The sequence below is a fragment of the Mucilaginibacter celer genome, from assembly GCF_003576455.2.
Classification (GTDB): Bacteria; Bacteroidota; Bacteroidia; order Sphingobacteriales; family Sphingobacteriaceae; genus Mucilaginibacter; species Mucilaginibacter celer.
In genome coordinates this window covers 1,441,108-1,498,778 of sequence record NZ_CP032869.1, presented here as the reverse complement: position 1 = coordinate 1,498,778, position 57,671 = coordinate 1,441,108, and the positions used below count along the sequence as shown (strand labels likewise).

At 44.4% G+C, this 57,671-nt stretch carries 40 protein-coding genes (2 of these 40 only partly in view); 17 read left to right on the top strand and 23 right to left on the bottom strand.

All coding sequences use genetic code 11. The annotated features are described in order from the left end of the window. A protein-coding gene (locus tag HYN43_RS05995; RefSeq protein WP_119408587.1) for a trimeric intracellular cation channel family protein crosses the window boundary here: on the top strand, window positions 1–547 show its 3' portion. 68 nt of this gene lie to the left of the window's left edge; only the last 547 of its 615 coding nucleotides appear in the window; its start codon lies beyond the left edge, outside the window; it ends in the stop codon at window positions 545–547. 416 nt (window positions 548–963) lie between these two features. On the opposite strand, the gene HYN43_RS05990 is transcribed toward HYN43_RS05995, so the two are convergent. The 11 genes from HYN43_RS05990 to HYN43_RS05940 form a co-directional block, all read right to left on the bottom strand. Further along, complete coding sequence (locus tag HYN43_RS05990) at window positions 964–3,246, bottom strand: GH92 family glycosyl hydrolase (protein ID WP_119408586.1); 2,283 nt, start codon at window positions 3,244–3,246, stop codon at window positions 964–966. Window positions 3,247–3,353: 107 nt separating this feature from the next. Continuing rightward, complete coding sequence (locus tag HYN43_RS05985; RefSeq protein ID WP_119409272.1) at window positions 3,354–4,868, bottom strand: RagB/SusD family nutrient uptake outer membrane protein; 1,515 nt, start codon at window positions 4,866–4,868, stop codon at window positions 3,354–3,356. Window positions 4,869–4,889: 21 nt separating this feature from the next. Further along, complete coding sequence (locus tag HYN43_RS05980; protein ID WP_119408585.1) at window positions 4,890–8,294, bottom strand: TonB-dependent receptor; 3,405 nt, start codon at window positions 8,292–8,294, stop codon at window positions 4,890–4,892. 274 nt (window positions 8,295–8,568) lie between these two features. Then, entirely contained in the window at window positions 8,569–9,774 is a 1,206-nt protein-coding gene (locus tag HYN43_RS05975; protein ID WP_119408584.1) for a FecR family protein, read from the bottom strand. A 98-nt stretch (window positions 9,775–9,872) separates the two neighbouring features. Beyond that, the gene (locus tag HYN43_RS05970; protein WP_119408583.1) at window positions 9,873–10,469 is read right to left on the bottom strand and encodes an RNA polymerase sigma factor; all 597 of its coding nucleotides are present in this window, start codon (window positions 10,467–10,469) and stop codon (window positions 9,873–9,875) included. Window positions 10,470–10,642: 173 nt separating this feature from the next. Beyond that, window positions 10,643–11,194 carry a pyridoxamine 5'-phosphate oxidase family protein gene (locus tag HYN43_RS05965; RefSeq protein ID WP_119408582.1) on the bottom strand — a complete coding sequence of 184 codons (552 nt, stop codon included), beginning with the start codon at window positions 11,192–11,194 and terminating at the stop codon, window positions 10,643–10,645. A 1,193-nt stretch (window positions 11,195–12,387) separates the two neighbouring features. Beyond that, a complete protein-coding gene (locus HYN43_RS05960; protein WP_119408581.1) occupies window positions 12,388–12,984 on the bottom strand; it encodes a TMEM175 family protein in 597 nt (198 codons plus the stop codon). Between the two features lie 15 nt (window positions 12,985–12,999). Beyond that, window positions 13,000–14,208 (bottom strand): glycoside hydrolase family 88 protein, encoded by a 1,209-nt coding sequence (locus HYN43_RS05955; protein ID WP_119408580.1) that lies wholly within the window; start codon window positions 14,206–14,208, stop codon window positions 13,000–13,002. Between the two features lie 188 nt (window positions 14,209–14,396). Then, complete coding sequence (locus tag HYN43_RS05950) at window positions 14,397–15,230, bottom strand: alpha/beta fold hydrolase (protein ID WP_119408579.1); 834 nt, start codon at window positions 15,228–15,230, stop codon at window positions 14,397–14,399. Between the two features lie 5 nt (window positions 15,231–15,235). Beyond that, window positions 15,236–15,880 carry a LamG domain-containing protein gene (locus HYN43_RS05945; RefSeq protein WP_119408578.1) on the bottom strand — a complete coding sequence of 215 codons (645 nt, stop codon included), beginning with the start codon at window positions 15,878–15,880 and terminating at the stop codon, window positions 15,236–15,238. Window positions 15,881–15,896: 16 nt separating this feature from the next. Continuing rightward, a complete protein-coding gene (locus HYN43_RS05940) occupies window positions 15,897–16,547 on the bottom strand; it encodes a hypothetical protein (RefSeq protein WP_162996333.1) in 651 nt (216 codons plus the stop codon). A 137-nt stretch (window positions 16,548–16,684) separates the two neighbouring features. On the opposite strand from HYN43_RS05940, the gene HYN43_RS05935 reads away from it, so the two are divergent. Continuing rightward, window positions 16,685–17,977 carry a hypothetical protein gene (locus tag HYN43_RS05935; RefSeq protein WP_119408576.1) on the top strand — a complete coding sequence of 431 codons (1,293 nt, stop codon included), beginning with the start codon at window positions 16,685–16,687 and terminating at the stop codon, window positions 17,975–17,977. Between the two features lie 150 nt (window positions 17,978–18,127). On the opposite strand, the gene HYN43_RS05930 is transcribed toward HYN43_RS05935, so the two are convergent. From HYN43_RS05930 to HYN43_RS05920, 3 genes are all read right to left on the bottom strand, one after another. Further along, a complete protein-coding gene (locus HYN43_RS05930) occupies window positions 18,128–18,565 on the bottom strand; it encodes a hypothetical protein (protein WP_119408575.1) in 438 nt (145 codons plus the stop codon). A gap of 15 nt (window positions 18,566–18,580) precedes the next feature. Next, window positions 18,581–20,779, bottom strand: coding sequence for an outer membrane protein assembly factor BamB family protein (locus HYN43_RS05925; protein WP_205589880.1), 2,199 nt, complete (start codon window positions 20,777–20,779; stop codon window positions 18,581–18,583). Window positions 20,780–20,940: 161 nt separating this feature from the next. Then, entirely contained in the window at window positions 20,941–22,530 is a 1,590-nt protein-coding gene (locus HYN43_RS05920) for an alginate lyase family protein (protein ID WP_119408574.1), read from the bottom strand. Window positions 22,531–22,986: 456 nt separating this feature from the next. Here HYN43_RS05920 and HYN43_RS05915 point away from each other — a divergent pair, with 456 nt between their 5' ends. Continuing rightward, window positions 22,987–23,985, top strand: a complete 999-nt coding sequence (locus HYN43_RS05915) for an amidohydrolase family protein (RefSeq protein ID WP_119408573.1) — start codon at window positions 22,987–22,989, stop codon at window positions 23,983–23,985. A 70-nt stretch (window positions 23,986–24,055) separates the two neighbouring features. Here HYN43_RS05915 and HYN43_RS05910 read toward each other — a convergent pair whose 3' ends face one another. The 3 genes from HYN43_RS05910 to HYN43_RS05900 all read right to left on the bottom strand — a co-directional run bounded on the left by HYN43_RS05910 (window position 24,056) and on the right by HYN43_RS05900 (window position 27,473). After that, a complete protein-coding gene (locus HYN43_RS05910) occupies window positions 24,056–25,369 on the bottom strand; it encodes a hypothetical protein (RefSeq protein ID WP_119408572.1) in 1,314 nt (437 codons plus the stop codon). 65 nt (window positions 25,370–25,434) lie between these two features. Further along, complete coding sequence (locus HYN43_RS05905; RefSeq protein ID WP_119408571.1) at window positions 25,435–26,835, bottom strand: hypothetical protein; 1,401 nt, start codon at window positions 26,833–26,835, stop codon at window positions 25,435–25,437. Beyond that, entirely contained in the window at window positions 26,832–27,473 is a 642-nt protein-coding gene (locus HYN43_RS05900; protein WP_119408570.1) for an RNA polymerase sigma factor, read from the bottom strand. Before HYN43_RS05900 ends, HYN43_RS05905 begins: the two co-directional genes overlap by 4 nt. Before the next feature lie 279 nt (window positions 27,474–27,752). On the opposite strand from HYN43_RS05900, the gene HYN43_RS30200 reads away from it, so the two are divergent. The 8 genes from HYN43_RS30200 to HYN43_RS05865 all read left to right on the top strand — a co-directional run bounded on the left by HYN43_RS30200 (window position 27,753) and on the right by HYN43_RS05865 (window position 35,127). Then, window positions 27,753–27,929, top strand: a complete 177-nt coding sequence (locus tag HYN43_RS30200; RefSeq protein ID WP_162996332.1) for a hypothetical protein — start codon at window positions 27,753–27,755, stop codon at window positions 27,927–27,929. Between the two features lie 212 nt (window positions 27,930–28,141). Beyond that, window positions 28,142–28,987, top strand: a complete 846-nt coding sequence (locus HYN43_RS05895) for an MOSC domain-containing protein (protein ID WP_119408569.1) — start codon at window positions 28,142–28,144, stop codon at window positions 28,985–28,987. Continuing rightward, on the top strand, window positions 28,984–29,259 hold the full coding sequence (locus HYN43_RS05890) for an Rdx family protein (protein ID WP_119408568.1): 276 nt from the start codon (window positions 28,984–28,986) through the stop codon (window positions 29,257–29,259). The genes HYN43_RS05895 and HYN43_RS05890 overlap by 4 nt, the downstream gene beginning before the upstream one ends. Before the next feature lie 124 nt (window positions 29,260–29,383). Then, window positions 29,384–29,818 carry an RrF2 family transcriptional regulator gene (locus tag HYN43_RS05885; RefSeq protein WP_112566532.1) on the top strand — a complete coding sequence of 145 codons (435 nt, stop codon included), beginning with the start codon at window positions 29,384–29,386 and terminating at the stop codon, window positions 29,816–29,818. Between the two features lie 240 nt (window positions 29,819–30,058). Continuing rightward, window positions 30,059–32,149, top strand: coding sequence for a HEPN domain-containing protein (locus tag HYN43_RS05880; RefSeq protein WP_119408567.1), 2,091 nt, complete (start codon window positions 30,059–30,061; stop codon window positions 32,147–32,149). Next, window positions 32,149–32,934, top strand: coding sequence for a uroporphyrinogen-III C-methyltransferase (gene cobA, locus HYN43_RS05875; RefSeq protein WP_119408566.1), 786 nt, complete (start codon window positions 32,149–32,151; stop codon window positions 32,932–32,934). Before HYN43_RS05880 ends, cobA begins: the two co-directional genes overlap by 1 nt. After that, window positions 32,912–34,420: a TSUP family transporter gene (locus tag HYN43_RS05870; RefSeq protein WP_119408565.1), complete on the top strand. Its 1,509-nt coding sequence runs from the start codon at window positions 32,912–32,914 to the stop codon at window positions 34,418–34,420. Before cobA ends, HYN43_RS05870 begins: the two co-directional genes overlap by 23 nt. Next, window positions 34,417–35,127, top strand: a complete 711-nt coding sequence (locus HYN43_RS05865) for a phosphoadenylyl-sulfate reductase (RefSeq protein ID WP_119408564.1) — start codon at window positions 34,417–34,419, stop codon at window positions 35,125–35,127. Before HYN43_RS05870 ends, HYN43_RS05865 begins: the two co-directional genes overlap by 4 nt. Before the next feature lie 370 nt (window positions 35,128–35,497). Here HYN43_RS05865 and HYN43_RS05860 read toward each other — a convergent pair whose 3' ends face one another. Beyond that, window positions 35,498–38,443 carry a TonB-dependent receptor gene (locus HYN43_RS05860; protein WP_119408563.1) on the bottom strand — a complete coding sequence of 982 codons (2,946 nt, stop codon included), beginning with the start codon at window positions 38,441–38,443 and terminating at the stop codon, window positions 35,498–35,500. A gap of 336 nt (window positions 38,444–38,779) precedes the next feature. Here HYN43_RS05860 and proB point away from each other — a divergent pair, with 336 nt between their 5' ends. From proB to HYN43_RS05830, 6 genes are all read left to right on the top strand, one after another. Next, a complete protein-coding gene (gene proB, locus HYN43_RS05855) occupies window positions 38,780–39,859 on the top strand; it encodes a glutamate 5-kinase (protein WP_119408562.1) in 1,080 nt (359 codons plus the stop codon). A 6-nt stretch (window positions 39,860–39,865) separates the two neighbouring features. Continuing rightward, entirely contained in the window at window positions 39,866–41,113 is a 1,248-nt protein-coding gene (locus HYN43_RS05850; RefSeq protein WP_119408561.1) for a glutamate-5-semialdehyde dehydrogenase, read from the top strand. Between the two features lie 923 nt (window positions 41,114–42,036). Beyond that, window positions 42,037–43,125 carry a tRNA 2-thiouridine(34) synthase MnmA gene (gene mnmA, locus HYN43_RS05845; RefSeq protein WP_119408560.1) on the top strand — a complete coding sequence of 363 codons (1,089 nt, stop codon included), beginning with the start codon at window positions 42,037–42,039 and terminating at the stop codon, window positions 43,123–43,125. 241 nt (window positions 43,126–43,366) lie between these two features. Continuing rightward, window positions 43,367–45,760 (top strand): type I DNA topoisomerase, encoded by a 2,394-nt coding sequence (gene topA / locus HYN43_RS05840; RefSeq protein WP_119408559.1) that lies wholly within the window; start codon window positions 43,367–43,369, stop codon window positions 45,758–45,760. Window positions 45,761–45,863: 103 nt separating this feature from the next. Further along, window positions 45,864–46,268, top strand: coding sequence for a hypothetical protein (locus tag HYN43_RS05835; protein ID WP_119408558.1), 405 nt, complete (start codon window positions 45,864–45,866; stop codon window positions 46,266–46,268). A gap of 66 nt (window positions 46,269–46,334) precedes the next feature. Further along, on the top strand, window positions 46,335–51,947 hold the full coding sequence (locus tag HYN43_RS05830; RefSeq protein WP_119408557.1) for an alpha-2-macroglobulin family protein: 5,613 nt from the start codon (window positions 46,335–46,337) through the stop codon (window positions 51,945–51,947). Window positions 51,948–51,972: 25 nt separating this feature from the next. On the opposite strand, the gene HYN43_RS30195 is transcribed toward HYN43_RS05830, so the two are convergent. The 5 genes from HYN43_RS30195 to HYN43_RS05810 form a co-directional block, all read right to left on the bottom strand. Then, window positions 51,973–52,110, bottom strand: coding sequence for a hypothetical protein (locus tag HYN43_RS30195; RefSeq protein WP_162996331.1), 138 nt, complete (start codon window positions 52,108–52,110; stop codon window positions 51,973–51,975). 395 nt (window positions 52,111–52,505) lie between these two features. Then, window positions 52,506–53,111 carry a porin family protein gene (locus HYN43_RS05825; protein WP_119408556.1) on the bottom strand — a complete coding sequence of 202 codons (606 nt, stop codon included), beginning with the start codon at window positions 53,109–53,111 and terminating at the stop codon, window positions 52,506–52,508. A gap of 165 nt (window positions 53,112–53,276) precedes the next feature. Continuing rightward, entirely contained in the window at window positions 53,277–54,707 is a 1,431-nt protein-coding gene (locus tag HYN43_RS05820) for a TolC family protein (RefSeq protein WP_119409270.1), read from the bottom strand. Window positions 54,708–54,720: 13 nt separating this feature from the next. Continuing rightward, window positions 54,721–55,398 (bottom strand): ABC transporter ATP-binding protein, encoded by a 678-nt coding sequence (locus HYN43_RS05815; RefSeq protein WP_119408555.1) that lies wholly within the window; start codon window positions 55,396–55,398, stop codon window positions 54,721–54,723. A gap of 410 nt (window positions 55,399–55,808) precedes the next feature. Continuing rightward, a protein-coding gene (locus HYN43_RS05810) for an ABC transporter permease (RefSeq protein ID WP_119408554.1) crosses the window boundary here: on the bottom strand, window positions 55,809–57,671 show its 3' portion. It continues 540 nt past the right edge of the window; 1,863 of the gene's 2,403 nt are visible here — the last part of the coding sequence; its start codon lies beyond the right edge, outside the window — the gene reads right to left on this strand; the stop codon is at window positions 55,809–55,811.

The following is a 57,671-nucleotide window of genomic DNA, read 5'->3' as shown; positions in this document are numbered from 1 at the left end:
GCGCGATATGGATTGGGTTGGTGTTTGTATCATTGCCTGGGTTACTGCCCTTGGTGGCGGTACGGTGCGTAATATTTTGTTTAACCACTACCCCATGAGCTGGGTTGAACACCCCGAATACCTGGTGATCACCGCCGGGGCGGCAATCTTAGCCGCAGTAATTGCCCGGTTAATGACCAAAATGAAAAAGCTTTTCCTTTATCTCGATGCCCTGGGTTTGGTAGTATTCACCATCATCGGCTGCCAGATAGCCGAGCAGATTAACCTGCCATGGCTTATTGTATTGCTAAGCGGCATGATAACAGGTTGCGCCGGAGGGGTACTGCGCGATGTGCTTTGTAATGAGGTGCCCCTTTTGTTCCGAAAGGAAGTTTATGCCAGTGCGTCCATTGTTACGGGGGCGGCGTATTTGGGGTTGGAATATTTGAGTGTTCCGGTTGGAATTTCTATTGTTGTGGCCTGTGTTATTGGATTGGCACTACGCCTGCTCTCTATTAAATATAACTGGCAGATGCCGAAGTTTGTTTATAGAGAGGAATGGCATTGACTTAATTTCGGAATTCGGATGTTCGATTTCGGTTTTTTATTTTTTGGGATTACACCGATTATTTTTTGATTACACCGATTTTGACCGTTGATGGTTTTTGATTACGTTGATTGCGTCGATTTTTTGTTTTTGGGATTGCACCGATTGATATCGTCTGAATCAGAATTTACAGAATTTTTGAATTAACAGAATGCTGTTCCGCGGAAACTTTCAATTCTGAAAATTTTATAATTCTGTAAATTCTGATTCAGACAGAATTTCCGGTTCTCAGGTGACGTAAGTTATAAACTTACGCTATTTACACCACGGGTTAGCAGGTATTGGGAATAAACAACAAAGGCGAGGAAAAACCCTCGCCTTTTGCTGTTTATAAATATCCGCTATGGTTCCCCCTTCAGGGGGTTAGGGGGCTTGTACTATTTCTCTGTACTCAATGAATACGGCACATCGCTCACTTTTGTACCTCTTGTTTTATTAGGCTGAGGTGCCATGTTAAAATTAAGCACCGCGCCTTTTTTAAGTTCGGAGTGACTTAACCAGGTTACCCCGTATGGCTTGCCATTAACATTAAGCGTATTGATATATTTATTTACCGGGCTGTTATTGGCCGCGTTAATCTCAATCTTTTTACCGTTTTCGAGATTGATGGTTAGCTTTTTGAATAACGGTGTACCCAAAACATACTGATCACTGGCTGGGGTTACCGGGTAGAAACCCATGGCCGAGAATACGTACCAGGCCGAGGTTTGGCCATTATCCTCATCGCCGCAATAACCATCAGGAGTAGCTTTGTACAGTTTCTCCATGGCTTCACGTACGTGATATTGAGTTTTCCAAGGCTCGCCTGCATAGTTGTACAGGTAAATCATATGCTGAATAGGCTGGTTACCGTGCGCATACTGGCCCATATTCATGATCTGCATTTCGCGGATCTCGTGGATGGTTTCGCCGTAGTAGCTATCGTCAAATACCGGCGGCATGCTGAATACCGAATCCAGTTTCATAATAAATTTTTGGCGGCCGCCCATCAAATCAACCAAACCCTGCATATCCTGGAACACGCTCCAGCTGTAGTGCCAACTGTTACCCTCGGTAAAGGCATCACCCCATTTAAACGGACTGAATGGTTTCTCGAAAGTGCCATCCTGGTTTTTACCACGCATCAGTTTGGTTTCCGGGTCGAACAGGTTTTTGTAGTTCATGGCACGTTTTTTATAAATGCCGATTTCTGATTCGGGTTTGCCCAACGCTTTACCTAATTTATAGATGGCAAAGTCATCGTACGAATATTCTAAAGTACGGGCGGCGTTTTCATTGATCTTCACATCATAAGGCACATAACCTAATTTGTTGTAATACTCAACACCTTCCCTACCGGTAGCCTGCGGACCGGCATTATTGGCACCATGCACCAAAGCATCCCACAAAGTATTGATATCATAACCACGCAAACCTTTCAGGTAAGCCTCAGAAACAACCGAAGCCGAGTTATTACCGATCATCACTGCCGAGTAACCAGGGCTTGACCACTCTGGCAACCAGCCGCCTTCTTTGTAATCATTGATCAGGCCTTCCTGCATCTCTTTATTGATAGATGGATAAACCAGGTTCAGGAAGGGATATAAGGCCCTGAAAGTATCCCAGAAACCGGTACCGGCAAATTTATAACCAGGGAATACTTTACCTGTTGAAGCACTGTAGTGAACAATTTTATTGTCTTTGTCAATCTCGTACAATTTGTTCGGGAAAAACACCATGCGGTAAAAGCATGAGTAAAAAGTACGCATCTGATCAACCGAACCACCTTCAACCTGTAAATGATTCAGGGTTTTGTTCCAGGTGTCTTTAGCTTTTTTATAAGTTACATCAAAGCTGTCTTTACCCTGCTCACGCTCCAGGTTAAGTTCGGCCTGTTCAATGCTTATAAATGACGAGGCTACACGCAGGTGAACTTTTTCGCCCTGCGCGGTTTTAAAACCGATTAAAGCGCTGGCATGCTCGGCTTTCAGTTCCAAACCATCAGACTGAACCGTATCGCTGAAGGTATGCGCATAGGTGATCGGCTTATCTACATAAACAACAAAGTAGTTTTTAAAGTTTTTAAGCGGCCCACGGGCGTATTTGGTTGAGTAGCCAACAATCTTTTTCTGATCGGGGCTGATCTTTACATATGAGCCTTTGTTCAAAGCATCGATAACGATGAACGAGCTATCAGTTTTAGGATAAGTAAACCTGAACTGCGCCGAACGCTCGGTTGGCGTAATCTCGGTAGTTACATCATGATCGGCAAGGTAAACACTGTAGTAGTAAGGCTTTGCAGTTTCGGCTTTGTGCGAGAACCAACTTGCCCTTTTATCCTGGTTTACCGCGGCATGTTTGGTAACCGGCATAATGGCAAACTGGCCGTAATCATTCATCCACGGCGATGGCTGGTGAGTTTGCTTAAATCCGCGGATTTTGTGGGCATCATAAGTGTACGCCCATCCATCACCCATGGCACCGGTTTGCGGTGTCCAGAAGTTCATGCCCCATGGCAGGGCAATGGCCGGGTAAGTGTTACCGGTTGATAGATCGTAATGCGAATCGGTACCCATCAGCGGGTTAATGTACTCAACGGGATCGGTAACCTTATTTACCTGCTGCGCGAAGGCGCCTGCGGCTGATAGCAGGAAGGTGATAAGTACCAGGGCTTTTTTCATGCGCTAATATTTAATTGTGTTTTTTGGTTAAACGTTTTAGTGGCCGTAAATATAAAAGACTGGCAGGGTATTGCCAGTCTTTTATATACTTTATTTATTAAACTTTATTACCACCCCGGGTTTTGCGTAAGCTTACTGTTAGTATTTCGCTCGCGCTGCGGAATAGGCCATAAATAATATTGAGCTTTAAAGGTTACCCCCTGCTCGGTTTGCGATGCTGTAGGATCAGCAAAGGTGTTTGATTGCGGCAGGTAAGCCATATGGGTACGCTGCATATCAAAATAAGCCTTGTTTTCATAAGCAAGCTCATGATAGCGCTCTCTCCAGATGGCCTGGCGGAAGGCATCTTTTGATAAACCGCTTAACGGAGCCAGTTTTGCACGTGCACGTATAGCGTTAACGGCGGCATAAGCATCAGCTGTAGGACCATTTACTTCGTTCGACGCTTCAGCATAAATTAACTGGGCTTCCGGTAAACGCAGCAAAGTCCAGTTTTCATCACATTTACCGCTGATAGCAGTGTTTGGAACTGAGCTTTCAACGTGGAAATACTTGTAAAGCGCATGAACACCAAAATTGATAATTTTTGTGGTATCGTCGCTTTGAGGGTATTTTGAGAAATAAAACTGCCTTTCCTGGGTACGCAAATCTCCTGCCTCATAGCTGGCTACAAATTGATTTGTAGGGATCATAGCGCCAAGGTGGTCGCCCCAAACGCCAACCAGCAGGTTAAATGGTACTGTTAACTGCGCAATAGCATTGGTTGATGTACCCGCAAGGTAATTGATCTGGAAAATCAACTCTGTTTGATTTTTGTGGGCGTTATCATGCAGGTATGCGTAGTTAGGGAATAACGAATACCAGCCCAAAACAGGTTTTACTTCTTCAGCCGCCTTAGCATAGTTTTCTGTTTGTTGAAGCGGGAAACCTGCGGTTGTTAAATATACGCTGGCTAATAAAGTTTTAACAGCACCTAACGATACACGACCGGTTGCATCGGTATTTGGCATGCCAGAAGCTTCGGCTGCCTGCAAATCGGCGATAATTTGCTTGTAAACATCGGCTACAGGTGACCGTGATGGATATAAATCCGGACTGTTGACTGTTTGACTCTGCAATATCAACGGAACATCGCCGTATAAACGCACCAAATGATAGTAATAAAAAGCCCTGAAAAAATAAGCTTCGCCTATCAGCTTCTTTTTAAGACCTTCATCCATCGGGTTGATGCCGGGAATATTTTCAATTGCGAGGTTGGCATTAGCTATCCCCTTGAAGCAATTTGACCATACGGTTTCGAAACCAGGGTTAACAGGGTCGGTACGCTGATTAATCACATTACCGTTATTAACACTCTGACCTAAAGAGGTTGCGTGCCCCGCAAATAACTCCATAGTAATGAAAGGGCTCTCCCCATAAGCATCACCGTTCTGAAAAAAGTACATTACCTGGTATAAACCATTAACAAAGGTTTGCGCCTGGTTTGCGCTTTGAAAGTAATTACTTTTAACAAAGTTGCCTTTATTTTTTTCGTCGAGGTATTTTTTACAGCCGCTGCTTAATGCAACAGTAAGGATAAGTAAAAAAGCACCTGCACTATATTTTCTAAAATTAAATTTCATAACTATACGTTTTAACATTAATTAAAGACTAACATTTAAGCCCAACAGGAAAGTACGTGGTTTTGGATAATCATAAAACTGGATGCCCTGAGTAAAGTTGCTCGACCCATTATAGGTTGAAACCTCCGGATCATAACCTGTATACTTGGTGATCAGGAACAGGTTTTGAGCTTGCGCATAAATGCGCAGGCGGCTCAGTTTTATTTTTTTAACCAGTTTATCATCAAATGTGTAACCTAATGTTACCGCCCTGCCACGGATAAAGTTTCCGCTTTCAACCTTGGTTGAGTAGATTTCGGTTTGGTAACGCACATAAGCAGGTCTCCATTGTGCAATGCTCGTATTCTGGTTGGTTGGCGTCCAGGCGTTTAATACGGTGGCGTAACTGTTGGCTTGTCCGGTACGGTCCTGGCCCGAGTGGCGGGTAAGGTTCATGATCTGGTTACCGTAGTTAAACTGCAGATCGACACCCAGATCGATGTTTTTGTAACGGAAGTTGTTACTGAAAGTTCCGTAGCCATCAGGGATTGATTTTCCCAATACCACTTTATCATCAGCTGTTACTTTACCATCATTATTGGTATCCTGAATTTTCAAATCGCCGGGAAGCAAACCATATTTCGCAGCTTCGGCGGCTTCGGCGGTGCCCCAGGTACCTAACACTTTATAACCATAATAGCTGCCGGCAGGCAAACCTACGCGCATAAGGTTAAACTGCGAAAGGAAGGTTGGAGCCAGGAAGATATCATCATTTGATGCTCCTAACTTAAGGATCTTGTTTTTAAGGAACGAAATATTGAAAGCGGTATTCCAGCTAAAATCCTTCGATTGAACCGGAGTTGCATTAATAGTAAGTTCGATACCTTTATTCTGGATACTGCCTATATTTTTTAAAACACTGCTAAAGCCACTCGTTTCGGGTAGTGGGGCATCAAGCAACAAGGCCTGGGTTTTTTTAAGGTAGGCATCAGCTTCGATGTTTAACCGGTTGTTGAATAACCCCAGTGAAAAGCCGAAATCATACTCGCGGGTCTTTTCCCATTGCAGGTCTTCGTTACCGATAGAGGTCTGGCTTGTACCTACAGCCGGAGCCCCGCCAAACACATAATTTACAGTGCTGATATTGGCCAGCGAACGATACTCGCCAATCTCGGAGTTACCGGTTAAACCATAGCTCAACCTTACTTTCAGATCAGAGATCGTTTTATTATCCTTCAGGAAATCTTCCTGCGAAACACGCCATGCCAATGCTGCCGACGGGAAGAAACCGTATTTTTTATTGGTACCAAAACGTGATGAACCGTCTTCACGGCCTGTCACCGTTAACAGGTATTTATCGTGGTAGCTATAATTCAACCTGCCAAAAAACGATTGCATTTGCCATGCATCATAGTTAGAACCGGGGCGGCCGGGCACAATGCCTGCGCCAAGGTTATAATATTGATAAAAGTCGTCTGATAGCGTGCTGGTTGATGCACTTAAACCTACCTGAGCAAAATTTTGGCGCTCAGTACCTAACACCACGTTTAAAGAATGCACTTTATTAAACGTTTTATTGTAGGTGAAATAGTTTTGCCATTGCCAAAAGGTATTGTTGTTCTCGCTTATCGAGGCATTGCTATAGCTTTGATCAATAAGAGAACCGCCTACCAAACTTGAGTTATAACTCGGAAAGTAGTTGGCGGCTGTAGTTACACCTACCACCGAACGGAATTCCAACTCGGGTAAAATGGTGATATTGGCATAAGTATTACCGCTAAAAATCCTGTTTTTGGTAAGCGATTGAATCTCGTTGGCCTGCGCAACCGGGTTATCACCACCCTCAAGGTTAGGGTAATCAGTACGTTTACCGTAGGTTCCGTCGGGGTACTTGATCGGGATGAAAGGCACCATCTCAATCAACATACGGGGAATGTTATTACCGCCTGTGCCCTGGCCCTGGTTACGGCCTTCCTGGTAGTTATAATTCAGGGTAGCACCTACTTTTAGCCACGGTTTTACCTGGTGGTCGAGCGTTAAACGTGCGTTATAACGTTTCAGAAAGCTATTGATAATGATACCTTCGTCATCAACATAGTTGAGAGATAAGCCATAGGTAAGTTTTTCGGTACCGCCGGTAAACCTCAAATTGTGATTCTGGCTAACAGCCGAACGGGTTGTAGCTTTTTGCCAGTCAACATCATAAAGCGGGTTCAGGTTTTGATCAAACAACTTGCCTATCAACGCAGTACGTTGCAATACCGGGTTACGGCTTGCATAATTACCGGCGGCCCATCCGGCAGGATCGTATTTTTGAATGTTGGCGTACGATTGATCTTCAACCTCCATAAACTGTTTGGAGTTTAACACCGGGATTTCTTTAAACATGTTGCTTACGCTCACATAGCTATCGTAATTAACAACACCGTCGCCTTTTTTACCCCTTTTTGTAGTTACGAGGATTACACCATTAGCGCCACGCGTACCGTAGATGGCTGTAGACGAGGCGTCTTTCAATACGTTGATAGTCTCGATATCATTTGGATTGATAGAGTTACCTCCTTCTGTCCAAACAACACCGTCAACTACGTAAAGCGGATCAGTATTGGTGTTGATCGAGCTGTAACCACGGATCCTTACTTTGGTATCGCCACCCGGTGCACCCGAGTTAACCGATACGTTCACGCCGGCAATTTTACCGGCAAGTTCCTGCTCGAGGTTAGTTTGAGGGCGTTCCTGTAATTCTTTTGAACCAACGCTGCCCACAGATCCGGTTAAATCAACCTTTTTAGCAGTACCGTAACCCACTACTACAACTTCGCTTAGTGCCTTTGGCTCTTCGGCTAAAGTAACGTCGATTTGGGTTTTACCGCCGATTGGAACTTCTTTGGCCGTATAACCGATAAATGTAAACACCAATGTGCCGTTACCATCCGGAGCGTTAATGGTGTATTTACCATTAATATCGGTTTGGGCACCAACATTAGTACCTTTTACCTTAACAGTAACACCTGGGATAGGCCCTTTGGCATCGCTAACGGTACCGGTAATTTTAACAGGATCGACCGCTACCTTAGTTGCAACCGGCTCATCCTTCTTTTTTACAACAATGGTTTGATCAAAAATTTTGTAGGTAAGCGGCTGATCTTTAAAGCATTGATCAAGCGCTGTTGGTATAGATACGTTTGCAACTTCGATGTTGATGGTTCCTGCCTTTAAAACATCCTGTTTATCATACATAAAATGATAACCGGTTTGCTTTTCAATCGAGCGGAGTACTTTTTCAACGGTAGTGTTTCTTTCATGCAAAGTAACTATCTGGCTATAACTTTTGGCGCTTACGCTGGTAAATGCCGCAATTATAATAAAGGCAGTTAGCTTCATGGCCAATATAAATTTGCGTAATTGAGGCCGCGCCAAAGGCGTAGCCTTAGAATTAAAATTCATAAGTTTGTAGAGTTTGGGTTAAACATTAACTTTCAATTCATCGATTGTACTTTTTTGGGACCCAGATCATTACGCCGGGGAAGTACTGCGAATACTCTCCGGCTTTTTTATATGGTAATGGATGAGGTAAAAAGCGTGTTTAAACGCTTAGTAAACCGTTTTACCAATAATGGCCCACTGTTGCGGCTAACTTATCTTTTGTATTTCTTCCATCATAGGGCTGTTTAAATTGTTAAAAATTGGTTGTTTAATACAGTAGGTTGTTATATATCGGTTATTGCAACACGGTGATGTGCATATTTTCAATTTTAAACTTTACACCGGCATAACTAAGCATGTTCAGCAATTCGGACGCTTTTACATTGCGCGATATGCGGCCGGAAAATTCCCGTTTAGGGATTTTCCCCTCATAGCTTATTTCAACATCGTACCAGCGCGCAGCCTGGCGCATAATGGCATCAATCCCTATCCCGTTAAATTGAAAAATGCCGTCTTTCCAGGCAGTCACTTCGTCTACATCAACATCGCTCAACACTTTCATCTTTCCATTTTTATTTAACACCGCCTGTTGCCCGGGTTTTAAAACCCCGTTTTCGCCGCCGTTGTTTATCTTTACTGATCCCTCAAGCAGGGTGGTTTTCATTTCGGCTTCGTCGCTATAAGCCATTACATTGAAATGAGTACCCAATACCTCTATGGTGGTTTGGTTACTCTTAACTACAAAAGGCATGTTACGGTTTTTAGCAACTTCAAAATAAGCCTCGCCGGTAATGCTAACATCACGCGTTTTACCTGTAAAAAAGGTTGGGAAGGTTAACGACGATGCCGAATTCAAACAAACCTTGCTCCCATCAGGTAAAATGAGCTGGTATTGCCCGCCCCGGGGGGTACTGATCGTATTTATCTGGGGTTTGGCGCTTGTGGCTCCGTCTGTGTTATATACAAGCTGGCCGTTACGGGTTTTGTTTATTTGGGTGGTGCCTTGCCGTGCCAGTAAACCATTCTGCGCGCTATCAAGCGTAATGGTTTTGCCGTTAGCTAATGTTAATATAGCTTTGTTGCCGCCGGGCAGGGCATCATTTTTTGGCTGATTGCGCGCTATATTTTTTTTTGATGATGGCTCAGCTTTCTTCTGGCTACGGAAAATATAAACACCAAAACCAACTAAAAACACAAGCGAAGCCGCTATACTCAATTTCCGTAACGGCAAATGATTACGATGTTTTTTACCGGATTCTGGTTCAGCCTGCGAGGTATGATCTTTTAAAATATGATCAAGCATAGCTCCACTCTTTTCATCGCTAAAAAGCGGATCATGTTCGCCGAGAGTATCCCAGGCCTGTTGAATGAGCGCGGCAAGTTCGGCATCGTCGGCGTATGAATGGATGATCTCAAAAAGCTCATCAAGCTCATCGGGCGTCGCTATGCCGTTGTAATATTTATTGAATAAATAATTAAGCCTAACGTAAAGTTCGCTCATAGCAGGTGTTTTTCAGGTAACGGTATAATTGGCAAATTGAGATTGGGGCGAATCTCATATACATGACACCAATTAATTAAAAAGGGGGGTATTACTTTTTAAAAAAAATAAAAAAAGTTTATCAGCGCCATAACAAGGGTAATTGCCTCCATGTGTTCGTGCACATAATCTTTAATAGAAGTGGTGGCTATCTGCAGATATTTCTTCACGGTTTCGCGCGAAATTTCCATCTGATCGGCTATTTCATGATACTTAAGCCGCTTATGCCTGCTCATCAGGTAAACCTTTTGCTGCTGGGGAGGCAGCTGATTGATGGCTTCGTCAATTAAATTATAATACTGATCGGCCTCGTTACTATCGGTTTTAAATGGCACCACATTGGATGCTTCAAGTTTCTTCAGCAAAAGCTGTTCTTTTACAACCTTGCGCATGCAGTTAAGCGCGTGATTTTTTGAGATAACAAACAGGTAGGCTTTAAAATTATCAACATTGGCCAGGGTTTCACGGCTCATCCAAATTTTCAGAAATACATCCTGTACCACCTCTTCGGCCAGCTCGGTTGATTGGGTAATGCGGAAAATATGCACACCTAAACGCTGATGGTAAGCTGCAAACAAACGGCGAAAGGCAAATTCATTACCTTCGGCCACCTGCATAAGCAGTTCCTTCTCATTTAATTGAGTTATTTCAAACATAGGTTGATGTTGGTGTTGCAAATATTATAAAATTCGCAGTATTTGCAACATAATAATTATATCGATGAAAACCATCATATAACTAAAAAGCAACAGAATTGTTTTGAAACAGATTTTTCACAAAACGTAAAAGCGTATTGTTTAACTATTACGTATGTATTAAATACACTAAGCTAATATAACGGCGTAGGTAATCCGTCAAGGCTAATCCGGTTTTTTTGCTGTTTGTAATCCTCCAAACCTTGCTCGCCTTTAGTCTGAGCCCATTTTACAGCAAAATCACGTTCGCCCATATACTCGTAAAGCGGTACGCTGAAACCGCAGGAGGTTTGCACCATATCAATATCGGCCACAATGATTTGGCGTGTAGCTATATGGCTTGTAAAATTTGAACAAAGCTGATTCCATTCATGACTATCTCTATCCGGAAGCACGCTCCTCCCCTTTCCATAAAAGCGTAAAATATTCGGCGGACCATCAAACGCACAAAACATAAATGTAATGCGGCCATTATCCAACAGGTGAGCCGCAGTTTCATTGCCGCTTCCGATAATATCAAGATAAGCAACTTTGGTGTTTGAAAGGATCCGGAAACTGGCATTGTCCTTCGGCGACAGGTTGACATGCCCATCAGTAAGCATCGGCGCTGTAGCCACAAAAAATATCTTTTGATGCGCAACAAAATCTTTATGCTGCTCGAGTATCTGGTTAAAAAACTTACCCATAATTAACAGGTTTAAATTTGAAGACACTCAAATTTAGCAATTATTAGATTAAACTAATATTAATAATTAGTTGTGGCATTATTTTTAAGCATACAAAGATGGGGAGCAGAGATTTTCAGGTGAATGGTTTGAGATTTTTAGGCACGCAAAGGTTTTTTGTGGATGGTTGAAGAGTTTTAAGCGCGCAAAGAAACTAAGGACGCAAAGTTTCCTGAGGTAAATAGTTTGAGATTTTTAGGCACGCAAAGGCGCGGGGACGCAAAGGTTTTTTGTGGATGGTTGAAGAGTTTTAAGCGCGCAAAGAAGCTAAGGACGCAAAGTTTCCTGAGGTGAATAGTTTGAGATTTTTAAGCACGCAAAGGCGCGGGGACGCAAAGTTTTTTTTCGATAATAGGTTATAGCTTGTTGCATAATTTCTCCGTTATTCGAGATCTGCTGCTGTGTTTAGTGTTCGAGATAATATCGTAGTTGTGAACTTCAGGGATATTGTATCCGCAGACTCTGTCTACGGACAGCGGATAATAGAAATCAGATGATCCTCTGCATCTTAGCATCTTTGTGCGCTTAAACTCACCAACTACGCCATGCTTACGGCTTTAGTGGAAATGAAAACTTTAGGGTACTAAGTTGTTGGTGACAACACCATAGCTGTTCGGAAGATTTTTTCATTCCCTCCCTTGGGAGGGGTGTGATGGATTGCGCAGTGGCAGGGAGGGGTTTTTACGCCTTGCCCGACGAATATGCTGGGTGTAGAAACCGCTCCCTACACCCTCCCAAGGGAGGGAATCGCACAATTCCCCCGCTTTTTTATATCTTCCGAACAGCTTTGGTGACAATACCAACAACGGCCAAGGCACGCAAAGGCGCCGAGTAGGCAAGCGGGAGCTTCACCCGCTTGCCTACTCGGCGTGCCTAAAAGTCACCAACCAACCACAAAAAAAACTTTGCGTCCTTAGCTTCTTTGCGCGCTTAAAAATCTCAAACTATCTATTCTTAAAACCTTTGCGTCGCTGCGTCTTTGCGTGCCTAAAACTCTCTAACTATCCACAAAAAACCTTTGCGAACTTAGCTTCTTTGCGCACTTAAAACTCTCTAATTACCCACAAAAAATCTTTGCGTCTTAGCGCCTTTGCGTGCCTAAAACTCACCAACCACAAAAAGCCTTCAGAAATCTTTACAAGAAAAAACCAGGATCACTCCCCTTCCCCATCACCCCCCAAAAGGCGTTCAAAACGCCTATCAGGAATAAGCCACATAGCCGCCACAATTACATAAACCACCATACTGAAAGTAGGATTTACGAAAGTAAGCGCAATAGCAACAGGATAAAGCCCTATCGAAATTTTCCCTTTAAAATCATTGCCGAAAGCTTTGGCAACTAACGAGTTTTCTCCGTGGTGCTTTATCAGGGCCAGTGCCAATATGCGGTATGCCAAACCATTCATGGCCAATATAACGCCATAGCAAAACACCGGCCAGCGCGCAAAATGATTTTCGCCCATCCACGCGGTTATAAACGGAATTAACGACATCCAAAAAAGCAGGTGCAAATTTGCCCATAGTATTCCGCCATTTACTGATCGTACCGCCTGCATGGTATGATGGTGGTTGTTCCAGTACACGCCCACGTACGCAAAACTGAGTAAATAGCTTAAAAAAGTAGGTATCAGCGGACGCAAATCCTGAAGGGTATCGCCGTGCGGCGCCTTCATCTCCAGCACCATAATAGTAATAATAATGGCTATTACGCCATCGCTAAATGCTTCTAACCTGCCTTTACCTAATGCCATGCGTTAAATATAGCACTATTTGGCAAAAGCCTTATAGCGCTGCATAGCTTCAATAAAATAGTAATCGGCATAAGTTAATGGCACATCAATTTCGGTACCTGCCGGGAAGTGGCCAACGCTGTGCTTTAAAATAAAACCGCCGTTGGTATTTAAGTCGGCTTTATATTGTGGAGTCGACAGATTTTTGATGATAGTTTGTGCCACGTTAAAATATTCCTGTCCGTCTTTTTTATCAACGTAACGACAAAGCTCAAGCAGTGCCGAAGCCATGATAGATGCAGCCGAAGCATCGCGCAGGGCATTAGGAATATTGGTAGCGTTATAATCCCAGTACGGAATTTTATCGGCAGGCAGGTTAGGGTTGCTCAGTAAAAAGTGAGCGATGCCTTTTGCCTGGTCGAGGTATTTTTTGTCTTTGGTTTCACGATACATCACTACAAAGCCGTACAAACCCCATGATTGTCCGCGGGCCCAGGCCGATTCATTGGCAAAACCCTGTGCGGTTTTCTTTTCTTTTACAGCGCCTGTTTGGGCGTCGTAATTAATTACGTGGTATGAGCTAAAATCGGGCCTGTAGTGGTTTTTGATGGTAGTGTTGGCATGGGTAACCGCAATTTTATAAAAACTCGAATCGCCGGTTAATTTGGTGGCGTTGAAAAGCAGCTCGAGATTCATCATGTTATCAATGATCACCAAAAAATCTTCGGGTTTGGAGTTCCACGAGCGGATACAACCAACAGTTGGATTAAAACGGGTAGAAAGTGATTTGGCGCTGTTAATCAAAATTTCGTTGTACTCAGGTTTGGGTTCAACGCGGTTTGCGGTGCCAAAGCTGCAATACATCATAAAACCCAGATCGTGCGTGCCTTTGTTAAACTGCTCTTTTTCCAATCCCTTCAGGTTATGATTGGCTTCGGTAAGCAAAGCGGCGTCTTTTGTTTCCTGGTATAGTTTCAACAACGAGCCCGAGTAAAAACCGCTGCACCACCAACTGGAGTTACTGGTTTCAAATTTATCCTTATCGGGGTGGTAGGTTTTAGGGAACTGCCCATCGATAAATTGCTTAGCCATGTATTTGTACTGCACATCGCCATCGGCAAAGTTTTTCTTAATAGTGGCTAAAACATCCTTTTGTGGCTTAAAACTATTTTGGGCAAATACCCCCGAAGTGATAAGAGATAAACACAGGGCCAATACTGGCAATTGCAGGCTTTTATATTTCATGGCTATTGTATAACTGGTTTGGCATGCTTTTACAAACGTGCTTCAGGTTATAAAAGTGCAGATTTTGGAACAATAAAAGCAAGGGGATTTGCCAGCCCGGCCCATATTTTTCTACTACAACGATATAGTCGTACGCAATCCGGACTTGCGAAGTTTAAAACCTGGCAAGTCCGGATAGTGTAGACAAATCAACGTAAAAAACCAACAACCATGGTTTCCATCAAAGCCGGCTGCCTGTAAAATATAATATGATCTGATTGTGGTACTATAGCCAGTTGGGCATTGGGCAACAGCTTATAAATAGCTACAAAACTTTCAACCGGGTTATACTGGTCGCGGTCGCCGGCTACTACCAGTACCGGGCATTTGATACTTTTTAGTTGCACCGGTATAATGGTGGTTTGATTGATCCAGGCATGTTTAAGCAGTTCAACAAATTCAGGCCAGCGTTCGGGCTCCGGCATCAGCTTTTTGCGTTCACGTACAAAATCAGGAGCGTCTTTCTCAAGCGATGCGCCGCTTAGTTTTTTAAGCTGATCCATTTCACCGGGGCGATAGCTTGCGGCCGAGATGTTCCCGCCGGCAAACAGCATTCGTTTCACCATTTCAGGATGGCGCAGGGTAAGGTTCATGGCTATAACTGCTCCATCGCTAAAGCCTATCAGCATTACGCTATCTTTGGTTATATGATTGATAACCGAATATGCGTCCTCAGCCATCAGCTCATAAGTATACGGCTGATGACCGATTTCTGATTTGGTATGGCCCCGGGTAGCTATGGCTATCACCATAAATTTTTTGCTCAATACAGGGATCAGTTTTTCGTATTCGGCTATTTCGCCGTACAGGCCGCCATGCAACAGCACAAGCGGTTTACCACTGCCATAAACCTCATAATAAATTTTGGTACCGTCGTTCATTTTCAAATAATCGCCGGCTGCCGGGTTATTACCGTATGCTATGGTTTGCGCACCGGCTTTAACCGCTATAAAAATCAGGATCATCAACAGTAACCTCTTCATCAGTATCAATTAAAAGCTTTAACAACCAGGTTTTTATAAGCACCCATCTGGGTGTTACCATGCCAGTAGCCAACAGCACCGTTTGGCAGGGATGCATCAAGTTCGGTGTACACCATATCGGGTTTGGCGGCGTTATCTATATAAACCTCCATCCGGCGACCTTTTATAACCGCTTTTACATGAAACCATTTATTTTGTGGAACAATGGCCTTCGCCTGGTATTTGGTAGCCTCATAATCCCACCAGTTAAACTCGGCCTTTTTTTCGGGCATGTACTGGATGGCATTGATGGTACCTGATGATCCGGGGCGGAAATAAACCACCTGGTAATGATGCGCGTCTTTAATGCGGAAGGCTAATCCAACAAAACCACCTTTGCCAGGGCAGGCAATATCCAGATCAATAATGCCATCCTTAAAATTTAACCCCGGCTTATAGGCCAGGCTGGCCGATTTGTAGTTGCCAATTTTACGTTTGATGATTAAAGCGTTACTGCCCTGGTAGGTGCCCAGCTCATAATCGAGCGTATCATTTTTGGGGATGACCCATTGTTTGGGATTTACTACCGAAAAATTATATACCTGGTACTTTTGCTGGGCGTAAGTTTGAAGGCCTGCCAGTAACGCAATGGCTAAAATTATTTTTTTCATGATGATTGATGTTTAATTATTGACTGATAACAAGATTTGCAAAATCTCCGGGCAGCCCGGAAGACCATAAACCGATAAGTCCGTTGTGCCGGTTGTTGAGTTTTTTTACTTTGAGGGATGGTTTATCGGCATGATCTACATATACTACAATATCATCCGCCCCAACAACAATGCGTGCATGAAACCATGCTGTGGCCTGCTGTGCCGGATTAACCTCATTTTCATAAACCAGCGGATGTTCTTTCCGCAATTTATCCCACGGAAAATCGGGACTGCTCATGTATTGCACGGCGTGTTTGCGCCGCAAGGTGTCTGTTGCCTGAAAATTAAATGGCCTGAAATAAACAACATCATGCGTAGTGGTATCGATACCATGAAAAGCTATGCCCAAAAAACTCTGCTGAAAAACATCCCGGCCACGCAAATCGACATCGATGATTCCGGTTTTAAAATCCACATCTTTAAGCCACAGAATACCATCTAAACTGAGGCCCTGTTTACTTCCGTCGGTTAGGCTGGTGGTTGTTTGCCGTGGGTAGGCTTTGATCAGCTTGTTTTGGTTAAACAGGTTATTGATATCATAGCTTTGTTTTTTTTGCTGGCTGTAACAAATACTGCTGCCAAGCGTCATGCTTATCAGCACTGTTAATAAAATTTTGTTGCTCATGGGCGTTTTGATTTTTATTAACCAAAGCTTGCAAACTACCTTTGTAAAACAGCGCGCAATGCGTTTCAAGTTAAGTTCAAGTTTGTTCAGAACGTTTTTTTGGTGATTTTTAAACCACGATATCATCTGTAAACTAAATGGAAAAAGAAAAACAATTGCTTTTGCTATGCCGGCAGCTTATTGAACGCAGTTTAAACTGGGGCGACAGCGAAATTTGGGGCAATGATGATTTTGAACAGTTGAGTCGGCAAATTTTTGATAAAACGCGTGTGCAGCTTAGCGTATCAACCTTAAAAAGAATTTGGGGCAAGGTACGTTACGATAGCTTCCCCAATGCCGCCACCCTTAACGCCCTCGCACAGTTTTTAGATTATACCAGCTGGCGCGATTTCAGGCAACACTATCAGCATAACGGAATTGTTGAACAAATCCCTGCAACTGCAACTGCAACTGCCACTGCTACTGCAACTACTACTCACCCCACCTCCAAAGGCACACTACGATACATCTGGATGGGCAGCAGTTTGCTACTTATACTCGGAGCGTTGTTTTTCATGAGCAGCAAACGGAACAAACCATTTGATTTAAGCACAGTAAAATTCAGCAGTAAAAAAGTTTCTGATGATCTGCCCAACTCGGTGGTATTTAATTACGATGCCTCCACCTTTCATTCGGATAGTGTATTCATTCAACAATCATGGGATCCTAACCGCCGCGAACAGGTTCCGGGCGATGGTAAACAATTTACTTCGATGTATTATGAGCCGGGTTATTTTATTGCTAAACTGATTGTAGATCACCGCATCAGGAAAGAAAGTTCGGTATTTATCAAAACCAAAGGATGGAAAGGCATCATTGAACGCCACCCCGTGCCTATTTATTTATCGCCCGACGAAATTAAGGGCGATGGCTACATGGGCGTTACCGCCGGGCAGATGCAGCAAAAGCTGGGTACGCCGGTGTTTAATAACAGCCTGGTAAAGTTTGCCAACATCCGCGAATTTCCGGGCATTAATGCGGATAATTTCAGTTTAGATTGTTCAATCCGCAATACTTCAACCGCGGGGCAATCCATTTGCGCCCGGGCCGATCTTACTATTTTAGGCAACGGTACCGCCATCATCATCCCGCTGGTAAACAAAGGCTGTATAGCTGATATCGGTATACTAACCGGCGAAGACTGGGTAAGCGGCAAAAACCACGACCTGAGCGCCTTTGGCACCGATATGGCTCAGTTTCAAAACCTGCGCTGTGTTGTTAAAGATCACTACCTGCGGGTTTATTTGAACGATAAACAGATTTTCGAATACAAACAAGCCCACTCCATGGGCCGCATAGTAGGCATCAGGTTTGAATTTGAGGGGCCGGGTGAGGTGAAAAATTATAAGCTTGAAACGGCGGGCGGAAGTGTTTATGAGGAGGAGTTTTAGTTTATAAAATACTTCTTAAACTTGCGCTCGTTTGCAACGAGCGCTTAATATGGATTTGCGTTTTAAACGCAAACCACGCGATACAATCGCGAAACCAGGTTAAGCGCTCGTTGCAAACGAGCGCAAGACTCATTATAACTTATACTATCATCACGCCCCTACCGGCTGCACATCATAACGGCCGGCCAATATCGAGCTGATGTTGCCCGTTAAAGGTTTAATAAACTGTTCTATTTTACCATAAGTCGCTTCAACCTCCGCCTCATTAGCAGGGTCAAAAAATACTTCATCTACGGCCTCGAGATGCTGATGATCGCCGCTCAGCAATTCGGCTATCAGGTAAATCCCCGGTGTATCATGTTTAATACCGCCATAATTAGGTTCTGTTTGCGCGTTGATAGAAAGCAGCAGGCCATAGTCATCATCCGAGCTGTTTTTCAAAACCGAGATCTCCAGCACCAGGCAAAACGCACCGTTATCGCTGTAGCATTGCTGCGTGTACTGGGTTTTAATCAGATCCTGAAAATCGGCTTCGGCTTTTAACCTTACCTGTTCGTACAATTCAAAAACACTTTCAAACAAATCCATATTTAGTTTTTTATCCTACAATCCAAAACAAACATAACTATCTCCCGACTTACTTCCAATTTTTCCGCCGCCACAGGCAATCACAATGTACTGTTTCCCATCAATGGCATAAGTTGCCGGTGTAGCATAACCCGCGGCAGGCAACTGCGCCTCCCAAACCACCTTGCCGGTGCGTTTATCAAAGGCCCGGATCTTTTCATCTTTGGTAGCGGCAATAAACACCAGGCCGCCTTTAGTAACCAGCGGGCCTCCATAATTTTCGGTGCCGGTAACCGGAATCCCTTTTTTGCTCAGTTCGGCATATTCGCCCAGCGGAACTTTCCAAAGCAACTTGCCCGAGGTTAAATCAACCGCGTTTAAGGTACCCCATGGCGGTTTTATGCCGGGATAACCATACTTATCCAAAAAACGGTTATAGCCATTCATGGCATAAGGAATTTCGTCAACCATTTTCTTTTCGGTGGCCGTGCTGGTTACCCGGTTATTTACGGGCTCTTTGGCAATTTCTTTAACAGCCTTTGCTTCAGGGATTTTGAGCAAAAAGGCCAGCAGGTTCTTTTTATCTGAAGGAGAGATTTGTTTAAACGATGGCATCATGTTTCGGCCGTTGGTGATGATACCGTTTACCTGATCGGCATTATATTTTTTGCCGATGTTTACCAGCGAAGGATACGATGTGCCGTTACCTTTTAATTCGGCGCCGTGGCAGCCTATGCAATTGGTATTATAAATTACATGCCCCAACGCCTGCGGCGAATTATCATTAGCATTGGCTTTAGGTACATCAATCATTACCTGCGCCCAGGGCATTTCAGAGCAGTTTACGTACAGTATTTTTGTTTCGGGATCAACAGCGGCCCCACCCCACTCGCCGCCGCCATCAAAGCCAGGGAAGATCCAGCCGCCCTCTTTACTCGGGGGAGTAAACATGATGCGGTTTTTAACCTGGTTATATTTAGCCAGCATTTCGGCATGAACTTCGGGCGTGCGATCGGTTACGTCTTCCGGGTTAAACATTTGCCTTGCAAAAGGTTGTGGTAAAGTTGGAATAGGTTGCGTAGGCCATACCTCCTCGCCGGGCAGCGCTTTGGTTGGCACAGATTTTTCTTCTATCTGAAAAATGGGTTTTCCATTTGTTCTGTCGAACATAAAAATATAGCCATGCTTGGTAATCTGGGCCACGGCATCAATCTTTTTGCCGTCTTTAACGATAGTTACCAAATTGGGGTTGGCAGGCAGATCACGGTCCCACAAATCATGATGTATTACCTGGAAATGCCATTTCAGCTTGCCGGTACCCGCATCAAGCGCCAGCAGCGAATTACTGTACAGGTTTTTTCCTTTACGGAAGCCGCCATAAAAATCTCCCCCTATCGAACCTGTTGGAATATAAACTATCCCCCGCTTTTCATCCAGCGACATGCCCGACCAGCTATTGGCCCCGCCAAACTTTTTATAGGCCGCGGTATCCTGCCAGGTTTCATACCCCGGCTCGCCCGGCTGCGGGATGGTATGAAAAATCCATCGCAGTTTACCCGTACGCGTATCATAAGCCCGTACATGTCCCGGCGCTGCATCAGCCGATTCGGAAACCCTGTCGCCTACTATCAGCACATCTTTATAAACAACACCCGGCGTGGTACCTGCCACAAATGATTTGGTATCGCGACCAAGATCTTTGGTTAAATCCAAATAACCATTGTTCCCAAATGACCGCACCGGGGTACCACTTTCAGCATCAATAGCCCAGGTTTTAGCTCCTACACTGTAAAAAATGCGCTTCTCGCCGCCATCATTATTTTGCCAGTAGATAACGCCACGGCTCACTTTGTAGTAAGCCATTGGGTCGCCGTTGTTGGTGGTATCATCTTTGGCCGGGTCGAAAAGCCATTTTTGTTCGCCTGTGGCGGCATTCAGGGCAAAAAGTTTTAGTTTGGGGCTGGTGCCATACAAAATTCCGTCAACCATAATAGGGTTACATTGATTTTGGCTGCGGTTGGCCGTATCCTTATCATGTGTGCTATAAATCCAAACCTGTTTAAGCTGCCCTACATTGGCCGCGGTAATTTCCTGGTTTGATGAATACCGGATGCCATCTTTCGAACCTGCGTAAGCCGGCCAGCCGCTATAAGGCTCAATTTTGGTTGAACCTTGTTTACAGGAAGCATAAATCAATATCGCGAAGCAAAGCAAAGGGAGCAGCCTGGTTTTCATCAGCATAAAATGGGTTTATAAAACGCCGGGAGCGTTAATTTTAAATTGTTATAAAGCTATTATTTATCTGATTAAATCCAAGCCTCACACCTGCACCGAGTAAAAAAAACCATAGCCCGGTATGCGGGCTATGGCAAGGTAGATATAATTGCGGACGTATGTTATTGATTAAGCCCGAATGACTCCCATCCCGAGGCAGTGGCACGGGTACAGGTCATGGCCTGGGTACCGTTCTCGCTCGATACAAATTTGCCGTTAAAGCCTTGTAAGGTTACGGTACCATCGGCATTTACGCCCCAGGTAAATTTCTCCCAGTCGCCGGGGGTGGTGCGGTTGCAGGTAATGGCTTGAGTACCGTTTTCTGATGATACATATTTGCCCATGCTGCGCAGGTATATTTTGCCGGCGCCGGCATCAAGCACGGTAAAATGTTCCCAATCGCCGGCTGTGGTGCGGGTGCAGGTCATGGCTTGAGTGCCGTTTTCACCACTTACATATTTGCCGTTGAAGCCTTTAAGCGAAATAACGGTGCCAATTGGCGGGTTATTTGATGGCGGAGGCGTAGTATTGCCGCCACCTACATTATAGTGGGTATAAGTAGTAAAACCGGCGAAAGTGTTATCGGCAGGTGCATAAACCGGGGTTGCGTTTCCATTTACTGTGCGTAATGCATTCATATTGGAAGTACCATAGTGATGGTAAGCAACCTCCAAACCGGGGTAAACGGCGCTTGAAGTTGAACAATAATCGCAGCTGATATTCTGAAAAAATGAGCGGTACATAAAATCGTACCCCGAGCTGATCCGGTTTGAAAGCGCTGTATACAATGAGTTATCGCCCTGCATGGCAGCAATTTCGGCGGCGAAGGTGAAACCGGTTAGTGAATATTGATAGTGCACGCAATCATTACGGTCGCATTCTTCGGGCATGGTACCATCCGATAAGATCATGGCGGGCATGGTGATATTAAGCTGATTCTCGCCATCATTAAATACATTGGCGCTGTTTAAAAACACGCCAACGGCCATTTTAGCGTAACCGGCAGATACATTCCAGTTATTGTTGTAGTTGTAGCCATAACCACCGAAAGTATGGTTGATATAATTATCCTTTACGTTGTTGAGATAATTAGTGAACGTAGTAATTTCTGAAGCCGCCCAATTAGCTGATACGCCTCCCGGCTGATAATAACGGATAATTTCGGCCGCGGCAACGAAGCTTGGCGTTGTCCATGAAGCCTCGAGATCTGATTGATGCGGGTTATCTGAAGCATCAATAGGCGCGTAGTTTTGGAAAGTTGATGCCCAGCCGTTCAAAATAAACTTACATTTATCAGACCATTGGGTGTCGCCCGTTTTTGCAAAACGCAAAGCCAGCGCATAAGCCAGGATAGCATCTTTCCTGATCTGCGATTTTGAGGGACTGGTATGCCCGTTGGAACCCACATACACCGTTGAATAGAATTGTGTAGGCATAGGGTTGTTGGTGATAAAATCGATCACTTTTTGGTAAGATGCCGTGCGCGAGGCATCGCCGCTGTTTACCTGGTTACGGATCAGATCGAGATTGGCAGCCGTGTTTAATACGCCAGGGTGCACAAACGAGGTAACCGAGCGAGGCTGCGTGGTGGTTTCCTGGTTAGCCGCGGCCGCGTTGCCGGATACTGATGATTTTTTACAATGTGTAAAAATTGCAGCCGCGCCAATGAGCAGGATACAGCACAGCCAATAAGAAAGGTTGTTTCTTTTCATAAAATGATAGTAATAATTGGTTTATAAGATGTAGTTAATTGTGCTAATTGGTTATTTCCCGCTGTTTACCCGGTGGATTTGGATTGCAGGGAAAATTAGTGCGGCTTAAAATCGGCCTGTTCACTAAACCAAAACTATTTAACTAAAAGACAAAAATACAGCGTTTGAAAGAATTTATTTACTACAACGTTTTCGTAATTAACTGATGTATAGATATTTACAACACGGGCTAAAAATTCAGAAATCAGCACAAAACATAATCATCAGTAATGATAAAACACAATTTTTGAATACAAAAGAAGGTTGTTGTAGTGGGATTGTAGTGTACAAGGAGGTTAAATATTAGTTAACAAGCACCTACCCAGGATTTGGTGATTACAATAGTCCCGGCCAATCCGCCGGAACTGATCATTAAAAGCAAAAACCAAAGCAATATAAATTGCTATATTGGATTTCATGAAGCACTATTTACGGCCCTGGGCTGCTTTAATATTTTTCATTATGCCGGCTTGTACCTCAACAGCCCAGGTAAAACCAGGTTACGCTACCGATTACCATGTGCACCTGCAGGACTCGGCCACGGTACAATTGGGTTACCGTATGCTAAAAGCATTTCACCAGAAAGCTACCAAAACAGATTCGCTTTGCTTTGACGCCGATACGATTATAGGGCGGCTTAACCGGGCTAAATTTCATTCGGCCTGGATTATCTCAAACGCGTATTGGTTCGGCTCGCCGCTAACGCCGGTAGCGCATGAATATGAGGAAGTAAAAAAGCAAAACGACTGGATAGCAGCTCAGGCTGCACGATATCCCGATAGGTTAAAAGCCTTATTGAGCGTTAATCCCCTAAAACCATACGCCTTAAATGAAATTGAACGATGTGCAGTAACGAAACATTTTGTTGGTATTAAACTCCATTTTGCCAACAGCAAGGTTAACCTTTTTGATAAAACCCAGGTTAAGCAACTGCAGAAAGTATTCGCGACTGCTAATAAATACGGCTTGTTATTGCTTGTTCATTTTCGCAGTGATGATAAGTGGGACGGGGCAGCAAATACTGAAATACTCATAAATCAGCTACTGCCTTTTGCTGCAAACACCAAAATAATTATAGCGCATATGGCAGGTTGGGGCGGTTACGACAGGCAAACAGATAAAGCCCTTGCAAAATTCGCGACTTATATCAATGCTCATAAAAATCCTCATCCCGGGCTATATTTTGATATCAGTGCGGTTTTTCCATTCGAACCAGGTAGCGCACACAGTTCTAAAGTGGCATTTCATCCGTTGGCGGCTTTCAAAAAGCAAATCCGGAATATTAGTGCGGGTCATATCCTATTTGGGACAGACTGGCCGTTAATAGATATCGATCCTTATATCCGATTGTTGAATAAAAACTTGGGGCAGCAAACTACTCAGCAGCTATTGAATACACGGATAACCACTAATTAAACCATCAACGGCCCAGCCATTAACAAACCCAAAAGACTTTACGTTTCTGCGTCTTATCGTACAAAACCTTCTACTTCTTCACCAAACTAACCGGCTCAACCTCCTGGCTCAACAACTTTCCAAACAGTTCCCATCGCTTTGCCGGATTACCTGCCGTGCCGCCATTACTTTCGATATAGTTTTTCACCAAATCCTGTCCGTAGTTGTAGTTAATTACATAGCTGCGGTATTTTTTAATGAAGCTGAGCGATTTTTGGGCCGTTTCGTCATTCATCAAACAGTATTTACGCAGGTAGCTTAGCGCCTTATCCTGGCTCATGGTGTTGTTTATCAAACCGCGGGCAGCTTCGTTGCGGGCATAATTCAGAGTACCTTTTATGGCGAGGGCTTTAAAATAAAGCGCCGCGCCCGCCGTATCTAAACCGGCCAGCGGCAGCAGTACGTTTTTCGCGAAATTGATCTTGTCATTACCCGGAAACGCCACTTCTATACCATAGTTGGCACTCCCCTCTGCAATAAGCGATTGCGGGCTGAACAATGGATACAGCGAAATCTCTACCCAGCCTTTGTCATGATACAGGTTTTTCTCAAGCAGCATATTATAAACGTGGTGCCCCGGGTAGCTTTCGTGGCTACCAACGTCAATTGCGCGATCTATAAAAATTTTCAAATCGGTATTGATCTGCACCGTGCTTTTGTAGCCACCTTTATACCAGTTATAACCCGACCATGGCTTATTGGTAACGTACTCCAGCGTAAATGTTTCGCCGGCGGGTAGTTTATAGTGCGCCAGGGTACGTTTGCGGGCCTCGGCAATGGCGGCTTTAATAACCGGATCAAGCTTATCTTTAGGGATGATGAATTTATTGGCAAGCTTTTGAAAACGATCGTTCACATTGCCCTTACCCGGCAAAATACTATCCAATAACGCTATCTGGCTTTTAAAAAAATCATCAGTATAAACGGGCGCTGCAACACCAAATAACTCGCGCGATTCCTCATCAAACGGGCGTTCCTCACCCGAAAAAATCCTCATGCGGCGGCTGAACGCAATCAACTGATCGGCCATCCAGTTGGCCCTGATACGGTTGGTATCAATTTTTGAAGTATGGGCTATCAGCCTCAAATCGTTCATGATACTGTTGGCGGTGGCCAGCAGACTATCTTTAGGGAAATTTTTGGGTAGCAACTCGGTTTTGGGCTTTAACGAATCGGGGCCGTAGTAAGCATCCACAAAGTCGCCATCATATTGGCCAATGGTTAAACCAAGCTTTACGTATTCAACAGCAAGGCTGTTGAGTTTTTTATTTTCGAGTTGCTGCAGCTTTTTATCAGCGCAGGAAAGCATAAACAATACGGGAGCAAAAAACAGCAGTTTTTTCATGAAATGAATTATCTGGTACGGGTAAATGTGCCGCAAGATAAGCATTCCAATTGTTTTACGCCCAATCAGGGTTTTCTGAAAGCGTTGATGTTGTACGTAACTCCCACAGCCACACCGGTTGATTGCAGTTTTAAATTGGAAAAACCAACCCCTGTAAGCGGTACTTTCATGTATGGCTGCACGCTTACACCAAATTTCGAATTGATCTTCCGCTCGTAAGTTGCATTAAGGTTCAATATGCTCAGGTAATAGCCTTTGCTGTTTGGAACGGTATAGCTTGTTGACCAGGCTGCATTGCTATAGTTTGCCGGATAGTTAAAAGTGTACTTTTCATGCAGCATGATATACGATGAAAAACCGGTACCCACTGAAACTTTGTTACGGAAATTACCGAAAACCTGGTAGCCTATATTGATAGGAATATCCAACATTTTACAATCGGCCAAAATATCTGAAGGCGTCCTTTGGAAATTGAATGAGCTGTTATTGTAGTTGGCAAAACTTGTAGCGTAAGGTTTTGACGAATACACTACACCGCTTGTTACGGTTAACTTTTTAGTTACACCTAATGACAGCAATGCACCATAATTGCTGCCAGCCTTACCCTGAAATGCGCTTGTACCGTTAACATCCGACGAAGCCAGGGCCGTAATAGCCCATTGTGGACGATAGCCAAAACCCTGTTTGGTTATTTTTTTAGCCGGCTTATCTGTATTTACAGCCGATGGGGCCGGCAGATCTATCTGCGTTTTAAAATCCGGTGCAGGTGACTGAGCCTGTTGTGTGTGAAGTGAATAAACCTGGTTAGCTAACATGTATTCTACAGTACCACGGACAGGACCGACACCTGCCATTTGAGCTGCATTGGTTAACGCCGCACTGTCACGCCTGTTTCTTGCAAAGTTATCTCTACCGGCAAAGTTGCGGCGGTAACCACCGGCAGATGGCGTTAATGTTGCTTTGGCGGGAGCCTGCTGTTGTTTGTTTCTGCCTGCAGCAAGGTTGTTGCCAGAGGGCTGCGCATTCCAAATGGTATCTTTCTGCAATTTATTTGCAGCCAAATTACTGCCGGTAGTATTCCTGCTCCCGATGGTGTCTTTTTTTGAGCCGGCTGCCAGGTTATTATCTAATGGCTGCTGCTTATTTGTAATAGTATCCTGGGGTTGTTGCTGCATGGCTCCGCCGCTTGTTCCGGACTTTGTTACAGTTGGTTTTACACCTGCCTGTGTATTATTGTTATCAATAACTTTTGCCAGTTTAATAAAAAACCACCAGCCTAAAGCCAGCAGCAACATAGCCGCTATGCCGCTTGCCAAGGGCAACCAATAAACAATGCCGCGGCGTTTTTTGCCCGCATCAAGCATTTGTTCAAAAGCATCCCAGTCATCCTCGTTAAACGCGCGATGATTAGCCGGGTCGTCCATCGACTTTTTAAATAACTTATCTAAATCCTCTTCGCTTTTCATCCTCTTATCCCGTTATTTAAAAAAGTACTCCGAACATCAATGCCGTTATAGGCCACTATCGGGTTAAAATCCATGCCCCTGTTGTAATTGGTTTTATTAGCAGTTTCCTCTGCTTTTAATATCATTTGTTTTAGTTTTTGACGTGCTTTATGAAGGTTTGATTTTGAGGTACCCGGATTGATGTTCAGCATCTCGCCTATCTCTTCGTGCGAGTAGCCGTCGATAGCGAAAAGGTTAAATACCGTACGGTAAGCCTGTGGTAATTGCTGAATCATGGCCAGCAGATCTTCGTAATTTAAGTTATTATCCGTTAAATCGCCTTCGCTCATCCCTTCGGCCTTTTCCAGGTCTTCGGTATAAGCCATTTTTAAATTGGCGCGGTAATAATCGATAGATACGTTCATCATAATGCGCCCCAGCCAGGCTTTAAAAGGGCGCGTGGTATCAAACCTGTCAATATGGGTAAACACTTTCATGAAACCCTGGTTCATCACCTCGGCGGCCTCTTCGCGGTTGCCTGCATAACGCAGGCAAATCCCCATAGAGAAGCCATAAAATGCCTTATAGAGCATTTTCTGATATTTTCTGTCCTGTTTTATACAGCCGTTAATCAGTTGATGTAACTCTTCGTCGCCCATAAGGTTGGTAAAACCGTAATCAAACCTGTAAATTTAATCTTATATACGCACATCACGGCAACAAATATCAAAAGGTTGCCTGTAAAACAAAATATTTTCTACCCAAATTAAATAACTGATTTACATAAAATTAAAAATCACAACATCGGCAATCCTCTAAAAATATTCTTATTGGCCGTATTTTTTTATTGTAAGTTTATTTTGGCAACCAAGGCAACTTTTTAGTAGGTTTATGTCGTACCCCCCTTTACAAATAAACCATGGCAGCCAAAGCCAATTATGAGAATAGAGATTAATCCTAACTTCCCGGTTAACAACTGTAAAATTTGCGGTACCCGCCCGGTTATTGAACAAACCAAAGACCGCTGGATTATTGTATGCCCCACCCCGGCCTGTAAAAACCAGGTTGCCGATAAGTTTGTGAATTTTAATGAGTGGAACAAGCAGAATCCGTAATGTTATCTGAACCGGGATTTGGGTGGATTTTTAGGATAAGCAGGATTTTGTCTGAACTCGAATTTGGGAGAATTATTAGAATTTTTCGAATTTGCTCATCATTCTGTTAATCCCTTAATTTCATAAATTCCGGTTCAGACAAAAGACAAAACAAAATCCTATCTATCCAATAAATCTCCCCAAATCCCGATTCAGATACTTATTTTTACCTCATGCTCCAGGTAAGCCAACTCTTCATCTACCCCGTCAAATCCCTTGGCGGTATATCCGTACCAAGCGCGGAAGCAACCTCACGCGGTTTTAAGCACGACAGGCGGCTGATGCTGGTAAACGAACATGGCCATTTCATGACACAGCGTGAGTTTGTTAAAATGGCTTTGCTGAAAACAGCTATTGAAACCCATGGTATCCGCGTTAGCAATCAAAATGGCGATAGCGTGTTGATTCCTTTTGATATCGATAAACAACCTCTCCATCAGTTTGCTGTTTGGGATGATACCTGCATGGGGCAATATATTGATAACAAGATTGATGAATGGTTTACCCAAACCCTCGATATTAAATGCCGCCTGGTTTACATGCCCGATGACAGCGAACGCGAAGTAGACCAACGCTACGCCAAACCAGGCATGATCACCTCCTTTGCCGATGCCTATCCTTTCCTACTTATTGGCCAGGCATCATTAGACGACCTGAACAAACGGATGGCACTCCCGTTGCCAATGGACAGGTTCAGGCCCAACATTGTATTTACAGGCGGTGATGCTTATGGCGAGGATTTAATGAATGAGATTAAAATAGCAGGCATCACTTTTTATGGTGCTAAACTTTGCGCCCGTTGCGTATTAACCACTATTGATCAGCAAACGGCTGCCAAAGCCAAAGAGCCCTTAAAAACCCTTGCCTCCTACCGGATGAAGAACAACAAGATCATGTTTGGCCAAAACCTGGTGCATGAAAACACCGGCACTATCTCGGTAGGCGACGAGTTAAAGGTGCTGAGCACGCATACCGAAGAGCGATTTATTATTGAACCCAAACCAGTCAAAACCGCATGAAACCAATCATAACTATCGAATACTGCCCAAAATGCAACTGGATGATGCGGGCCGCCTATATGGCGCAGGAACTGCTTACCACTTTTACTGATGATGTGCACGGGGTTACCCTTATACCCAGCGAAGTGAGCGGCAGATATACCATCGGCGTTGATGATGAAATATTATTCGACAGGAAACGCGATGGGCATTTCCCCGAGATAAAAGAGTTGAAACAGGCTGTGCGAGATCAGGTTGCGCCGGGAAAAAGCCTTGGTCATTCCGACCGTTAATTTTATCATTTTGATAAAATTAAGTCTGTATAAAATATGCTTTCTATATAATCTATAATATTACTCGAAAAAATCGTTAATTTAGTAATATCTTTATTTAACTTTGTAAGTTTTATTATAGAAAATGCTTTCGAAAAAAACTAAGTATGCAATAAAGGCGCTTGTGGTGTTGGGTAAAAACATGGATCAGCCGCCTATGCAAATATCTAAGATCGCTGAATTAGAGCGTATCCCGAAAAAATTCCTCGAACAGATCCTGCTTGATCTTCGTAACGCCGGTTTCCTGTACAGCAAAAAAGGCGCGGGCGGAGGTTACAGCCTAAACCGCGACCCGAAAGAAATATTCCTGGTAAGTATTATGCGTATTACCGATGGCCCTATTGCCATGGTGCCCTGCGCAAGCTTAAATTTTTACCACAAATGTGATGAGTGCCACCAGGAAAGCACTTGCGGCATAAGGGATGTGTTTGTTGATGTACGGGATGCCACACTCAAAATATTAAGCGAAACCAGCATCGCCGATATCATCAAACGCGAAACTACACTCATCAGCGTTTAATTTTCAACCTTCATAAAACTGTCATAACGCAGTTTTTTTTTATTAAATGCTACCATTTCCGTATACTATATATATATTTGGGAAATGAATAGTGAGAGAATTCATAAAATTTACAATAACCTGCTGATCTGTTGCGATATGTGTAACGGAATATCGGGGCTATAAAAGTAAATATTAACCATATACGCCTCTTTAGCTATTGCCAAAGAGGCTTTTTTATAAAACATTAATACATAAAGTATGCAAAGCTTCAGAACGGAACTGGAGAACCCGATTGTTGAGAAGGATATTATCGATCTTGAAAAAAAGATCCGTGCTTTTCGTGAAGGTAAAATTCATGATGAAAAGTTCAGGAGCCTGCGTTTGGCGCGCGGTGTTTACGGGCAACGCCAACCGGGCGTACAAATGGTACGTATTAAACTCCCCTTCGGTAAAGTAAGCTTTAGGCAATTACTGAAAATAGCCGAGATCTCGGACGAGTTTGGCAGCAGCAACCTGCACCTTACCACCCGCCAGGATATCCAGATCCACTATGTAAGTCTTGACCGTACACCGCAACTTTGGGCTAAGTTAGAGCAGGATGATATCACCCTGCGCGAAGCCTGTGGCAATACCGTACGTAACGTAACCGCATCCCCTACCGCTGGTATCGATCCAAAAGAGCCGTTTGATGTTTCTCCATACGCTTATGCTACTTTCGATTATTTTCTGCGCAACCCTATTTGCCAGGAAATGGGCCGTAAGTTCAAAATCTCGTTTTCATCAAGCGATGAGGATACTGCATTTTCATATATCCATGATATCGGCGCTATCCCTAAGGTAAATGCTGCCGGCGAACGTGGTTTTAAAATTATGCTGGGTGGCGGTTTAGGCGCGCAGCCTATCCTTGCCAATATTGTTGAGGAGTTTTTACCGGAAGATCAGCTGATCCCCTACATCGAATCGGTGATCCGCGTCTTTGATCGCTATGGCGAACGTAACAACCGCAACAAGGCGCGTATGAAATACCTGATCCAGAAACTTGGATTGGAAGAGGTGCTTCGCCTAACTCAAATTGAGCGTACTGCCAATAAAGTAAAATCATATCCAATTAACCGCGATGCCGTTGATGCCCCTGCCCTTCCTCCTACCGATACCTATCCGGAGGTAACCATCGGCAATCCACTGCGTTACGAGCAATGGCTGGCCACCAACGTGTTTGAGCAAAAGCAAAAAGATTTTTACGGCGTATACATTAAAGTACCTGTAGGTGATATCTCATCTGATACTGCCCGCGCTTTGGTTAAAACTTTAGAGCCATTGGTTGGCAACGAGATCCGCATCACCCAAAACCAGGGTTTGCTGTTAAAATATGTTCGCAAAGAGGCATTGCCTGCTTTGTACGAAGGTCTGGCTAAATTAGAACTGGCCGCGCCAGGTTTTGATAGCATTGCCGATGTTACTACCTGTCCGGGTACGGATACCTGTAACCTGGGTATCTCCAACAGTATGACCATGGCCCGCGTACTGGAAGACCTGATTTACAACGAATACGAAGATTTTATCTACAACCGCGAGATCAAAATTAAAATCAGCGGTTGTATGAACTCATGCGGACAGCATGGTTTGGCACATATCGGTTTCCACGGCAGTTCGTTAAAAGTAGGTGCTAAAGTATTACCGTCTGTACAGGTGATGCTGGGCGGCGGTACCATTGGCAATGGCGAAGGCCGTGCTGCTGAGCGCGTGATCAAAGTACCCACAAAGCGTGCTACCGATGTACTTCGCTCCTTGTTAAACGATTATAAAGAGTTTTCGCCGGAGGGTGAAACTTACCACCAATACTACGACAGGCAGGGTAAAGATTATTTTTACCGTTTGCTGAAACCATTGGCGGATCTGACTACACTAACCGACGATGAATATATTGACTGGGGCCACCAGGAAACTTTCGTTACCGCTATCGGTGTTGGCGAATGTGCCGGTGTGGTGATCGATCTGGTTGCTACCCTGTTGTTTGAATCGGAAGAAAAAATGGGCTGGTCTAATGAGGCTTATGCCGATGGCCGCTGGGCTGATGCCATTTATCATGCTTATAATGTATTTGTAAGTTCGGCAAAAGCATTATTGTTGGATAAAGGCGTTAACAGCAGCACACAAATTGGCGTGATCCGCGAGTTTGACGCACAGTATGTTGAAAAAGGTGAATTTGAACTGGCAGGTACTTTTAACGACCTTGTTTTACAACTCAACCAAAACGAGCCAACGCAGGAGTTTGCAACAGCATACCTGGCACAGGCCACAGATTTTTTAAGCAGAAGTAAGGATAAGAGAGAGGCGCTTGTACAATAATGACCGATACTAATAAAAATACAAAACAACCACGCATCACCTTAGTGGGCGCAGGTCCCGGCGATGCAGATCTGATCACTGTAAAAGCCATAAAAGCATTAAAAACTGCCGATGTGGTTTTGTATGATGCGTTGGTGAACGAAGAAATACTTGATTATGCCCCCGAAGCTGCTACTAAAGTTTACGTAGGCAAACGCTCGGGCGAGCATTCTTTTTCGCAGGAAGCTATCAACAACTTAATGGTTGATTACGCCCTGAACTATGGGCATGTGGTGCGCTTAAAAGGCGGTGATCCATTTGTATTCGGTCGCGGATACGAAGAGCTCATTATTGCCGCAGAGCATAATATTCCGGCTTCGGTTGTTCCGGGTATCTCAAGCTCGATAGCGGTTGCCGAATTGCAGAATATCCCAGTTACCCACCGTGGTTTAAGCGAAAGCTTTTGGGTTGTTACCGGCACAACAGCCAACGGCAAGATCTCGAACGATCTGATTGAAGCATCGCGCTCAAATGCTACTGTGGTTGTGTTGATGGGCATCCACAAGCTGGCGGAGATCACCGAAATATTTAAGTTACAAGACAAGAACAATTTGCCGGTTGCCGTTATCCAAAGCGGAAGTACCGAGAACGAAAAAATTGCTATAGCAACCGTAGATACCATTGTAAACTCGGTAGAAGAAAATAAAATTTCGTCTCCTGCCATTATTGTTTTGGGCGAAGTAGTATCACTTCACCCCAAATTTAAACTGATAAAAGAGGTTTATGACGTTGTTGCCCAGGGATAATAGTTTAACCAATATTCAGGATGAAAAACAGGAAGGTAACCAGCTTTTCCCTGTTTTTTTAAAGCTGAACAACCTGCATACCGTGCTTATTGGCGGCGGTAATGTGGGCCTGGAAAAACTTACCGCGGTACTCAACAACAGCAACCACGCCAGGGTAACCGTGATCTCGCGCGAGTTTTTGCCCGAGGTACATACCCTTGCAGCGCAGTATCCCGGCATCCGCATTGTACAGAAATCATTTACTGATGATGATTTGAACGATGCTGATATTGTTATCGCCGCTACCAATGACAGCGAGCTTAACAATTACATCCGTAATGCGGCACACGATCGTAAACTGCTCATCAATGTAGCTGATAAACCTGAGCTATGCGATTTTTATTTAGGATCGATAGTGCAAAAAGGCGATCTGAAACTGGCCATATCAACCAATGGCAAATCCCCAACCGTAGCCAAACGGTTAAAAGAAGTACTAAACCAAAGCCTTCCTGCTGAACTTGACACTACCTTACAGCAAATGAGCGAACTAAGAAACACCCTTGAAGGCGACTTTGCCGAAAAGGTTAAAAAACTGAATAACGTAACCGCCGTATTGGTTGAACCTAAAGCCACCAGTCGTAAAAATTTTATCTGGCTTATCTGGTCAACTATTATTGTATCGCTGGCCATTGGTATAACAGCCCTTTACCTCAAAGAGCCAAACTTTAAAACATTTGTTTCCGGTATCGATCCGCTGTTTTACTACTTTTTAGGCGCAGGCTTTTTATTTGCCATGATTGATGGTGCCATCGGCATGTCGTATGGTGTTACTTCAACCTCGTTTTCGTTAACCATGGGCATCCCTCCCGCCGCGGCAAGTATGGGCGTGCACTTATCCGAAGTTTTGAGTTGCGGTATAGCGGGCTGGATGCATTACCGCATGGGTAATATCAACTGGAAATTGTTTAAACTTTTGGTTGTGCCCGGTATAGTCGGCGCTTTTTTAGGTGCTTATATTTTGTCATCGCTCGAGCATTATGCCATGTACACAAAGCCAGTTGTATCGGTATATACCCTGATATTGGGCATCGTAATTTTCAGAAAAGCATTCAATACGCAAAAGAAAAAATCGGCTGATAAGGTAAAACGTATTTCCCTGCTCGGTTTAGGTGGTGGTTTTATTGATGCAGTTGGTGGTGGCGGTTGGGGATCTATCGTATTATCTACGTTAATTGCCGGTGGCCGTAGTCCCCGTTTTTCTTTGGGTACCGTAAAACTTTCCCGCTTTTTTGTGGCGATGGTTGGCTCGATAACTTTTATAGCGATGGTTAACGGTAATAACTGGCATTCGGTAGCCGGCCTGGTTTTGGGTAGTGCCTTAGCCTCACCTATCGCGGCTAAAATCTCCAACAAAATCTCGGCAAAAACCATTATGGTTGCGGTATCGGTTATTGTAATCCTCATCAGCATCCGTTCTATCCTTAAATTCTTCGTTCCGATACCATGAGCTTAGCTTTAGAAAATATACAACAACAAATAGCCGGGCTTACCCCCGTTGAGGCGCTCAGCAAACTGGCCGAACTATATCCCGGCGAGGTGATCTTCTCCACCAGTTTCGGCTGGGAAGACCAGGTGATCAGCCACATGATCTTTGCCAATAACCTGCCGATTAAAGTATTTACGTTAGAAACCGGCAGGCTTTTCCGCGAAACCTATTCGGTTTGGGCCAGCACCATGAACAGGTACCAGAAGCCTATCCATGCCTACTACCCTAACAACGAATTGTTGGAAGAAATGGTAAGCAAAAAGGGCCCCAACAGTTTCTACGAATCGGTAGAGAACCGCAAGGAATGCTGCGGCATCCGTAAAATTGAACCGCTTAAACGAGCGCTAAAAGGCAATAAGATCTGGATCACCGGTATCCGCGCCGAGCAATCGGTTAACCGCCATGACATGCACGATACCGAATGGGACGAGCAAAACCAGTTGGTAAAATTCCACCCAATTTTTAGCTGGACATTGGATGAGGTAAAAGCCTACATCAAACAATATAACATCCCTTACAACTCCCTGCACGATAAAGGTTTCCCAAGCATCGGCTGTATGCCATGTACCCGAGCCGTAGCCGAGGGCGAAGATTTCCGCGCCGGCAGATGGTGGTGGGAAGATCAATCGAAGAAGGAATGCGGGCTGCATGAGGTAACCGCCAAGTAGAACCGTTGATGTTTTGTGATTACGCTGATTTCGTTGATGGGCATCGGTTAATATCCTTCTAAACAATAAACTAAAGACGCTTTTTTTATACGTAGGTCAATTGGTTGAAAAATCAGTTGGCCTTTTTATTAGGCTGATTTTTTTGATTAAGGTGATTACACTGATTTTTTTTGTCTGAGCTCGAATTTGGGGGAATTAAGGAATTAACAGAATTTAAGCAAATTCGATAAATTCTAATAATTCCCCCCAAATTCCGGTTCAGACATCAGCGAAATCAACGTAATCACCCCAAATCAACGGTTAAAAAGAAAGGGATGGCCACTTTCATGACCATCCCCTTACAAACTAATATAAAACGTAATAAAAGCTCTTATTTATTATTGTTTCCTGCTAATAAACCATCAAGAGTAACCGATACATAATACAAGCCGCCGATGGTTGGGCCGCCTGCGTATTGGTAATATCTTTTATTAAAAATATCGGTGGCGCCAGCTTTAAAGGTTGTGTAGTATTGCGGTACACGGTAAGTAACCTGCGCATCAACAGTTTTAATTGATGGTACAGTACCTGTAACCAGCGGACTTTCCCACAGGTATGACTGCTGCCATTTGTACACCACATTGAAACCAAAATTCTTAACCACCTCGCGGTTACCAAATGATACGTTGCCCGACCATTCGGGTGTATTGAAACCGGTAACGAAAATATCTGAAGCTTTTTGAGCTTTAAGTTTGTTGTAGCTTACGTTACCCGATATGGTGTAGTGCTGATAGAAATTATAGGTAACACCAGCCGATGAACCATAATTGTGATAAATGTTTTTAGCATTGGTATACACACGATACCTGGCCTGGCCCTGGCTGGCCGCATTGCTTGAAGTACCTGTTGTAGGGTCGCGGTTGATATCAAGCATGGCCAACACTGCGGCGTCCGAGCCTACTGTTACACCGTTAGGCACAAATACCTGCACCTGGCCAAGGAAACCATCGTAGCGGTTGGTGTAGGCATCAATATCAATAAACACTTTATTATCAGCAACTATGCCTTTGTAGCCAACCTCGAAAGAAGTGATCTGTTCTGGGCGGGCGGGTGGCAGGTTGGCAACCTGTAATAAATTGCGGTTAGCCAATGCAGCCTGATCGCTGCCGCCGGCTGCGTTTACAGCAGCGTTAAAAGCCACAACTGATGTTTGGGTATAACTATTACCTAAATAACCCAACCCCTCGTTAATAAACGGCAAACTACCCACGCGTTTTACACGGCCATTGTTTACGTACGATAAAGCCTCGAACAATGATGGGAAACGGTAACCATTCTGGAAAGTAAACCTGAAGTTGTGGTTCTGGTTAACGGTATAAACCGCCGCCAAACGCGGTGTAAATTTAGGATCGAAATAAGGGTTGTGATCCCAGCGGATAGAACCAAATAATTTCAACTTCTCATCGAAAAAAGTTTTGGTAACCTGGGTAAATGCACCGTATTTTTTGTAGATCACATCTTTACCAAATGAGCCATCTGCCAAAGGAGTGTTCCTATCAGCAATCGGACGGGTAAAATCTACAAAGTTGTTACCATCAGGAGTGATACTGTACACGCGAACGTCGCCACCAACCAACAGGTCAACAAATTTCACTTTGCTGCTCAGGTCCCACTGGGCCTCGCCGTTATATAAATGGCTTTTTTGCCACAAAGCTGCACCGCCGGTTGCCGGAGCATTCGGGATCAGGCTTGATTTGATATCCCAGTTGTTAATGCCGATGATGGTTTTGCGTAGTGCATCAAACTCGGGCGTACCCGGTTCAACTCTACCTTTATCTGCGGCGGCACGGGCAGCCTGCTCGGCAGCCGCAAGGTTAGCTGAAGTTAATACGCCTCCGTTATAAGCTTTTAAAGCATTACCATACAAAGTTCCCCAGGCCGAGTTGCTGGCATGGTTCAGATCAAGGTTATCGGCCAATGGTTTTACGTTGAATGAATTGCCTGTATTTTCGATAGATTCATAGCCACGAACCAGGAAATCTTTACCTTTCAACTCTACTTTATGGTTTTGTACGGTAGCACCCTGTAACGAAATTTTGTTACCGCGCTGAAATACACCATCCAGTTTACCATAACGGTAAGTATATGATAGCGTAGTAGTGGGCGATAATTTATAAGCCAGTGTACCGTCCAGTTTTAAGTTTTTCACGTGCGGATCAACCAGGTCAACCTCGTTATAGCCAGTGCGGGCTACAAGCAGGTTGGGGCGGGCTTTGCCGTCAACGGTAATCCCTTTTATGGATACGGTATTACTGCCTGCAAGCGCATCGTCACCGTATTTGTTCCAGCCGTCGTAAGCAGCGTTGCTTGTACCGGTTAATTCGGGATAAGCAGGGTTGGCCGATTTCAGGTTGGTTGGGTTCTGGTCGTTCCGGGTATCAGATTGCCAGTCCTGACCCTGCATGTAGCTGAAGTTTACCTTAACGGCAAATTTATCGTTAAAAGCTTTGGCAAATCTCAATGCGTCTTCGGTAATTGAACTGGCCCCCAAACGGTCTTTACCCACGTGGTTAAGGCCCTGGCGATGATAAAAACTTAAGCCCTGATATTTAAAAGCGTCTTTGGTGAAAAGGTTTGATAAACCGTTAATAGCATTAGTACCATAAAGTGCAGCAGCCGCACCCGGAGTGATCTCAATACTGGCAATATCCAGCTCGGTGGGGCCAATAGCGTTACCCAGCGGTACTCCTAACGTGGCCGACTGCATATCAACACCATCAACCAGCTGCATAAACCTAAAGTTGTTAGGGCTGTTAAAGCCACGTGTATTAGGCACTTTCAGGGTGATACTGGTGGTGGTCATCTGCACGCCCTTCACGTTTTCCAAAGCGTCATAAAAGCTTGGGCCCGGCGACTGCTTCAACGCCGTGATGCTCAGCTTTTCGATAGCTACCGGCGAGCGGAGCAGTTTTTCTTCCTTCCGGGATGCCGTAACTACTACCTCGTTAACCAGTAACGATTGCGTGGTTAAGGTGATATTTACAGCGCTGTTGGCGTTTTTAATATAAAACTCCTGTGGCTGATAGCCTACAGCGGTAAAAACCAATGTATAAGGTAATTTGGCACTGGTGGTTAGTGAGAACTTACCGGTTGTATCGGTTGATGTTTTGTTGCTTGTACCTTTAATAGATACGGTTGCCCCTACCAGTGGCTTGCCCTGATCGTCATTAACCTTTCCGCTCAAAATATATGAGCCGTTTAATTGCGCGTAACTTAAGCCTGGTAACAGTACCAGGAAAAGCACAATTATTTTAATTGAGTTTGTAAAAATTTTCATGAAATAGTTGGTGGTGGTGGTTATTAAAAATTGTGAGTTGGTTTGTATTATGTTGATGGAAGGTTATATCAACAACAACACCCTGCAGTTTGGAGCTGCATTTTAAACATGGATTGAACGGCAATTGCATTGAAATGATACATTGTCTATAGAATTAGTAGACAAATGTAAAAATTTAAAACCACCTGTCAATAGTTTTGCTTCTCTTTTTTCATTTTTTGATGATTTTCGCATCATTTCACTATAAAATCCATCATTTTACTGGATATTTCAAAATAAACAAGGTCAAATCAGGCTCAATTTTGTAATATTGGCGCCTCAACCTCTGCAATTATAATGGCCTTTAATTACCAGCGTATCATCATCAAAATCGGTTCGAACGTATTAACACAAAAAAACGGTCTCCCCGATCAGCAGCGGATAGCGCACCTGGTTGACCAGATCTCGGCCATCAAAAAACAAGGTAAAGAAGTAATATTGGTATCATCCGGAGCCGTAGCATCGGGCCGGAGCCTGATTACCGTATCTGAAAAGGCCGATGCCGTGGCAGCACGTCAATTACTGGCTTCTATCGGGCAGGTAAAGCTCATCAATACCTATTCGCAGCTTTTTGAAAAGCACAATATATTATGTTCGCAGGTTTTGGTTACTGCCGAGGATTTTCGCGACAGAAAACACTACCTCAACATGAAAAACTGCCTCGAAGCTTTGTTACAGCACGAAGTGATCCCGGTAGTTAACGAGAACGACGTAGTATCGGTAACCGAGCTGATGTTTACTGATAATGATGAACTGGCCGGTTTGCTGGCCTCTATGCTCAACGCCAATGCCCTCATTATTTTAACTAATGTTGATGGGATTTATAACGGTGATCCGAAAGCGGAAGGCTCGGCTGTGATAGATGAGGTAAGCGGAAAGGAAATTGACTTTTCAGCTTTTGTTTCTTCGGGACGCTCGCAGTTTGGTCGTGGCGGAATGATCACCAAATCAACCATGGCACAAAAAACAGCGCAGCTTGGTATAAATGTGCATATCGCTAACGGCACAAGGGATAATGTACTTACCGATCTTTTGGATAAAAGTGTGATCCATACCCGCTTTGTGCCGAGCAAAACGGCTTCAGGCAAAAAGAAATGGATAGCGCACTCCGAAAAATCGGCCACTGGCAGCGTTTTGATCAATGCCGGTGCAAGGGAAGCCCTCCTATCCAACAAAGCCACCAGCCTGTTACCCATTGGTATAGTTGGCGTTGTCACTGATTTTAAAAAAGGCGACGTTATTAAGATTATTGACGATGCCGATAAACTGATTGGCCTGGGCATTGCCGAATACGGATCGGACAAGGCCCGTGAGCGCGTTGGCCATAAAAACCAAAAGGCGCTGGTACATTATGATTATCTTTACTTACAAGGCTAAAACACCATGAACTATAACAGCTATTTTGATAGAGCCCGCGAAGCCGGCCGCAAGCCTACCCTTGCAACTGCTTTGATAAACCAGGTGCTGGAAGATGTGGCAGCAGAAGCCATAGCCCAAACAGAATACATCCTGGCCGAGAACCAGAAAGACCTTGATCGCATGGACCCGGCCGATCCCAAATATGACCGCCTGAAACTTACCGCCGACCGTATTAAAGGGATAGCCACAGATATGATCAGCGTAGCCAAACTGGATAGCCCGCTTGGCAAACAACTTTCGGCAACCGAAATGCCCAATGGTTTATCCATATCAAAAATCAGGGTGCCGCTTGGTGTTATTGGTGTTATATATGAGGCAAGGCCAAATGTTACTTTTGATGTGTTCGCGCTTTGTTTTAAAACAGGTAATACCAGCGTATTGAAGGGCGGCAGCGATGCCGATTTTTCAAACAGGGCTATCATTTCCGTTATTCATAAAATATTGGAAAAGCATGGTGTGGACACCAACGTGGTTACTTTGCTCCCTCCCGAGCGTGAAGCAACCGCCGCTTTATTGAACGCCATTGGTTATATAGATGTGTTGATCCCAAGAGGAAGCCAATCATTGATTGATTTTGTACGGGATAACAGCAAAGTTCCTGTAATTGAAACCGGTGCAGGCATTGTACATACCTACTTTGATGAAAGCGGCGATTTGGAAAAAGGTGCTGAAATCATCGCCAACGCTAAAACCCGCAGGGTAAGCGTTTGCAACGCGTTGGACTGTTTAATCATTCATTCATCGCGCTTAACCGATTTGCCGCGCCTTGCGCACATCCTCAAACAAAAAGAAGTAGAGATTTTTGCAGATGAGCAGGCTTTTAATGCCCTTGAAGCAGATTATCCTTCGGCTTTACTTCATCAGGCGCAACCTGAACATTTTGGCACCGAATTTTTATCGATGAAGATGGCTATTAAAACTGTAGCCTCATTCCAGGAAGCTTTGGAATATATTGCTGCTAACAGTTCAAAACACAGCGAAGCTATAATCTCTGAAGATGCCGGTAATATTGCCCAATTTTTAAATGATGTAGATGCAGCGGCTGTTTATGCTAACGTATCAACCGCCTTTACTGATGGCGCGCAATTTGGCCTTGGTGCCGAGATAGGCATCAGTACTCAAAAGCTCCACGCGCGCGGGCCGATGGGGCTTGAAGAGCTTACCAGCTATAAATGGTTGGTGAGAGGTGATGGGCAAACGAGAAATCCGTAGGAAAGTAAAACCACTAAAAGCACACGGCGTAATGCCGGAAGCCGTCCGAATCCCGCCGTCATCCCGAATTTATTTCGGGATCCCACAGGACAAGTAGTCTGCTTTGTTTGGCACGACTGCTTAGCGTGTGGGGTGCTGAAACAAGTTCAGCATGACGCTAAATTTAAGTACTGTGCCTCCCCACCGCATAAAAAAAGGCGCCTGCTACGTGTAGCAGGCACCGTAAACGTGTTATACTTTATAGTTTGGCGTTACTTTATCAAGTAGTTGGCTGCGGCAATAAAGCAAATAATCACTAAAATTACGCCCTGTAATTTTTGTTCTAAAGTTAGTTGAGTTAACATCGTTTCAATTAATTAGGATATAGCAAATTTATAATGTAATAGGTCTGTTACAATAGGCCACTTCACTTTTACGTTATTTTTAATAAATAATGTTGCAGGTTTTTATAATAGTTGGCTGTACATTTATAATTTAAATTTTTGTTAACAAAAACGCACATTTTTTGATTTTGGTGTACCCTTTACACCTCCGTTTAATGTAACATTTATAGCGAAAAATATAACTTCAGCGCAGATTTTTATCATTTAAAAACGACGGGATTTTACGCGTATATTTTACCATCTGTTACACTAACATGCGTACTTTCGCACACCCTCGATGTTTAATTATTATAGGTTATTAATATAATGTTAAGCTTATTGCGGTTTAAACATTTAAAACACATTAACAAAACATCAATAAAACAACACACTATTCCTTAATACCGACTCCCGGTATCACGTTAAATAATAACCACAAAACTTTGATTTATAGTTAACTTAACTTCCGGCTAATTGAAAAAAGTACAGCAACTTACATTTTACCCTAACCTGACCAAGCATGGCTTAACATAAAATACAAATAGGTATCTTTGCAAAATTATGAGTAAGCACGGTAGGATCTTAGTGGCAATGAGTGGTGGCGTTGATAGTTCGGTAGCGGCAGTGATGCTGCATGAGCAGGGCTATGAGGTTATTGGGTTAACCATGAAAACCTGGGACTATGCCTCATCGGGCGGGAGCTCGAAAGAAACCGGTTGCTGCAGCCTTGATAGCATCAATGATGCCCGCGCCCTTGCGGTGGGTTATGGCTTCCCTCATTATATTTTAGATATCCGTAACGAGTTTGGCGATTTTGTGATAGATAACTTTGTTGATGAATATCTGGCTGGCCGTACCCCTAACCCGTGCGTACTATGTAACACCCACATTAAATGGGAGGCTTTGCTGAAACGTGCCGATAAATTGGATTGCGAATTTATAGCCACCGGTCACTACGCCAACATCCGTTTACAGGATAATGGCCGTTACGTGATCTCGAAAGGTAAAGACGAAAACAAAGATCAATCATACGTGCTTTGGGGTGTATCGCAAAAAAACCTTGCGCGCACCAAATTCCCATTAGGCAGCTTCTCAAAACCCGAGATCAGGCAGATGGCTTTGGATATGGGACAGATTGAACTTGCAGGCAAAAGCGAAAGCTACGAGATTTGCTTTGTACCCGATAATGATTACCGCGCCTTTTTAAGGCACAAGGTTGAAGACCTGGACGAACGTGTTGGTCCCGGTAATTTTGTGCTTACAGATGGTCGCGTAGTTGGTAAACACCAGGGGTATCCTTTTTATACCATTGGCCAGCGTAAAGGATTGGGCGTAGCATTAGGCCACCCTATGTTTGTAACCCGCATCGATCCACATACCAACACCGTGGTTTTAGGCACTGCCGAAGAGCTTGAACGCAAACAAGCCTGGGTAAAAAACCTCAACCTCATTAAATACGAAACTATAACTGAGCCGCTTGAGGCCATTACCAAAATACGTTATAAAGATGCCGGTGCGCAGAGCACTATTTTACAAATGGGCGAGCACATGAAAGTTGATTTTCATCATAACGTTTCGGGCATTGCCCCGGGCCAGTCGGCTGTGTTTTATGAAGGAAATGATTTGCTGGGCGGCGGTTTCCTGATGTAATCATTTTGTTAAATAAAAGGTTGTAGGGTTTTAAGCCTGAAATGTTTGTTTCGGTAAGATATTAGCATTTCAGTTTAAAAAATTACAACTTTTTCATTTTTAATTCTTCTTCAAAGCAAACTTTGCAATATTTTAACACTCAAACCTTGCAACTTTGCAACACCTCAAATTAAATCAATTAAAAAACAAATTGGTGTTTCGGTTACTTTATGTTTTATTTGCAAAAACTAACACTGTTTAAATGGCCAAAAACTTACTTATAGTTGAATCACCGGCGAAAGCGAAGACCATTGAAGGGTATCTTGGTAAAGACTTTACGGTAAAGTCGAGCTACGGGCATATCCGCGATCTGGTTAAATCGGAAGACGCTATAGACATAGCTAATAACTTTAAACAAAAGTACGAGGTACCTGCCGATAAGAAGCAGGTAGTAAGCGAATTAAAGAAGTTAGCTAAGGAAGCCGAGATGGTTTGGCTCGCATCCGATGAGGACCGCGAGGGAGAGGCCATTTCGTGGCATTTATACGAAACTCTTGATCTGAAAGAGGTAAGCACCAAACGCATCGTTTTTCATGAGATCACCAAACCGGCCATTTTAAAAGCGATAGATACCCCGCGCAAAATAGATTACAACCTGGTTAATGCCCAGCAGGCCCGCCGTGTTTTAGACAGGCTGGTGGGTTTTGAGCTTTCGCCCGTTTTATGGAAAAAGGTTAAACCATCACTATCTGCCGGCCGTGTACAATCGGTAGCGGTACGTTTGATAGTTGACAGGGAGCGCGAGATCAATAAATTTAAATCGGAAGCGGCATTTAAAATTGTAGCCATATTTGGTAAAGGCAAAGAGGCTTTTAAAGCCGAGTTGCCCGAACGTTTTACCAAACAGGAAGATGCCGAAAAGTTTTTGCAGGATTGCATAGCGGCCAATTTCGATGTAAAATCGTTAGATACCCGCCCAACAAAACGCTCACCGGCTGCGCCGTTCACTACCTCAACCCTGCAACAGGAAGCCAGCCGCAAACTTGGCTATTCGGTTGCACGTACCATGCAGGTAGCGCAGCGTTTGTACGAATCCGGTTATATCACCTATATGCGTACCGACTCGGTAAACCTGTCGGAGCTTGCCTTAAATTCGGCCGCCAGCGAGATTGTATCCGCCTACGGCGAAAAATATCATCAGCAAAGAAGATATAAAACCAAAAATGCAAGCGCCCAGGAAGCTCACGAAGCAATCAGGCCTACGTATTTTAACAACCATACTATCGACGGCGAATCGGCCGAGAAACGCCTGTACGAACTGATCTGGAAGCGGGCCATCGCTTCGCAGATGAGTGAAGCACAGTTTGAGAAAACCACCGCAAAAATCAGCATCTCAACACGCAGTGAAGATTTGGTTGCCAATGGTGAAGTGATGAAATTTGATGGCTTCCTGAAAGTGTACCTCGAATCGAACGATGATGAGGACGATACACAGCAAGACGGTGAAAATACCATGCTCCCTCCCCTAACCCAGGGCCAGCGCCTCGCCTTGCAGGAAATATCGGCTACCGAACGTTTTTCGCGCCCGCCTGCCCGCTATACCGAGGCAAGTTTGGTAAAAAAGCTGGAAGAGCTGGGTATCGGTCGCCCGTCTACCTACGCTCCTACCATTTCAACGGTTCAAAACCGTGGGTACGTGGTTAAAGAAGAGCGTGAGGGTAAACAGCGCAATTTTAGGGTAATGACGCTGAAAGCTGGCGAAATTGTTAAAGAAACCCGTACCGAAAATACCGGTGCCGAGCGCGGTAAGCTTTTCCCTACCGATATTGGCGCTGTGGTAAACGATTTTTTGGTACAATACTTTAAAGATATTGTTGATTTTAACTTCACGGCCAGCGTTGAAAAACAATTTGACGAGATAGCCCAGGGCATGAAAGAGTGGACTGATATGCTCCACGATTTTTATAACCCCTTCCATAAAGAAGTTGAAAGCACTATCGAAAAAGCCGATAAAGCCACCGGTGAGCGCGAATTAGGCATTCACCCCGAAAATGGCAAGAAGGTTTCGGTACGTATAGGCAGGTTCGGGCCCTTTGTTCAGGTAGGCGAAAGCGCTTCTGATGAGAATGAAGAAAAACCACTTTATGCAAGTTTACGCAGCGGGCAAAGTATCGAAACCATCTCGCTGGAAGAAGCCCTCGAACTATTTAAACTACCAAAAGTGGTTGGGGAGTACGAAGGCAAGGTAATGAAAGTGGCCATCGGCCGTTTTGGCCCGTACATCAGCCATAACAGCGCTTTTGTGTCCCTGCCAAAAGAGATCGACCCGCATGATGTAACCGAGCAGCAGGCCATCGAACTGATTGAAGCCAAACGTAAAAAAGATGCCGAAAAGCTCATTAAAGCTTTTGATGAAGATCCAGATGTTAAAGTACTGAACGGCCGCTGGGGACCATATATTGAATTTGGTAAGCTGAACGTTAAGATACCAAAGGATAAAGACCCCAAAACGCTTACTTACGAAGAATGTAAAGCTTTAGCTGATGCCACTCCTAAGGATGCTAAAAAAGGCCGCTTCGGCAAAACCGCGGCAGCAGCCAAACCAGCCGCAGCGAAGGCTCCTGCCAAGAAAAAGGCACCGGCTAAGAAGAAGTAAGTGATTGGTTGATTGGGTTGATTAGGTTAATGGTTTTTAAAAAGCAGAACCACTCACTCAATCAACTTAATCAACCACTCACCATTTATAATCAACCAAACTAATGAAAAAAGACCTGCCCGAAAATGATGTAAAGGATATCGCAGTAGCGGTAGCACTGGAAAGTGAGAGTGTGGAAAGTAAGGTATGGTATGTGTACCTCATCAACCTAAAAAATGAGCCTATCGAAAATGTGCTTATTACCTCCAAAGGCTATGGTGAACAGCATGGCCAGCAGGTAAAAACCTCAACCCTGCGCCACATGATGCCCGCTGTTGAAGGGAATGCCTATAAGCTTATCGAACCTATTGATGAGCAAACTTTTGGCTTAAATAATGAATATTGGGTAAGCTATTACATAGGTAAAGAGATCTTCGACAAAAAATTCATTTTCCTGCCTGAGAGCATCGTAGAGATGAATTTTATCAAAATTCCGGTTTTAAACAAGCCCGGGGTGATGATAAAATAATTTTCGGCAAAGCTTATTTATTGTCATAAATTGTCTAATTTTCATGACAATAAATAAGCCTAACCCATGGAAAACGGATACAGTCAATTCCGCAAACGCCGCACCTTAATTACCGTAATTTCAACTGTTGCATTAGCTTCACTTATCGTATACCTCGTTTTTGCGGGTCATAGGAAAACCCTTGTCGATCCAGCTTTCAGCAAGTATATCGAGTCGTACACCACAGGTGTTGTCTCTAAACACAGTCCCATTATTATAAAGCTTGCCAGCGATGTGCAGGTAACACACCGGCAGGATGAAGAGATCCGGGATGAGATCTTTAATTTCTCACCATCAGTAAAGGGGAAGGCTTTTTGGGTTGATACCCGCACCATCGAATTCCGCCCGGATGAAAAACTCGAGGCCGGAACAAATTATACTGCCGATTTTAAGCTGAGCAAGCTGATTGACGTGCCCAGCCATTTTGAACATTTTAAGTTCAGTTTCCAGGTTATTCAACCCGATTTTACCGTTTCATTTATCGGCCAGCAAACCGCAAGCAATACCTCTACCACCGAAATGAAGCTTACCGGCGATATACAAACTGCCGATGGCGAAACGCCGGCAGAGGTAGACAAGATCATCTCACTAAATTATGCCTCGCCGGTAAAAATTAACTGGGAACATGATGCAGCTCATAAAAACCATCACTTTACCATCACCGGCCTCACCAGGCTGGCCGGCAAAGCCAATCCACTTACTGTAAACTGGGACGGCAGCAGCATTGGCGTGGATAAAAAAGGCACCCAAAACTTCGATGTGCCTGCCATAGGCGATTTTAAAGTGCTGAACATCCGGGCTGTGCAAGAAAACGACCAGTATGTTGAAGTTCAGTTTTCGGATAATATTATGGTTGGGCAGGAACTTAACGGGCTGATAGGCATTAACAACGTTGCCGATCCGGCTTACAGCATCGACGGCAGCCTTGTTAAGGTTTACGCTGCCGAACGTATGCAGGGTAATTACAGCGTATTTGTACACGAAGGGATTAAAAACATCCAGGGAAAACGTATCACCAAAGGCTACACCGGTAATGTGTTTTTTGAAAACCGCCTGCCTGCGGTAAATATCCCCGGCAAAGGCGTGATTTTACCTGATTCGGGCAAGATCACTATGCCGTTTGAAGCCGTTAACCTTAATGCTGTGGATGTTACCATTATCAAAATTTTTGAAAATAACGTACCTCAGTATTTTCAAAGCAACGGCTTTGATGGCAGCACCGAACTAAGGCAGGTTGCAAGGCCTATCGTGCAAAAAACCATCCGCCTGGATGTGGATAAAGGCCTCGACCTTACCAAAAAGAACCGTTTTATGCTGGATATCGACCAGATGGTGCGCACCGAGCCGGGTGCCATTTACCGGGTGATTATTGGTTTCAGGCAATCATACTCTTTATTTAATTGTAAGCTCCATAGCGGTAAGGCGCGTAACGATAACGGCGAGGAGGTAGATGAGGAAGACGGGGGCTATGATTACGATTACAGCAACAACCGCTCGCAGGTGAGCGATGAAGACGACGAGTTTTGGCAAAAGTACGACAATTACTATACCGAGGGTTTCAACTGGCAAGACCGTGACGATGCCTGTACCCCATCGTACTACAATAAGCATCGCTGGGCTACCCGCAACATCATTGCCTCCAACATCGGCCTGATAGCCAAACGCGGCAACGACAACAGCATGCTGGTAGCCGTAACCGATATTTTAACCGCCGAACCGATGGATAAGGTGGATGTGGAAATACTGGATTATCAAAAACAGGTGATTTACAAAAACACCACAGATGGCGATGGACTGATAAAATTTGACCTGAAACGCAAACCTTACCTGCTGGTAGCCAAAAAAGGCGCACAGCGCGGTTATCTCAAACTGGATGATGGCAGTTCGCTCCCGCTATCGCGCTTTAACGTTGGCGGCGAGGAAGTACAAAACGGGTTGAAAGGTTTTCTGTATGCCGAGCGTGGCGTTTGGCGCCCCGGCGATTCTATCTATACCTCATTTATTTTAGAGGATAAACAAAAAACCCTCCCGCCAGATCATCCGGTCGAGTTTGAATTGTATGATCCTAATGGCAAGCTTTACAGGCGCATTACCCAAACTAAAGCTTTGGATGGTTTTTACAGCTTCCATACCGGTACAGAAACCTCATCCCCTACCGGCAACTGGACGGCTACTGTAAAAGTTGGCGGCGCTATTTTTAGCAAAAGCATCAAGGTGGAAACCATTATGCCAAACCGGTTAAAGCTTAACCTGTCGTTCGGCGGGGCGGCCGAGTTAACCAAGGGCAACAATGCCAATGGCAAACTGAGTGCACAATGGTTATTTGGCGGGGCGGCACAAAACCTTAAAGCCAAGGTTGATGCCTTTTTATCGGCTCAAAACACCTCGTTTAAACATTATGAAGATTATGTGTTTGACGATCCAACCCTCGCCTTCAACACCCAAATCCAAACCATTTTTGACGGCAGGCTGAACGAAATCGGCACCGCCGATGTGGATGCTAATGTAAATGTAGAGAAGCAGGCCCCGGGGCAACTGCGGGCCAACTTTTTGATAAAAGTATTTGAACCGGGCGGTAATTTCAGCATTAACCAGGTAAGTATGCCTTACAATGTTTACCCGGCTTATGTGGGTATTAAAACACCTAAAGGCAGCGATATGTCGGGCATGCTGGTTACCGATAAAGACCACATGATTGACATAGCCGATGTTGACGTGAACGGCAAAGCCCTGCCCGGTAGCCGCAATGTACAGGTTGAGCTATACAAAGTGCAATGGCGCTGGTGGTGGGATGAAACCGGCGATGAAATGAGCAACTTTACCCAGGATAAATACAACAAACTGATCCGCACCGAAACCGTTAGGCTAACCAACGGTGCCGGCAAATGGAAGCTGCGGATTGATAAAGCCAACTGGGGCCGCTATCTTATCAAGGTAAAGGACGAACAAACCGGCCACTCAACCGGCAAAATTATTTATGTTGATTGGCCAAACTGGTCGGAAAGACTGCAGTCAACCAATCCAACCGAGGCAGCAATGCTGTCGTTCACTTCGGATAAGCAAACTTACAAGGTTGGCGATGAAGCTACTTTAACCATCCCAACCGGCGAGAACGGACGCGCGCTGATCAGTTTTGAAAACGGCAGCAAGGTTTTAAAAACAGCCTGGATAGATACTAAAAAAGCGCAAACACAATACACTTTTACGGTAGATGAAAACATGGCGCCCAATGTTTTTGTAAACGTTACGCTGCTGCAACGCCATTCACAAACGCTGAACGATTTGCCTATCCGCATGTATGGTGCTATACCGTTAACGGTAGAAAATCCCGAAACCATCCTGAAACCGGTCATTAGCATGCCTGATAAGATCAGGCCAGAAACGCAATCGGCCATTACCGTTTCCGAAGCATCGGGCAAGGAAATGACCTATACCGTTGCCATTGTTGATGAAGGTTTGCTCGATCTCACCAATTACAAAACGCCAGATCCGCACGATGCCTTCTACGCCCATGAAGCTTTAGGCGTAAAAACCTGGGACCTGTTTGATTATGTGATCGGCGCTTTTGGCGGTGGCCTGGAGCGCATTTTAAGCATCGGCGGCGACGGTAATCTGGGTAACAATAAAAACGTGCAGGTAAATCGCTTTAAGCCGGTTGTAAAATTCCTGGGGCCATTTCACCTTAATGCCGGCGAAACGCAAACCCAGCGCTTTACCTTACCGCAATACATCGGTTCGGTTAAGGCAATGGTAGTGGCTGGCCATAACGGTGCTTATGGTGTTGCCGAAAAGGCTGTTGCCGTTAAAAAACCTTTGATGATATTGGCTACCCTACCGCGGGTGCTTGGCCCGTCGGAGAGTATCCAGCTTCCGGTTACGGTGTTCGCGATGGAAAGCAATATCAAAAACGTGAGCATACAGGTGCAAAGCAACGCCTTCAGCAACCTAAGCGGCAATAATCAAAAAACGTTGACCTTCGACAAACCGGGCGACCAGATGGTAACCTTTGATTTGAATGTGAAAGATTTTGTTGGCGTAGGCAAAGTGAAAATAATTGCCAAAAGCGGATCGGAAACGGCGGCTTATGACGTTGAGCTTAATGTGCGCAACCCCAACCCGCCAATTACCCGCATCATTCAAAAAGAACTGGCCCCGGGCGAGATCTGGAATACAGCATATCAGCCTGTTGGTATCAACGGTACCAATAAAAACACTTTGGAGGTTGCCTATATCCCGCCGCTGAACTTATCAAAACGGTTGGATTACCTGATCGAATACCCACATGGTTGTGTGGAACAAACCACATCATCGGCATTCCCGCAACTGTATTTAAACCAGTTGCTCGATCTGTCGCCAAAACAACGCGGCGAGATTGACCGGAACATCAAGGCCACCATTAACAGGCTTAACGGCTTCCAGGTACAGGGCGGCGGTTTAAGCTACTGGCCGGATGAAGGCGAACCAAACGAATGGGGCACCAACTACGCAGGCCATTTTATGTTGGTTGCGCAAAGCAGGGGCTACAGCATGCCGCTTGGTTTTATTGACCGCTGGAAAAAATTCCAGAAACAACGTGCACAAAACTGGGTACCACGCAAAGAACCTTACTATTACGAAGATGATTTGACACAGGCCTACCGTTTATACCTGCTCGCCTTAGCCAACTCGGCCGAACTGGGTGCTATGAACCGCCTGCGCGAGTTTCCGTTGCTGAGCGATGCCGCCAAATGGCAGTTGGCCGCCGCCTACAAACTTGCAGGCAAACCCGAAGTTGGCTTGCAAATGATAGCAGGATTGCCAACCACGGTTAAACCATACAACAGCCTGTGGGGCACTTTCGGCTCAGATTTGAGGGACGAGAGTATGATACTGGAAACCCTAAACCTGCTTGGCCGGAAACAAAAAGCAGCAGACCAGGTTAACACCGTTGCAGCCCGCTTATCGCAGGATGATTGGTATAGCACCCAAACCACCGCCTACTCGCTGATGGCGCTGGCCCAGTTTTACGGGCAGAACAAGCCGTCGGGCAAAATGCAATTCAGCTATCAATCGGGTAGTGCAAAAGGGAACATCAGCAGCAGCTCCTGCGTATGGCAAGGTGCCCTTGGCGCAAACGGCGGTAATATCTACCTAAAAAACAGCAGCAGTAACAAACTATATATCAGGTTAATACAAAAAGGTCAACCTTCATCAGGCCAGGATGTAACTACCAACATCAATCCGGATGTGTTGGAGTTGCGCGTGGGCTATTTTACGCTGAACGGCAAACCGATTGATCCGTCAACCTTAAAACAAGGTACCGATTTTGTGGCCCAGGTAAACGTAAAAAATCCGGGCAAACGCGGCAGGTACGAAAACCTGGCGCTTACCCAGATCTTCCCATCAGGCTGGGAGATCCTGAACAGCCGGATGCTTAACGACGAGGCGTTCAAATCGTCGGCATCTAATTATCGGGATATCCGCGACGATAGGGTGAATACTTATTTTGGTTTATACGAGGGACAGGAATCAACGTTTTATGTAATGCTGAATGCGGCCTATACCGGAAAGTATTACCTGCCGGCAGTGTATTGCGAGGCGATGTATAATAACCAGATCAGCGGGTTGTTGAAAGGGCAATGGGTTGAGGTGGTGAAGTAGGTTAGCGCATTATAAATGATACAAGTCATGCTGATGAGTAAGTGAAAGCAATTGTCTCTGAAGGAGATATGATATTTATCCCTGTCATCCTGAGAAACGAAGGATCTTCTTCGCCCTGTATAGCCGCTATGCTTATTGTAGAAGATGCTTCGTGCCTCAGCATGACAACGTGTTTTTAACATATCATGGGTAACATGTTGCCCATAGCTTAATAAAAATGGGGGTCATGCTGAGCCCGTCGAAGCATGGTGGGCAGGCCTCTGCGCGATCCTTCGACAGGCTCAGGGTTGACAGGCCTCCCCCGCTCAATGTCGTATAATCTTCAAAGGCGTTCTTGCGCTCGTTTTTAACGAGTGCTTAATGTGGGTTGGCGATTGCATCACCCGCGTTTACGTTACAAACGTAAACCCATTTTAAGCACTCGTTTGGAAACGAGCGCAAGTGGTTAAATAGTTAAACTTCTTTACGCTTCTTCGCCTTTGCGTACTTAAATCACATCAAACAAAAAAAGACCAACCTCAACGGCTGGTCTTTTCCATATCGTATAAAACTAAAATCTTACAACGAGAACAGTTTATAAGCCACCGCCAAGCTGAATAAGCTTACACGGGTATGCGAGTTATCATTGCCATAAGCAATTTTATTTAAACCACCTTCGTAACGCAAATCGATAGAAAGGCTGCTGATATCGATACCCGCACCTACCTGTAAAGCGTAGTTGGCATCTTTATATTTTAAACGGGCTGCTTCGGCTGTAGCACCTGATAGGCTTTGATCTTTGTTAACAGTGAATGACAATACTGGCCCTCCGTAAAATCTGCCTCCAATCCCCAAAGCGCCTACCTTACCGCCCAACAATAAAGGTACATCAACGCTTGTAAAATTTGCCTTTGCGGTACCCATTCCGTCATCTGTTTTAACAGTTACATTTTTCCCTGTAACGTATAACTCCGGCTGAAAAATAAAGCCTAACCCACCAATCCTTGCCCATGCACCCGCCTGGTAGCCTGCTTTGTTATCATTATTAAAAATACCGTTAGATGGGAAGGTTGAATAGTTTAAACCGCCTTTCAAACCGAAAGAGAAACTTGGAATTACCTGAGCCCGGCTGATGCCCACAGATAACAGCATAATTGCAAAAGAAAGTAAAATTGTTTTTTTCATTTTTCTTAGGATTAGTAGTTGATATATAGGCAATTTAAGCCCTGGTTTAAAATTAGAAATATCCGGTTAAAACTTTAAACCACTATACGGATATAAAGTTTTAACCGGATATATTAACTGATAATCTGCGATAAAAGTATAACTTTTTTACAAATCCAAAAGCTTTTACAATGCTAATTTGCCCTGGTAGTAATCTAATATTTTGTTGTAGATATAGCAATCGTACCTGGCATTGATCAGGTTGATGCGCGCCCTGTCGAGGTTGTTTTTGGCAACAACGTAATCTACCGATGTTAATACACCTGCATTGAAACGGATCTCGGCGGTACGGAACGATTCGGCGTACGATTTAACCTGGTCTACCAGTACAGCATACTTATCGTAGGCCGAGGTCATGTTCAGGTAAGCTGTTTCAACGTTTTGTTTTAGCTTAATTTTGGTATTTTCTTCGATGTATTTGTAGTTCAGCAGGTCGATTTTGGCTTTAGCTACTTTGTTATGATTTTGGAAGTAATTTAAGATCGGGATCCTAAGGCTTACACCAAACTGGGTGCTGTAGTTGTTTTTAAACTGATCGTAATAACCAATGTCTTTGTTAACGTAATTAGCCTGATTGGTTAAAACGGATTGCTTACCATTCGGCGTATTGATATAACCACCGGTGTTAACCACTGATGAATCTTTAAACACCGAGGTTTGCGCCGCGCTTGAGTAGTTGGTATATAAACCACCGTATAAGCTTATGTTTGGCAATAAAGCTCCCTTAGCTACGCTCACCGCTTTTTCGGCACTTTGCCGGCGAAGGGTAGCCGCCTTAACCAAGGCCAGTTCCTGCAGGGCTGTTTCATAGATCTGATCGGACGACAGGGCGCTTTGTTTGGCTACATCCTGTGCATTAATAGGCTGCAATACAAAATTTTTACTGTACGGGATATTCAAGATCTGCATCAGGCTCAGTTTGGCATTTTCCAGCGCGCTGTTAGCGTTCACTACGTTCAGCTTGTTATCACCTAAAGTACCTTGTAAATCGTACAGATCCGACGGTAATTTATTGGCACCATCTTTTTCGAGGATGGTTAGGCGCTCCACCTGTTTGGCCGATACATCTACCTGGTTTTTAACGGCCGCCAATAGTTCGGTATTATCAAGCACCAACAAATAAGCGGTGATTACATTAATAGTAACCAGGTCTTTTGCCTGCTGCAGATCCATTTTACCGGCCTGGTAAGCTAACGAGGTTTGTTTGATAGCATTTACGTTTTGCAAACCACCAAACAAAGTAAGGTTTGATTCGAGGCTGTAATTGCCATAAGTTAATGATTGGTTTACATAAGCATTGGTAAACGGGTTAATGTTACGACCGTTGTTAATACCATGGTTTACGTTGCCGTTTAGCGTAGGCAGCATATTTTCTTTAGCCTGGTTAAAATCAATCCGGGCGCTTTGTGCTTTCAGCTCGCTTTGCTTAACATCAAGGTTGTTTTTTATGGCGATGTCGATGCATTTTTGCAGGGTGTAGGTAGAATCTGATTGCGCGTTGGCTTTTGCCGACGATAACGCAACCAAACCAAAAAGTATAAATTTATAGTATCGCATTTTATTATTGAGTTCAGAGTTTTCTTGATGAATCGATCCTGCCATCCAGCAAATCGATAATGCGCGAACCGTATTCGGCATTTTTTTCGGAGTGGGTAACCTGTATAATGGTCACGCCGTCTTCCTTATTCAGCTTACGGAACAGCTCCATGATCTCCTCCCCTTGTTTTGAGTTGAGGTTACCTGTGGGCTCATCGGCAAGTAATAATTTTGGTTTGGCAATCAGGGCACGGGCTATGCCTACCAGTTGTTGCTGGCCGCCCGATAATTGTGCAGGGAACAAATCTTTTTTACCTACGATGCTGAAACGATCTAACATATCGGCCACCATGGCTTTACGCTCGGCGCTTTTAAAATCCTGGTAAATAAGCGGGGTTTCGATGTTTTCGTAAACGGTAAGCTCATCAATTAAATGATAAGCCTGGAAAACGAAACCGATGTATTGTTTGTATAAAGCCGAACGCTGTTTTTCTTTAAGCTGATGCACCGCATGGCCCTCAAAGTAATGGTAACCATCTGATGGTTCGTCGAGCATCCCGATAATATTCAACAGGGTTGATTTACCTGATCCTGAAGGTCCCATGATCGAAATAAATTCGCCTTCGTCCACCTCAAGGCTCAGATCGTTCAGGATGATATTTTTGTTGCCTCCTACCTGGAAATACTTTGAAATATGCTGCAGTGATAACATTTTTAATTATTGAATTAGCTTGTTAGTAAATAAATGAGTTAAACAATAATACTCATCATTTCGCGATTAACATATCAATAACATACCAAAGTTATATCTAACTAAAAATCAACACATTAAATGATTTTAGCAAATTATTACTGTTCGCTTATGTAACAGAATGCGTACGGTTATGATACAGTGGTGGTTTAGTGATTGGAGGTAGGTGGTAGTGATTGGAGGTTAGAGATTGGAGATCAGTTGCGTAAAAAACAAACGTCATTGCGAGGAACGAAGCAATCGCGAACTATACAGGGCGGATTTGCATGGCCGCTCTGCCTATCGGGGATTGCTTCGTTCCTCGCAATGACGCTTTAATATCTTCGGAGCAATAGATTCCGTCGTGCTAACTAATCTCTAATCACCAGCCTCTAATCTCCAGAGCGCAGGCTTTTCACCGGATTAGCCAGCGCTGCTTTTAAGGATTGCACGCTAACGGTAATAAATGCCACCAGCACAGCCACAGCCCCTGCGGCAACAAATACCCAAAGCTGGATGCTGATTTTGTAGGCAAAATCCTGTAACCAACGATGCATGGCATACCATGCTATTGGCGATGCGATAATAACCGAGATAACCACCAGTTTCAGGAAATCGCCCGAAACTAACCTTACAATGCTAAATACACTTGCACCCAATACTTTACGCACACCTACTTCTTTTACCCTTTGTTTGGTAGAGAATACTGCCAGGCCGAATAAACCGAGGCAGGAGATGAATATGGTAACCAATGTAAAGGCTGTTAATATCGAGCCTGTACGCTGTTCTGATTTGTACATATCGTCAAATTCCTGGTCGAGGAAGTGATATTCAAAAGGTGTTGCCGGGTTAAAGGCGCTCCATTTTGCTTTTACGGCGGTAATGGTTTGCGGGAGATGATTGCCGGATGTTTTGATCAATATCTTGCCAAAATAATCTTCAGTAAACATCACTATCGGAGTTATTTCCTGGTGTACCGAAGCGAAGTTGAAGTTTTGTACAACACCCCTCACTTCACCTGTCCTACCATTAAGGCCGATGTGTTTACCTATCGCTTCATTTGGTTTCCAGCCTAAGGCATTAGCGGCTTTCTCGTTAATGATAAAGCCATAGCTGCGTTGGTTTTGGTCGGCTGTTACCGAGTTTTGCTCATCGGCATTGGTAAAATCGATACCTTCAAGCAGTTTAATGCCGAGGGTTTTCAGGAAATTGCGTTCAACCGGGAGGGCGGTTACCGATAGGTTGTAGTCGCTGTTTTTGCCGTCTGCTTTGTTGATGCTGTAGCCGCCATGCACATCCACCGGCGAATCGTACGAGGCCGTGGCGTTCAATACGCCCGGTAATTGCTGTACTTCATTATTAAACGTTTTAACCTCGTTTAATGATTTGCCGCCGATGTCCAGCACCATTACCTGCGAACGGTTGATGCCGATATTAAGGTGTTGGATAAATTGTAACTGGCTGCCTGCAATAACCGTACAGATCATGAAAAACACCGATACCACAAACTGAAATATCACCAGCGAGCGGCGCAGGTTCCGGCCTCCGGATGTATTGGTAAGCTTTCCTTTTAAAGTAACGATAGGATTAAATGCCGACAGGTACAGTGAGGGATAAGTGCCCGCCAAAAATGTCACTACGATAAACAAACCAACCGAAGCCAAAACCAGCCACGAAATATCCCAGGTTTGAAAACTTAATTGCTGCCCCGAAAAATCGCTGAACCATTTAAAGCTGATATCGGCCAAAAACAAACCACCGATCAACGACACAAGAGTAATCATGGCCGATTCGGTAATAAACTGCGTAAACAACTGGCCGCGGGCCGCGCCCATCACCTTCCTTACCCCTATTTCGTGGCCACGCTCGATAGATTTAGCTGTTACCAGGTTAAGGAAGTTAACACAAGCCAGCAGCAACAAAATAACCGCTACCGCGCCTAAAATGTAAATGTATTTGATATTGCCGGATGCTGTAAGCGGATAGGTTGCCTGCGATTTAAGGTGAACATCAGTTAAAGGCTCAAGCGTGAACCACATTTTATGCCCCTGTTTAAAATCGTCTTTAAACATATCGGCAACATACGCGTTCATCTTTTTTTCAACCGAAGTAGCATTTGTTCCTGGCCTCAACAGCAGGTACGAATAATCATTTGCCGAATCCCATTTACGGGTTTTAGCATGCTCGGTAAATGCCGCCGAGCCCATCATATCAAACTTAATCTGCGAATATTCGGGCACATCCTCTACCACGCC

Coding starts and splice junctions, on each gene's coding strand:
- HYN43_RS05990 (WP_119408586.1), bottom strand. CDS start 3,246: ATGAAAAAAGCCCTGGTACTTATCACCTTCCTGCTATCAGCCGCAGGC.
- HYN43_RS05985 (WP_119409272.1), bottom strand. CDS start 4,868: ATGAAATTTAATTTTAGAAAATATAGTGCAGGTGCTTTTTTACTTATC.
- HYN43_RS05980 (WP_119408585.1), bottom strand. CDS start 8,294: ATGAATTTTAATTCTAAGGCTACGCCTTTGGCGCGGCCTCAATTACGC.
- HYN43_RS05975 (WP_119408584.1), bottom strand. CDS start 9,774: ATGAGCGAACTTTACGTTAGGCTTAATTATTTATTCAATAAATATTAC.
- HYN43_RS05970 (WP_119408583.1), bottom strand. CDS start 10,469: ATGTTTGAAATAACTCAATTAAATGAGAAGGAACTGCTTATGCAGGTG.
- HYN43_RS05965 (WP_119408582.1), bottom strand. CDS start 11,194: ATGGGTAAGTTTTTTAACCAGATACTCGAGCAGCATAAAGATTTTGTT.
- HYN43_RS05960 (WP_119408581.1), bottom strand. CDS start 12,984: ATGGCATTAGGTAAAGGCAGGTTAGAAGCATTTAGCGATGGCGTAATA.
- HYN43_RS05955 (WP_119408580.1), bottom strand. CDS start 14,208: ATGAAATATAAAAGCCTGCAATTGCCAGTATTGGCCCTGTGTTTATCT.
- HYN43_RS05950 (WP_119408579.1), bottom strand. CDS start 15,230: ATGAAGAGGTTACTGTTGATGATCCTGATTTTTATAGCGGTTAAAGCC.
- HYN43_RS05945 (WP_119408578.1), bottom strand. CDS start 15,880: ATGAAAAAAATAATTTTAGCCATTGCGTTACTGGCAGGCCTTCAAACT.
- HYN43_RS05940 (WP_162996333.1), bottom strand. CDS start 16,547: ATGAGCAACAAAATTTTATTAACAGTGCTGATAAGCATGACGCTTGGC.
- HYN43_RS05935 (WP_119408576.1), top strand. CDS start 16,685: ATGGAAAAAGAAAAACAATTGCTTTTGCTATGCCGGCAGCTTATTGAA.
- HYN43_RS05930 (WP_119408575.1), bottom strand. CDS start 18,565: ATGGATTTGTTTGAAAGTGTTTTTGAATTGTACGAACAGGTAAGGTTA.
- HYN43_RS05925 (WP_205589880.1), bottom strand. CDS start 20,779: ATGAAAACCAGGCTGCTCCCTTTGCTTTGCTTCGCGATATTGATTTAT.
- HYN43_RS05920 (WP_119408574.1), bottom strand. CDS start 22,530: ATGAAAAGAAACAACCTTTCTTATTGGCTGTGCTGTATCCTGCTCATT.
- HYN43_RS05915 (WP_119408573.1), top strand. CDS start 22,987: ATGAAGCACTATTTACGGCCCTGGGCTGCTTTAATATTTTTCATTATG.
- HYN43_RS05910 (WP_119408572.1), bottom strand. CDS start 25,369: ATGAAAAAACTGCTGTTTTTTGCTCCCGTATTGTTTATGCTTTCCTGC.
- HYN43_RS05905 (WP_119408571.1), bottom strand. CDS start 26,835: ATGAAAAGCGAAGAGGATTTAGATAAGTTATTTAAAAAGTCGATGGAC.
- HYN43_RS05900 (WP_119408570.1), bottom strand. CDS start 27,473: ATGGGCGACGAAGAGTTACATCAACTGATTAACGGCTGTATAAAACAG.
- HYN43_RS30200 (WP_162996332.1), top strand. CDS start 27,753: ATGAGAATAGAGATTAATCCTAACTTCCCGGTTAACAACTGTAAAATT.
- HYN43_RS05895 (WP_119408569.1), top strand. CDS start 28,142: ATGCTCCAGGTAAGCCAACTCTTCATCTACCCCGTCAAATCCCTTGGC.
- HYN43_RS05890 (WP_119408568.1), top strand. CDS start 28,984: ATGAAACCAATCATAACTATCGAATACTGCCCAAAATGCAACTGGATG.
- HYN43_RS05885 (WP_112566532.1), top strand. CDS start 29,384: ATGCTTTCGAAAAAAACTAAGTATGCAATAAAGGCGCTTGTGGTGTTG.
- HYN43_RS05880 (WP_119408567.1), top strand. CDS start 30,059: ATGCAAAGCTTCAGAACGGAACTGGAGAACCCGATTGTTGAGAAGGAT.
- cobA (WP_119408566.1), top strand. CDS start 32,149: ATGACCGATACTAATAAAAATACAAAACAACCACGCATCACCTTAGTG.
- HYN43_RS05870 (WP_119408565.1), top strand. CDS start 32,912: ATGACGTTGTTGCCCAGGGATAATAGTTTAACCAATATTCAGGATGAA.
- HYN43_RS05865 (WP_119408564.1), top strand. CDS start 34,417: ATGAGCTTAGCTTTAGAAAATATACAACAACAAATAGCCGGGCTTACC.
- HYN43_RS05860 (WP_119408563.1), bottom strand. CDS start 38,443: ATGAAAATTTTTACAAACTCAATTAAAATAATTGTGCTTTTCCTGGTA.
- proB (WP_119408562.1), top strand. CDS start 38,780: ATGGCCTTTAATTACCAGCGTATCATCATCAAAATCGGTTCGAACGTA.
- HYN43_RS05850 (WP_119408561.1), top strand. CDS start 39,866: ATGAACTATAACAGCTATTTTGATAGAGCCCGCGAAGCCGGCCGCAAG.
- mnmA (WP_119408560.1), top strand. CDS start 42,037: ATGAGTAAGCACGGTAGGATCTTAGTGGCAATGAGTGGTGGCGTTGAT.
- topA (WP_119408559.1), top strand. CDS start 43,367: ATGGCCAAAAACTTACTTATAGTTGAATCACCGGCGAAAGCGAAGACC.
- HYN43_RS05835 (WP_119408558.1), top strand. CDS start 45,864: ATGAAAAAAGACCTGCCCGAAAATGATGTAAAGGATATCGCAGTAGCG.
- HYN43_RS05830 (WP_119408557.1), top strand. CDS start 46,335: ATGGAAAACGGATACAGTCAATTCCGCAAACGCCGCACCTTAATTACC.
- HYN43_RS30195 (WP_162996331.1), bottom strand. CDS start 52,110: ATGCTGAGGCACGAAGCATCTTCTACAATAAGCATAGCGGCTATACAG.
- HYN43_RS05825 (WP_119408556.1), bottom strand. CDS start 53,111: ATGAAAAAAACAATTTTACTTTCTTTTGCAATTATGCTGTTATCTGTG.
- HYN43_RS05820 (WP_119409270.1), bottom strand. CDS start 54,707: ATGCGATACTATAAATTTATACTTTTTGGTTTGGTTGCGTTATCGTCG.
- HYN43_RS05815 (WP_119408555.1), bottom strand. CDS start 55,398: ATGTTATCACTGCAGCATATTTCAAAGTATTTCCAGGTAGGAGGCAAC.